This is a genomic window from Sunxiuqinia sp. (genome assembly GCF_055140945.1).
The window spans coordinates 1-57,671 of record NZ_JBSQYS010000025.1 but is presented as its reverse complement, the minus strand read 5'-3'; the positions used below and the strand labels follow the sequence as shown (position 1 = coordinate 57,671).

General features: G+C 40.8%; 37 protein-coding genes (1 of these 37 running past the window's edge). 30 read left to right on the top strand and 7 right to left on the bottom strand.

Translation table 11 applies throughout. The annotated features are described in order from the left end of the window. The 3 genes from ACTB00_RS12675 to ACTB00_RS12665 form a co-directional block, all read right to left on the bottom strand. Window positions 1–1,477: the 5' portion of a TonB-dependent receptor domain-containing protein gene (locus tag ACTB00_RS12675; RefSeq protein ID WP_463300287.1), read on the bottom strand. It extends 800 nt beyond the left edge of the window; only the first 1,477 of its 2,277 coding nucleotides appear in the window; its start codon is at window positions 1,475–1,477; the stop codon falls past the left edge of the window. A gap of 78 nt (window positions 1,478–1,555) precedes the next feature. Then, the gene (locus ACTB00_RS12670; RefSeq protein WP_463300286.1) at window positions 1,556–1,936 is read right to left on the bottom strand and encodes a hypothetical protein; all 381 of its coding nucleotides are present in this window, start codon (window positions 1,934–1,936) and stop codon (window positions 1,556–1,558) included. A gap of 153 nt (window positions 1,937–2,089) precedes the next feature. Continuing rightward, complete coding sequence (locus ACTB00_RS12665) at window positions 2,090–2,497, bottom strand: hypothetical protein (protein WP_463300285.1); 408 nt, start codon at window positions 2,495–2,497, stop codon at window positions 2,090–2,092. Between the two features lie 115 nt (window positions 2,498–2,612). Here ACTB00_RS12665 and ACTB00_RS12660 point away from each other — a divergent pair, with 115 nt between their 5' ends. The 29 genes from ACTB00_RS12660 (at window position 2,613) to ACTB00_RS12520 (ending at window position 54,558) form a co-directional block, all read left to right on the top strand. Then, the gene (locus ACTB00_RS12660) at window positions 2,613–3,074 is read left to right on the top strand and encodes a DUF4268 domain-containing protein (RefSeq protein WP_463300284.1); all 462 of its coding nucleotides are present in this window, start codon (window positions 2,613–2,615) and stop codon (window positions 3,072–3,074) included. Between the two features lie 62 nt (window positions 3,075–3,136). Further along, window positions 3,137–3,721: an RNA polymerase sigma-70 factor gene (locus ACTB00_RS12655; protein ID WP_463300283.1), complete on the top strand. Its 585-nt coding sequence runs from the start codon at window positions 3,137–3,139 to the stop codon at window positions 3,719–3,721. A 139-nt stretch (window positions 3,722–3,860) separates the two neighbouring features. Then, window positions 3,861–4,913 carry a FecR family protein gene (locus tag ACTB00_RS12650; RefSeq protein ID WP_463300282.1) on the top strand — a complete coding sequence of 351 codons (1,053 nt, stop codon included), beginning with the start codon at window positions 3,861–3,863 and terminating at the stop codon, window positions 4,911–4,913. A 191-nt stretch (window positions 4,914–5,104) separates the two neighbouring features. After that, entirely contained in the window at window positions 5,105–8,437 is a 3,333-nt protein-coding gene (locus ACTB00_RS12645; protein WP_463300281.1) for a TonB-dependent receptor, read from the top strand. Window positions 8,438–8,458: 21 nt separating this feature from the next. Continuing rightward, window positions 8,459–10,090, top strand: a complete 1,632-nt coding sequence (locus ACTB00_RS12640; protein WP_463300280.1) for a RagB/SusD family nutrient uptake outer membrane protein — start codon at window positions 8,459–8,461, stop codon at window positions 10,088–10,090. 120 nt (window positions 10,091–10,210) lie between these two features. Beyond that, window positions 10,211–12,040, top strand: a complete 1,830-nt coding sequence (locus ACTB00_RS12635) for a hypothetical protein (protein WP_463300279.1) — start codon at window positions 10,211–10,213, stop codon at window positions 12,038–12,040. A gap of 28 nt (window positions 12,041–12,068) precedes the next feature. Next, window positions 12,069–14,363, top strand: coding sequence for a GH92 family glycosyl hydrolase (locus ACTB00_RS12630; RefSeq protein ID WP_463300278.1), 2,295 nt, complete (start codon window positions 12,069–12,071; stop codon window positions 14,361–14,363). A gap of 9 nt (window positions 14,364–14,372) precedes the next feature. Then, on the top strand, window positions 14,373–16,664 hold the full coding sequence (locus tag ACTB00_RS12625; protein WP_463300277.1) for a GH92 family glycosyl hydrolase: 2,292 nt from the start codon (window positions 14,373–14,375) through the stop codon (window positions 16,662–16,664). A gap of 20 nt (window positions 16,665–16,684) precedes the next feature. Beyond that, entirely contained in the window at window positions 16,685–17,719 is a 1,035-nt protein-coding gene (locus ACTB00_RS12620) for a family 43 glycosylhydrolase (protein WP_463300276.1), read from the top strand. Between the two features lie 31 nt (window positions 17,720–17,750). After that, window positions 17,751–19,985 carry an alpha-N-acetylglucosaminidase gene (locus tag ACTB00_RS12615; protein WP_463300275.1) on the top strand — a complete coding sequence of 745 codons (2,235 nt, stop codon included), beginning with the start codon at window positions 17,751–17,753 and terminating at the stop codon, window positions 19,983–19,985. A gap of 2 nt (window positions 19,986–19,987) precedes the next feature. Continuing rightward, the gene (locus tag ACTB00_RS12610; protein ID WP_463300274.1) at window positions 19,988–21,130 is read left to right on the top strand and encodes an acyltransferase family protein; all 1,143 of its coding nucleotides are present in this window, start codon (window positions 19,988–19,990) and stop codon (window positions 21,128–21,130) included. Between the two features lie 96 nt (window positions 21,131–21,226). Beyond that, window positions 21,227–24,346, top strand: coding sequence for a beta-galactosidase, LacZ type (lacZ, locus tag ACTB00_RS12605; RefSeq protein WP_463300273.1), 3,120 nt, complete (start codon window positions 21,227–21,229; stop codon window positions 24,344–24,346). A gap of 93 nt (window positions 24,347–24,439) precedes the next feature. Next, window positions 24,440–26,386, top strand: coding sequence for a glucosamine-6-phosphate deaminase (gene nagB, locus ACTB00_RS12600; RefSeq protein ID WP_463300272.1), 1,947 nt, complete (start codon window positions 24,440–24,442; stop codon window positions 26,384–26,386). A 201-nt stretch (window positions 26,387–26,587) separates the two neighbouring features. Then, a complete protein-coding gene (locus tag ACTB00_RS12595) occupies window positions 26,588–29,584 on the top strand; it encodes a glycosyl hydrolase 115 family protein (RefSeq protein ID WP_463300271.1) in 2,997 nt (998 codons plus the stop codon). After that, the gene (locus ACTB00_RS12590) at window positions 29,585–31,471 is read left to right on the top strand and encodes a metallophosphoesterase (protein WP_463300270.1); all 1,887 of its coding nucleotides are present in this window, start codon (window positions 29,585–29,587) and stop codon (window positions 31,469–31,471) included. 149 nt (window positions 31,472–31,620) lie between these two features. Beyond that, window positions 31,621–32,202, top strand: coding sequence for an RNA polymerase sigma factor (locus ACTB00_RS12585; protein WP_463300269.1), 582 nt, complete (start codon window positions 31,621–31,623; stop codon window positions 32,200–32,202). A gap of 55 nt (window positions 32,203–32,257) precedes the next feature. Continuing rightward, window positions 32,258–32,590 (top strand): hypothetical protein, encoded by a 333-nt coding sequence (locus ACTB00_RS12580; protein ID WP_463300268.1) that lies wholly within the window; start codon window positions 32,258–32,260, stop codon window positions 32,588–32,590. Window positions 32,591–32,754: 164 nt separating this feature from the next. Beyond that, window positions 32,755–35,703: a TonB-dependent receptor gene (locus ACTB00_RS12575; RefSeq protein WP_463300267.1), complete on the top strand. Its 2,949-nt coding sequence runs from the start codon at window positions 32,755–32,757 to the stop codon at window positions 35,701–35,703. Window positions 35,704–35,788: 85 nt separating this feature from the next. Next, a complete protein-coding gene (locus ACTB00_RS12570) occupies window positions 35,789–37,363 on the top strand; it encodes a T9SS type A sorting domain-containing protein (protein ID WP_463300266.1) in 1,575 nt (524 codons plus the stop codon). Window positions 37,364–37,609: 246 nt separating this feature from the next. Continuing rightward, window positions 37,610–38,212 carry a hypothetical protein gene (locus ACTB00_RS12565; RefSeq protein ID WP_463300265.1) on the top strand — a complete coding sequence of 201 codons (603 nt, stop codon included), beginning with the start codon at window positions 37,610–37,612 and terminating at the stop codon, window positions 38,210–38,212. A 141-nt stretch (window positions 38,213–38,353) separates the two neighbouring features. After that, window positions 38,354–39,391 (top strand): FecR family protein, encoded by a 1,038-nt coding sequence (locus ACTB00_RS12560; protein ID WP_463300264.1) that lies wholly within the window; start codon window positions 38,354–38,356, stop codon window positions 39,389–39,391. Window positions 39,392–39,533: 142 nt separating this feature from the next. Further along, entirely contained in the window at window positions 39,534–42,875 is a 3,342-nt protein-coding gene (locus ACTB00_RS12555; protein ID WP_463300263.1) for a TonB-dependent receptor, read from the top strand. Window positions 42,876–42,885: 10 nt separating this feature from the next. After that, the gene (locus ACTB00_RS12550) at window positions 42,886–44,364 is read left to right on the top strand and encodes a RagB/SusD family nutrient uptake outer membrane protein (protein ID WP_463300262.1); all 1,479 of its coding nucleotides are present in this window, start codon (window positions 42,886–42,888) and stop codon (window positions 44,362–44,364) included. Window positions 44,365–44,664: 300 nt separating this feature from the next. Then, window positions 44,665–46,041, top strand: a complete 1,377-nt coding sequence (locus ACTB00_RS12545; protein WP_463300261.1) for a glycoside hydrolase family 27 protein — start codon at window positions 44,665–44,667, stop codon at window positions 46,039–46,041. A gap of 233 nt (window positions 46,042–46,274) precedes the next feature. Next, window positions 46,275–46,865 (top strand): RNA polymerase sigma factor, encoded by a 591-nt coding sequence (locus ACTB00_RS12540; RefSeq protein WP_463300260.1) that lies wholly within the window; start codon window positions 46,275–46,277, stop codon window positions 46,863–46,865. A 72-nt stretch (window positions 46,866–46,937) separates the two neighbouring features. Beyond that, the gene (locus ACTB00_RS12535; protein ID WP_463300259.1) at window positions 46,938–47,978 is read left to right on the top strand and encodes a FecR family protein; all 1,041 of its coding nucleotides are present in this window, start codon (window positions 46,938–46,940) and stop codon (window positions 47,976–47,978) included. A gap of 93 nt (window positions 47,979–48,071) precedes the next feature. Further along, a complete protein-coding gene (locus ACTB00_RS12530) occupies window positions 48,072–51,548 on the top strand; it encodes a TonB-dependent receptor (RefSeq protein WP_463300258.1) in 3,477 nt (1,158 codons plus the stop codon). A gap of 32 nt (window positions 51,549–51,580) precedes the next feature. Continuing rightward, complete coding sequence (locus ACTB00_RS12525; protein WP_463300257.1) at window positions 51,581–52,987, top strand: RagB/SusD family nutrient uptake outer membrane protein; 1,407 nt, start codon at window positions 51,581–51,583, stop codon at window positions 52,985–52,987. 185 nt (window positions 52,988–53,172) lie between these two features. Beyond that, the gene (locus ACTB00_RS12520; protein WP_463300256.1) at window positions 53,173–54,558 is read left to right on the top strand and encodes an MGH1-like glycoside hydrolase domain-containing protein; all 1,386 of its coding nucleotides are present in this window, start codon (window positions 53,173–53,175) and stop codon (window positions 54,556–54,558) included. Here ACTB00_RS12520 and ACTB00_RS12515 read toward each other — a convergent pair. Further along, a complete protein-coding gene (locus ACTB00_RS12515) occupies window positions 54,555–55,268 on the bottom strand; it encodes a YdcF family protein (protein WP_463300255.1) in 714 nt (237 codons plus the stop codon). The genes ACTB00_RS12520 and ACTB00_RS12515 overlap by 4 nt on opposite strands. Window positions 55,269–55,402: 134 nt before the next feature. On the opposite strand from ACTB00_RS12515, the gene ACTB00_RS12510 reads away from it, so the two are divergent. After that, a complete protein-coding gene (locus ACTB00_RS12510) occupies window positions 55,403–56,830 on the top strand; it encodes a RapZ C-terminal domain-containing protein (protein WP_463300254.1) in 1,428 nt (475 codons plus the stop codon). Between the two features lie 58 nt (window positions 56,831–56,888). Here ACTB00_RS12510 and ACTB00_RS12505 read toward each other — a convergent pair whose 3' ends face one another. From ACTB00_RS12505 to ACTB00_RS12495, 3 genes are read right to left on the bottom strand one after another with little or no spacing between them, the layout of a single operon-like run. Further along, window positions 56,889–57,083, bottom strand: a complete 195-nt coding sequence (locus ACTB00_RS12505; RefSeq protein ID WP_463300253.1) for a hypothetical protein — start codon at window positions 57,081–57,083, stop codon at window positions 56,889–56,891. Continuing rightward, on the bottom strand, window positions 57,067–57,402 hold the full coding sequence (locus tag ACTB00_RS12500) for a hypothetical protein (protein ID WP_463300252.1): 336 nt from the start codon (window positions 57,400–57,402) through the stop codon (window positions 57,067–57,069). Before ACTB00_RS12500 ends, ACTB00_RS12505 begins: the two co-directional genes overlap by 17 nt. A gap of 2 nt (window positions 57,403–57,404) precedes the next feature. Beyond that, complete coding sequence (locus tag ACTB00_RS12495; protein ID WP_463300294.1) at window positions 57,405–57,602, bottom strand: T9SS type A sorting domain-containing protein; 198 nt, start codon at window positions 57,600–57,602, stop codon at window positions 57,405–57,407. Between the last annotated feature and the right edge of the window lie 69 nt (window positions 57,603–57,671).

Here is a 57,671-nt window from a genome sequence, read left to right as displayed (position 1 = left end):
TGTCTGTGTAATTGGCAGCAAATCCGGCATCCGGATTTTGTGCTTCGGCATGGTTCAGCTCCAGTCGCCCGGAAAACACTAAATGAAAGTGATCTCCCTGACTATGATACTCTGCAAAAAGACCGTTTTTTCTTATTCGGGCATCCTGCCATACATTGTCCGTCAATGTTTTTCCTGCCATTGGTCCCATCAGCATGTTGCGTTCGCGTGTTCCATCGGCGTTTTCAATACGCATGTCGGTTCCGGCGTATAACCAGTCATCATCAAAATCGAAACGCAATTCGGTTCGGCCGCCGGCATTGTTCGTTTTAGCAGAAGTGTTGGCATCAACCATCCGCGGATTGAGTTCTTTATCAGCATTGTCCATCAAATGATCGACCTTGGTTGCATACATTGTTGTATTCCACGATGACAGTGCTCCACGATAAAAGACTGCTTTGTGCCCCAGATTGATCAGCCAGGTGTCGTCTTTTCGCAAATCCATGGGCAGGGCCGGAAAGTCAACATCTTTTCCATAGTTGTTTGAAACCTGCAATCTCATGGTTTGTGTCGAGCTCAGTTTCAGTCCAATTTTGCCACCAATGTTTGAGCGATAAAAATTAGCCGGTATTTTCACACCATCACCATCGGTATAATCATTGCCTGTTGATAGCGAACCAAACAATTTGATGTCGGCATGTTTTGATGTAATGCCTGCCAATGCTTCTGATCGGCTTATTTCTCCGTTGGTTTCGTAGCTTGTTCCCATGCGTCCGTTTAAGTTGGCTTTGTCGGTAAAATTTGGGTCGGCACTTTTAAAGTTGATAGTTCCGCCAAACGCGTTTCCGTAGCGCAAACTATGTGGTCCTTTCATTACTTCGGCTTCAACAATCATATTTAAAGGCACTTGGCTCGACGCCGGATCCATGCGATTCGGACAGGCAGCTGTAGCGCATTGCGAACCGTCAATCACCAAATTGATTTGGTCGTATTTGAATCCGCGAAGCACTGGGTCAAAACCATAAGCACCGCTTTTCCGGATGCTGGATATTGAACTGAATTGTTCCAGTATTTGCCCAGCGTCGTGAGCCAGTTTGTCCTGAACCTGCAAGGTCATTTGCTCTTGTTCTCCTGCATTGGGATGTATGCTGATAAATGTTACCGGTTGTAGGTTGTGACTTTTAGGTTGCAAAGCAAGCTGGTGTTTTTTGAGTGCCTGATCCAGTTCTTCAGCCGTGAATGATCGTTTGCCATATTGTACATGCGATATGGTTAAGGTAATTGTTGGTTGAAAATTAATTGTTATATCGCCGGATTTAGATGAAATGCCTTGTTCGTTGCCATAAAAAAAGTTGGCGTCCGGTATTGGTCTATTGGTCTCTTCGTCTATCAGTTTAAATTGACGAGTTTGTGCCTCTGAATCAAGTGTAACTAACAAACCGCTCAATATGAATCCAATAAAGGTGATGAAACTTCCGAATTGAAATTTTAATCTCATTATTCATGATGTTAATAAGTTAGAATTATTTTTTAGTGCTGATTAGCAACTAAAGAAAAGTAATGGATAAGTAAAAACTTAGGATTTTGGAGGATGGAAAATACGACAACTAGTTAATAAGTTGTAGTTGTTTTGGTTCATTGAAATTAGTTGCCGGCTTTTTTGTTGCGGAATTGAGGGGAGTTCATTTTTTGTGGAGAAAAACTGGATTTCACTTTTCCGATTTGATGATTCCGGAAGCTCCTGTTTTTGCTCTTCTTGTTCGTCTAACTTCTTCTCAAGCTGGCAACAACCCTGGCAGGCTGAGTCCGGTATATCTTTTTCAATACAAAGAAACTCGGCAATGTAGTCCTGATTGATTTTAAAGGAGATGAGGATAGCCAAATCTGTAAAAAGATGGAGAGCTATCGTCGTTACTAAACCGAGTGCTATTATTTGCCTGATTAAGCTATTTTGCATTGCCTGATTTTACTCAAATTAGGGCTGTGAGTGTCTATTAATTCAAATGACAAAACAGGTCGTGAATTGTTCAGTAGGTATGATAAATTGAGCGGGATGAATCGTTAGGAGGCTATATTGGTCTAATTGAAAGGGAAAGCTATTCCGACTGCTTTAGAGAGCTCCTTTTAGTTTTTTATCGATCCATTCCTCCGCACTTTCCAGTTTTAGAAAAGTTTTCATGTTATAATCAAACATGCTCATTATTTCGCATACCAGATATCCTAAACTAAATAACAAGGGAGAGCATACCAATGCCATTTTGCAGTCTTTTAAATCATCTTTTAACGATTTCATGTGTTCAACAAGGTTCATGAATTCGTTATGTGCTGGATGATAATCGACGTTTCGAAGGTCTGCGATTAGGGTGGTGTTTTTTGAAAAAAAACGATGGTTAACCAATGTGTCCATCATTTGTACACACTCATTGTAGTTAACCTCTCCGTTAGCGATGATAAAAAATACCGTTTTATCATCGGAAAAATAATAATTGAAGCCGTTTTCTTCAAGTTGTTCCTTCATTCCAATAAATATCTTAAGCAAGCGGTGCAGTGTTAATTAAAAAGATTGAGTTTTTTATAACAGTATAATATGCTTTTCATTCATGCATTGTATTTTTGAGGTTCACTTTTAAACTATGTACACACAGGAACAAGCGAAACAATTACGAAAGCAATTCTGGACTCTTTTTGCCAAGCGCTGTAAAGCGGTTCCTGAACTGCAAGAGAAAAAGAAAAAGTGGGTTTTGTACGACACGAAGATCTCTGGATTAGATCTCAAATTTGACGTAACCCGTCAATCAGCCAGCGTAATGATTGAATTGAATCACCGAAATGAGAATAAACGATTGGATTTGTTTGAAAAACTTCAAAATTATCGCCCACTATTGGAGGACGGATTTGAAAATGGCTTGGAGTGGGATTTCATGTATGTAAGAGAAAGTGGGGAAGAAGTTTGTCGTATCTACACTGAAATGGAAGGAGTCGACATTCATCAACAAAAGCAATGGCCCGACATTTTTAACTTTTTTATTGCAAACATGCTCAAGCTGGAAAACAACTTTATGGATATCCGGGACGTGCTGAAAGAGGAACTTTAGCCTCGGTAAAAGAATAGGGTACTTTAAATTATTTCTATAGTTTTACATTCAAATATTGGAATGTGGATTTTGCAACTCAGAAAAATAAAAACATAGCCTCACAACTCCGCCGTGGTGATGTGAGGGCATTCGATGAGCTTTATGGGTTGTATAGCCAGCGGTTATATGGGTTCGCATTCTCAATGTTGAAAAACAAGGAAGATGCTAAGGAAGTGGTACAAGAAACATTTCTTAAGCTTTGGAATAAAAAACAAGAGATCAATACCTCACATTCATTAAAGGCATTTCTGTTTTCAATTGCTTACAATATTACTGTTGATCTATTCAGAGAACGCGCCAAAGATGCTGACTTCTTAAGTCAGTTGAAGAATCATCTTAGTCAGGAATCAAATAAAACAGATGAGCTGCTGATATTTAATGAGCTGAACGAGCGTTTATCCAACCTTGTTGCCGAACTTCCGGAGCAACGAAAAAAGATTTACCTGATGAGTCGTGAAGAGGGATTAGGACACAAGGAAATTGCTGAAAAGTTGGGAATTGCTGTCAAAACTGTTGAAAACCAAATCAACCTTACCTTAAAATACATTCGTAAAAACATCGATTCGAATAACTTCCTGTTTTTTCTTTTTGTTTGTTTATTTTGTTGAATATTAGCTGTTTGGTCTGAAATAGTTAAAATTTGTTTATTTTTCTTTGGGGGGTACTGTCCCTTTTTCCGTATTACCTTTTGTAGATTGAAATCGAAATCAATGCAAAAAACAGAATTGCATTGCTGAACGGAAAAAAATGGAACAAAAAAAGGAAATAACAGATTTAATAAGGAAGTATCTTGAAAACAAGTGCGATGAAAGAGAGCTGACTGAATTGGTCGAACTTTTTCATGAAGACGAATACCAACAAAATATTGAGCGGCTTTTGTTTGAGTATTGGCAAAGAACACCTTCTTTTCAAAATACGATACCCAAGTCAGAGCTGGACGAGATGCTAAACTCAATTCATCATCAAATTAACTTGCAGTCAAAGGAGACGGGTGGGGTGATTCGGAAATTAGCAAACTATGCGGTTCGAGTTGCTGCCATTTTATTTATCCCACTTCTTATAGGATCCGTTTGGATGGTGAGTCAAAATAGTGCTTACAATAATTCCGATGAGATGATTACGCTGGAAACACCATATGGCTCGAAGTTAAAGACGACATTGCCAGATGGTACTGAGGTGTGGCAAAATGCTGGAACGACATTGAAATATCCTGCACGTTTCACAAAAAGAAATCGAAAAGTAGAACTAATTGGAGAAGCCTATTTTCATGTTTCTTCCGACAAGGGAAATCCTTTTTATGTTGAAACGACTGATGGCACAGTTAAAGTTACCGGGACTCGTTTTAATGTTTCCGCTTTTCCTGATGATGATTTTTATTCGGTTGTTTTGGAAGAAGGCAAGGTTGCTTTTCAACCGGAAGATTCAAAACCACTCATGCATTTAGCTCCCAAAGAAAAAATAACCGTAAACAGAGTCGCCGGAACCATCCAAAAGCAAAAAACGGATGTCGAAAAATCAATCTCCTGGATTGACGGGAAACTGATATTTCGAAATGATCCACTTGGTGTGGTTGTTAAGCGCCTGGAAAGATGGTATAATGCTGATATTGTGTTGAATGATCCTGATGGTTCGCTGGCCAAACATCAGTTAACGATTACCGTTCAAAATGAAACATTGCGGCAGGTGCTCGACTATATCACTGAAGCTACTAACCTAAATCTTGAGGTGGAAGATTCAGCCTTAAATGCAAATTCAACATTTATAAAAACAAAATATATTGTCTCAAAAAAGTATAATTAAAAACGAAATACGAATGCAACACAAATAAAAAAGGGAAGATGCTGCTACATCTCCCCTTTAGGGTTCTCTTGAATAAACAATCTTCTAGTTAAAAATTGTAAAACTCAAACCATTGTAAAATTATGGAAAAAAAATGTAAAAGGTTTGATCCGGGTTTATTTTATCCCGAGATCATTAAAATCGTAAGGCTTATGAAACTCACAGCTCTTTTTGTTATCCTCGTGGTAAGTCAGGCACTCGCGATTAACTCGTATTCGCAAACTACACGCCTGAGCTTGGATATGACAAATTCTACCGTTAAAGATGCGTTGATTGAGATTGAAAGAAATACAGATTTCTTTTTCTTATACAGTAACGACTTAATTGATGTTGATCGTAAGATTGATGTGGTGCTTACCAATAAAAAAATTGATGAAGTATTGGATGCCGTTTTTCAGGAAACCAACATCAGATATTCAATTAAAGATCGACAAATTATTTTAAAACCCGAGAGTGCGAGCGGCTCAAATGATATACGTTTATCGCAGCAAGCGGTTGATGTTAGTGGAACAGTAACCGATCCAACAGGCTTTCCATTGCCTGGTGTTACTGTGCTTCAAAAAGGAACAACCACCGGAACGATCACTGATGGCAATGGTAACTATTCTATTTCAGACGTTCCTGCAAATGCTACTTTGGTTTTCTCATTTATAGGAATGAAAAGCCAGGAAGTAGCCTTGAGCGGACGTAGCAAAGTTGATGTTGTTCTTCAGGAAGAAACGATTGGTATTGATGAGGTTGTTGCTATTGGATACGGTTCTGTAAAAAAGAGCGATTTAACAGGATCTGTTTCTTCGGTCGATCATCAGAAATTGGAAAAGGCCAACAAGGTGGATGCAATTTCTGCGCTTGAAGGACAAACTGCTGGAGTGGTAATTCAACGTACTGACAACAAACCGGGAGCTGGTGGATTTAATATTCGTATTCGTGGTGCGAGTACAATTAACTCTAACCAAACTGCCGATCAAGGAGGTTTTAATCCTGGGCAAAACCCACTTTTTATTGTTGACGGAATCTTTGTTGATGATATTTCCTTCTTGAATCCGGCAGATATCGAAAGAATGGATATTCTAAAAGATGCTTCAGCTACTGCAATATATGGTTCCAGAGGTAGTAACGGTGTAATCCTGGTTGAAACAAAGCAAGGTAAAGAAGGAAAGTTAAAAGTAAGCTATAACAATTATTTCGGTCTTAAACAGGCTTATCATTTACCAGCTATGCAAAACGCTGCCGGCTATGTAGAGTTGGTGAAAGACGCTGCTGTTGGCAACCAGTTCGCAGCTGGAAATCTTGATTATCGGAAGAGCGATGTTGTGCTTTCAGACTATTTCGATGCTGAAGAATTGCAAAATGTTGCCGATGGGGTTGATACCGATTGGGTTGATCTGATACTGGCGAATGGGTTTCAAACCAACCATACCTTGAATTTAAATGGAGGGAATGATAAGACCGTTTACTCTGCAGGTTTGGGATATACCAATGACAATGGAACGCTAGATGGAGAGGATTTTACGAGATACAATGTAAGGGGTAGTTTGTCATCTGACCTGGCGAGTTGGTTAAACGTCAGTTTTGCTAATTATATGACCTATGCAATTCAAAACACCGGAAGTTGGGAAGGCTTTCGGAGCGCATATCGATTGAAGCCTATTGGTCGTCCATACAATGATGACGGTTCTCTGCGCTTTTATCCAATATCTAAGGAAACTCAAATTACGAACCCGCTGTTTGAGGCGGATAATATTACGAAAGAAACCAAATACCTCCAGTGGTTGGGTGATATTGCTTTAAAGTTTACTCCGGTAAAAGGCTTAACGGTAACCTCTAAATTTTCGCCTAATCTAAAATTTTCGCGTTATGGTGAATATCGAGGATTGTACTCTAAAAGTGTAAGTGGAAATGCTTCAAATAGAAGAGCTCAGGTAAATAATTCTAATTATTTGTCATATTCCTGGGATAATATTGCTAATTATAAATACAAAACGGGAGTACATGCGTTCGATGTAACCGCGGTAATGTCAAGATTTTTGGAGCGTTCTGAGGGATACTATACTCAGGTTAGAAACTTTACAACCGATGATTATTTGTTCCACAATTTAGGTGCTGGTTTAGATATTAGAGATGTTTCCAGTGATTTTTCAAAACAAACACTGGAATCATACACAGGCCGGTTGAGTTATAACCTAATGGACAAATACCTGGTTACATTAACAGGTCGTTATGACGGTTCATCGATATTGTCAGACGAAAATAAATGGGCTTTCTTCCCATCTGCAGCTTTTGCATGGAAAATGATGGAAGAAGATTTTATGCAAAATCAAAAGTTGCTTTCTAATGCAAAACTGAGGTTGAGTTATGGACAAACCGGTAACAATGGTCAAGGTGGAGGATTAAAGCCACTGGGTTCTCAATCACTGTTGGGTAGTAGTGCAACTAATTTGGGTGGTTCTTCTGTATCCACTGCATATATTACAGGCTTGGCAAATGAAGACCTTACCTGGGAGAAAACAACAGAGGTGAACCTTGGGGTTGACTTTGGATTTCTAAATAATAGAATATTTGGGTCTATCGATGTATATAACCGAGAAACTACAGGAATTATCTTTTTCACGCCACTGCCTTCAGTTACCGGCTATAACGGAACATACGATAATGTGGGAGAATCTACGAATCAGGGAATTGAAATAGGCCTAAACACGGTGAATATCGATAAAAGTGATTTCCAGTGGACAACGAATTTCAATTTTGCAAGTAATAAGAATACCATCAATAAGCTCTATGGTGATCTTGACGAGATTATTTTTAACGTATCAGGTACTAATCTTATTCATAAAGTAGGAGAAGCAATAGGTTCTATTTATGACTATGAATTAGACGGTATTTGGCAGTTGGATGAAGCAGCTGAAGCAGCCAAGTACGGACAAACACCAGGGCAGGTAAAAGTTAAAGACTTGAACAATGATGGTGAGATTACTCCAGATAAAGACAGAAAAGTGTTTGGTCAGGTTACCCCTAAATGGACTGGTGGTATAACAAGTAACATGAACTATAAGAACTTTGACTTTTCGTTTTCTATTATTACCAGCCAGGGAAATAAAATGTTGAGTAACTTCCACAGCAATACATCGTTTCCCTGGGATAGTGATCCTTCAAGAATGTTCAATGGTTATGATGTAGACTACTGGACACCAACAAATCCGATCAATAGCTGGTATCAACCAGGTAACGGAGGATCCTATCAACAAATAATCAAGTACAAAGATATTTCGTACACGAAAGTTGGATATATCACGGTGGGTTACACTCTTCCCAGATATGTCTTGGATAAAATTAACGTCGGTAGTTTAAGGATATATACAACCGTTCAAAATCCTTTTATAATCACACCTTATGATGGATGGGATCCTGAGAATGCCGGTAGAAACTCCTGGGGTGCTGCCTTCATGTCGCGTACCTATTTAGCAGGTATTAGTCTAAATTTCTAATAACTATAATTTAAAAGCAAGATGAAATATATAAATACAAAAATATTGGGATTACTGCTGGCAGTTGGCGTGTTAGTTGCCGGTTGTGATAGTTACCTGGAGGAAGAAAACTATACCTCTCTAAGTATTGAAACGGCCAAATCAAATCCTGAAACATTTGACCAACTAGTTGCCTCTGTTTATGAAAGAGCCAGAGAAACAACTACGCATTACACTGCGGATATGTACTATCAGTTGGAAGATTTAGGAACTGATATTGTTACAAGAGGTACAGCGGTTACGGGAACGAGTGACTTAAACGACTATGTGAATTTCTATTCAACGAATTGGACTATAGGTGTATATTGGGCCAACCAGTACAGTATTATCTCTGCTGCCAATGTTGCTATAGGTACTGCAGATGAAATTGAAGAACTTGAGCCTGGTGCTAAAACAACCGGTATCGGAGAAGCCAAATTTTTTAGAGCAATGTCGTATTTTAACTTGGTCGAAAATTATGGTGGCGTGCCACTGGTTTTGAATCAGGTTACAACAGCAGAGACGAATTATGTGCGTGAAAGCGAGGAAGCAATCTATACACAAATAGTACAGGATCTTCAAGATGCTTTATCAGCAGTTCCCGAAAATCCAAGTGTATACGGAAGAGTTTCAAAGGATGCTGTAAGACACCTTTTATCTAAGGTATTATTAACAAGAGGTTATAAGTCATTTGCTGCAAGTTCTGATTTTACTGACGCTGCTGCTTTGGCTGAAACGGTGATCACAAATCATGATCTGGTAGCTTCTTTCGAAAATTTAGTAAGTATCGATAACCAACGGAATTCGGAAGTTGTATTTGCGTATTTGTTTGGAAGCAATTCTGTTAGTAGAGGTTGGGGGAATTCGAAACACATGATGTATAAGTTCAGATTCTTTGATTATCCTGGCTTATCCAGAACTGTGAAGGGCCTTGGACCAATGCCTACTCCTTTTTACTACTCGCTTTTTGATGATGATGACGAACGTGCTGAAGCCACATTTGATCGGATCCTTTTTGCGACAGAAGATTTTGATGCAATAGTTGGCGAAGATACAATAAGCAGGTTTGTTGGCGATACAGCTGTATATTTCCCAAAAGTTGCATGGACAGCTGCAGAAATGGCAGCTGCTCCTTATAAAGTGATTAATCCTGACAAATACCTTGTAAGCGATGGCATAACCACTGTTCATTATCCCATGTTTAGCAAATTTGACGATCCTACAGTTCCTTTTACACAGCCCGATCAATCTTCGCAAGGAGAACGAGATATGGTTGTGATGAGGAGTGGAGAAGCTTATTTGATTGCTGCAGAAGCTTACCTTGAATCATCGAATACGACTGACGCAGCAGCTCGCCTTAGCGAGTTGCGTGCCAGAGCAGGTTTAACAACTGCTGTTGCTCCAGGTGATGTTACTATCGACCTGATTCTTGACGAAAGAGCCAGAGAACTAGCTGGTGAAGTAAACAGATGGATGGACTTGAAGAGAACTGGTAAGTTGATTGAAAGGACTTTGGCGCATAATCCACATGCAGCTTTCAACAACGCACTCACATCAAAACACCTCTTAAGACCTATTCCTCAAACCGAAATCGATAATAGCGGCGGCAGTATCACTCAAAATGACGGATACTAGAAAAGTAGAAATAGAATTTTATAGTATATAAGCTAATTTTGATATAGGCAGGTGATTAAATTGCCTGCCTATTTTTCGTATAATCTTGTCCGGAATTCACACAAAACGAACTAATCCTAAATGCATTTATATCGAACTTATTTAATAAGAGGCAAATGGAATTTTCTTTTTCCACTCCTTTTTGTTTTCTGGTTTCTCTTTACTTCTGAAAGTCGTCCATTTGAGCGAGAAAATTTAACTGTTGACAATCAGCTCACTGTAGATCCAATCGGTAATCGCCAAATAGATTTTGATCAGGAACTTTTTCTTCAGTTAGTTCAAGCCAATGACCAAACTGTTTTTAAACTTTTGGAAAAAGATATTCAAACCTCAAATCCTCGGAGCCTGAGCGTTCAGTTTGCAATTTTAACGGCTTCATTTTGTACTGAAGGATCGCGCTATTTCAATTCTGAAGCAGTCTTTCAACAGCTCGATAAAATCCTGGATGGTCTGCTTGAAGCTCAACGATCGAACGGAACGATTGATGCTGGAGGGAACAAACAGTCACCACCCGACACGGCTTTCTTAATCGATAATTTAGGACCTGCAGCAAACGTATTGGTAAAAAGAAATTCGGAGGAGTCCATAGGCCTAAAAAAACGGTTGGATAGCTTTTTACTGAAAGCGGGAGAGGCTCTTTTAACTGGTGGAGTGCATACGCCCAATCATCGTTGGGTGATTTCCTCAGCGTTGGCCCATCTCTACGAAATTTATGGCGATAGCCGATACAAGGAGCGTATCAACCAATGGCTGGCTGAAGGGATTTATATCAATAAGGATGGTCAGTACCCGGAGCGAAGTCGTATTTATTCCAAAGTTGTAGATCAGGCGTTGATTACAATTGCCACCATATTGGATCGGGAGGATTTACTAAACCCGGTAATGAAAAATTTAGAGACAACTTATTTTCTGATGGAAGACAATGGTGACTTGATGTCACTCGATTCCAGAAGGCAAGATCAAAACCAGACGATCTCAGCATCGTACTATTACTGGTGTTATCGCTTTATGGCAAACCGTTTTGAAGATCATTTTTTTGCAGCGGTTGCCGGTAAAATTGAACAAGACAGCCTGTTCGAGAAAAATGTTTTAGCGCACTCGTTGATTCATTTTATCGATTTAACAGAACTACAGCAAGAGCTTTGTGAACCTGAAGAATTACCTCAAGAGTTTGCGAAGTTTTTTCCTGCCACCGACCTCGTTCGCATAAAAAGGGAAGAAGTAACTGCAAGCATCTTTGGCGGGAATGATCTGCCTTCTGTTATTTCCTCAGGGCGTTCGTCTAATCCAAGCTTTTTTACTTTTCGAAAAGGAGAAGCCATTTTAGAGTACATGCGTCTATCTACTTCTTTTTTTAACACCGGATATTTCAGAAGTGAGGGGCTTCAAAAAGATCAGAACACCTATCATCTTTTTGAGCACAAAGAAGCCTATTATTACCAGCCTCTTCCTGCCGACAAACGAAACCAGAAGGGAGATTACGAGCTGACAGAATCTCAGGATGGTCGCTTTTGGAGTAAAATGGATTTTCCAAGCAGACCAAAAACAACCATCCAATCAGAAACAAGTATCGTCATCAGGGAGAATGATGGCGAATTTGAATTGTCCATCAACGTTGACGGACCAGAAGGAGTAGAAGTAACCTTGGACTTGTGTTTCAAATCAGGAGGTCGGTTGACCAATGTGATGGAAGCCGACAATGATGGAGATTATTTTCTGCCAGAAGGCTATGCCACCTACCTGTTTGGTAACGATTCAATTCAGGTGGGACCGGGTATTATGGAACATCAAAATATTGAGAAAATTGATGGAGAGCTGTATAGTACTCATTTTGGATCGATTAAAGGAAAAGGGATACATTTGTTTCTGACAGGAAGAACTCCATTTTCGCAGGTGATAAGGTTGAAGTAAAATGGCTTCATCATAAAAAATAAAACGAATGAGATTTTTACAATTAGTTGCTTTGATTTTTTGTTTGTCCGGATGTCAGAAGTCCAGTCAACAACATAGCGTTATTGATTACGTAAACCCATTGATTGGCACGGCGCCCTCCACGACTATCAGTGCTCTAAAACACGGAGAGGGAACTGAAAACAATTCGCAGGTTGTTCCTTTTGTTACCGTTCCTTTTGGCATGACAAACTGGACCCCGCAAACTAAAGATACCGAAACCAAGTGCGTTGCTCCTTACTATTATACTGATTCGGTGATCCAGGGATTTCGTGGAAGCCACTGGCTGAGCGGCTCCTGCGTGCAGGATTATGGAAGCATGACAATTATGCCGGTGGCAGGGCAGCTGAAATGGCTTCCCGAAAAGCGTGGTTCTGCTTTTTCGCACGACAAGGAAACAGCATCGCCAAATTATTACACCGTACATCTGAACGATTACAATATTGAAGCGGAAATGACAGCGACCAAACGCTGTGGCCTTTTTAAATTCACGTTTGAAAATGGCGGTGAGTCACATTTGGTGTTGAACCCAAATAGCGACGAAGCACAAGGTTTCATTCAAATTCTTCCCGAAAAAAACGAAATTGTGGGTTATAATCCCGTCCATCGTATTTACCAAGGCTGGGGTGAGCCGGCTGGATTTAATGGTTATTTTGTAGCTCGTATCAGCCACGATTTCGAAAAGTACGGAACTTATCAGGACAGCCTGATAAGCGAAATGACTACCGAACTGGCAGACCAAGCCAAGTTGGGAGCCTGGATTTCCTTCAACCTACAGGAGCATGAAACGGTTTTTGTTGAAATAGGTACGTCTTTTACCAGTATTGACCAAGCGCGCAAAAATCTGGATGCCGAAACCGCAAATCTTGATTTTGATCAAGCCAGGGAACAACTGAGAGGTAGCTGGGAAAGCCTGCTGGCAAAAGTTCAGGTTGAGGGCGAGGACGAAGAGGCAAAAGTGAAATTATACACCGCGCTTTACCATAGCTTTTTGCAGCCGCGGACTTTTAACGATGTTGATGGCTCGTACCCGAGCTTTGGCGGCGGAGGAGAAATACGTAACTCCGGAGATCGAGATTATTACGACGATTTTTCGATGTGGGATACTTATCGTGCTTCACATCCACTGTTCAATTTACTGGTTCCTGAAGAGAATGCTGATATGATGTACAGCTTGCTTGATAAAGCCAAACAAGGGGACTGGTTACCGATTTTCCCTTGTTGGAACAGCTATACTTCGGCGATGATTGGTGATCATGTAATAGCTGTGATTGCGGATGCGTACATGAAAGATATTATCGATTTGAATGATGAGCAATACCGTTTTTTGTTGAAAAATGCCTTTCAATCTCCGGAAACATTCGCCGAATATCAGGAGGGAAAAGGACGTCGGGCTATTGAGTCGTATTTGAAATACGGTTACATTCCCATGGAAGACAGCGTACAGGAATCTTTTCATGTGAAGGAGCAAGTTTCTCGGACTTTAGAGTACGCTTTTGATGACTTTGCTTTAAGTCAGGTTGCTAAAAAGCGCGGCGATTCAATTCATTTAGCTGAATTGCTAAATCGAGCCCAAAACTACCAAAATGTATACAGTGAGGCCGATTCGTGTATGCGAGGTCGATATGCTGACGGAACGTTCGTCGCTGATTTTAATAAGTTTATCAGGCAACCATACATAACCGAAGGTACGCCATACCAATACACTTGGTATGTACCACAAGACATTGGCGGATTGATGCAATTGATGGGGGGTGCCGAAGGCTTCAACAAGAATCTGGATCATTTCTATGCGTCCGGGCAATACTGGCATGGCAATGAACCGGGACACCAAATCCCATTTTTATATAACTATTCCGGACAGCCATGGAAAACTCAGCAAATTGTTTCAGAAATCATGAAAACCGAATATGGTTCCGATGCGGGTGGACTAAGTGGTAACGACGATGCGGGACAAATGTCGGCCTGGTATGTTTTTGCGGCACTTGGGTTTTATCCGGTTTGTCCATCGGTTCCTGAATATGTGATTTCCGGCCCACGTTTCGATAAAATTACAATTCAGCTTAACAACGGGAATGCCATTGTGATTAATTCCCCGGGTGCATCATCAGGAAAAAACTATATTCAGTCGTTGAATGTGAATGGGCAGCTAACAGATCGGAATTTTCTTAATCATTTTGACCTGATGAAAGGTGGAATATTGAATTTTGAAATGGGTAACCAACCGAACAAATCGTGGGGGACAGCTCCGGATGCTCGCCCGTATTCTTTATCGAATGAGTAAAAGATATAAATGATGAGGCACAAATTAGTCAAACAAGGCATCTTAATTTTCACCCTGTTTCTCACAACTGCTGCGCAGGCGCAGTTACACCAATTCGTCGATCCGAAGATTGGTTCCGAGGGATTGGGGAATGTGTTTATTGGTCCGTCCTGTCCTTACGGAATGGTGAAGCCGGGACCTGATAATTCGGTTGGAGCAAACAGCGGCTACTCTTCTGACCAGGACAAAGCGATTTATGGGTTTAGCCAGTTGCATGTAAGTGGGACAGGCGGCGGCCCGAAGTATGGAAATGTTTCAGTCATGCCATTCTCCGGAGATTTAGGGTCGATTGAGCAGGAGTCGTTGAAAGGCGACGAACAGGTAGAGCTGGGATACTACAGTGTGATGCTCCAAAAGTGGACTATTCAAACCCAAATAACAACTTCTGACCGTGCTGCTTTCTATCATTTTTCGTTTCAACCCGACAAGGGAAAAAATGTAAAAATTGACTTAGGTAAGTTTTTGGGCGAACCGGCTATTCCGGATCCTGATGCCCGCGAATCTCAACAATTTGTTGGTTCCGAAATTGAAGTTGTTTCGGATTCTGAAGTTCGGGGATATACCCGAATTCGTGGCGGTTGGAACAACGGAAGCGCTTACACCGTGTATTTCTCGGCTGTTTTTGATCAGCCTTTTACAAAATTTACAAGTTGGAAGGGAGCGGAATTATACCCGGGAGAGAAGGTGCAGGTTGACTCTGGTGAAAAAACTGGAGTGCTGCTTGCCTTTGACAGCTCAAGCGACGACTTACAGATGAAAATTGGCATTTCGTTTTTAAGTCCATTGAAGGCGCGTGCCAACGTCGATCAGGAAATGCCTCATTGGGATTTTGATCATACGCTGGCTGAAACACGTGAAAAATGGGAGGACATCATGAAACGCGTGGAGGTTGATCAGGACGCGACTCCTGAGTTGAAAACCATGTTTTACACCGGACTTTATCACACCATGCTGATGCCCGTTGATCGAACCGGGGAAAATCCGCTTTGGGAAAATAATGGTCCGTATTACGACGATTTTTATGCCATTTGGGATACTTACCGTTCTTCTAGTCCGCTGATTACTTTGCTCACACCTTCGCGTCAGGTCGATATTGTAAATGCCATGCTACAGATTTATAAGCGAGATGGCTACATGCCCGATGCCCGCAGTGGTAACAGCAATGGTCGTACCCAAGGTGGTTCGAATGGAGAAGTGGTGATTGCCGATGCTTTTGAGAAAGACTTGCCCGGCATTAATTATAAAGTGGGACTGGCAGCCATGCTGAAAGATGCAACCATTCCTCCCGGAGGTAATGAGGAAAAGGAGGGGCGAGGCGGACTCACAGACTATAATCGACTGGGCTATGTTTCAACCGACTTTGTACGTGCTGGCAACCGCACGCTCGAATATGCTTACAACGACTATTGCCTGGCAATGGTTGCCAAAGGAATTAAGCGAAAAGGCGAATACTGGCGATTTATCAAGCAGGCAGACAACTGGCAAAACTTGTGGCGCGATATTGAAGATCATGGTTCTCGCGGGTTCATTATGCCCAAAGATGTGCATGGCAATTGGGTAGATAGTATTCAGTGTGATGCAAGCAATGGAAGAGTGAGTTACGTGCCTTACACACCGGTGGCTCAGGATTGGCCGATTTGCGTATGCTGGTGGTGTGGTTTCTTTTACGAAGCCAGTTCATGGGAGTATTCGTTGTCGGTACCACACGATGTTGGCAAGCTTGTAGAACTTTCGGGTGGACGGGAAGCTTTCCGCAAACGTTTGGATACGCTCTTCGAAAAGAAACTTTACAATGTTGCCAACGAACCGTCTTTTTTGAGTCCAAACCTTTATCATTGGATTGGACGTCCGGATTTAAGCAACGATCGCATTCATCGGATCATCGATACTCACTACAACACCAGTCGCAGTGGTATTCCTGGGAACGACGATTCCGGAGCCATGTCTTCGTGGTTGGCTTTTCACCTGATGGGGCTTTATCCGAATGCCGGACAATCGTATTATCTGATCAATTCACCTTGGTTTAAAAAGACGGTGATTCATCAGGAAAACGGCAAGGACTTTACCATTGAAGCCAAAAACCTATCGGCGAAAAATAAGTACATTCAATCGGCGAAGCTCAACGGAGAGGACTTCCCGAAAGCATGGATTGAACATGAAGCTATTATAATGGGAGGAACATTAGTTCTGGAGATGGGGGCCGTTCCGCAGAAATGGGGAACGGAGATCCTTCCTCCTTCAAAATCAGATCAGGAAATATAATCAGATAAAAAAGTGAGGTTATGCCAGAAAAAAACAAACTAAAAAATAAGGATTGGAGAACAGGTATTTTTCTTCTTTTGGTAACATGCTTGTTGGTCGCTTGTACGAATTCTACAAAAAAAGAAAAGCAGGACAGCACTCAGTTGATCACCAATCCAATTATTGATGGCTATTTTGCCGATCCGTCTATCGTCAAAGAAGACGATACCTTTTACATTTATGCAACTATCGATCCTTGGGGGGGAGATGAACTAGCTGTATTTTCAACCAGGGACTTCATTCATTTTGACCGCCACCATTTAAACTGGCCAAGCAAAGAAGCCTGTACAAGTCCAAATTCCAACAGCTCTATGGTGTGGGCTCCTACAGTTCAAAAAGCTCCCAACGGGAAATATTATATGTACGTATCGGTGGGTAGTGAAATTTGGGCAGGAGTGAGCGACGCTCCTTTAGGGCCATGGAAAAATGCCAAGACAGATAATTCGCCGTTGATTGCGGCACCTGACTTCCCCGAGGTACACAACATTGATGCAGACTGTTTTATTGATGATGACGGACAGGCATACCTTTATTGGGGGTCGGGTTTTCATTGGGTAAACGGGGTTTGCATGGCTGGCAGATTAAATCCGGATATGATATCTTTTGCAGAGGAGCCTGTTGATGTGACGCCGAATCACTATTTTGAAGCTCCACATATGATTAAGCGCTTTGATAAATATTATCTGATGTTCTCTGATGGAAAAGCGATTGATGCGACCTATAAAATCGGATATGCTGTTGGAGAATCGCCTATAGGGGCGTTTGACGAAGGTATCAACAGCCCGATTTTGAAAAGCACATCGGACAGCACGATTGTGGGGCCCGGACATCATACGGTATTTCGCGAGAGGGAGCAGGACTATATTTTGTATCACCGAATCTATCCGCAGGGCGAGGAATATGTCTTGCGGCAGTTGTGTGTTGACAGTCTGAAATTTGATGCCGATCACAATATTTTAAAAATCGAACCTCAAGGTATTCAACCATTCACAGTTCCCCAGGGAGCACGGGAATAGAGTAAATATTTTATCCATTAATTTTAATTCAATGAAAAATAGACTGTTAGGATATAGTATATATGGGATTTTACTATTCTCAATCGTTGGCTGTACGAATCGGGATACAAAACCCACTGAAAATAGCGCTGGAGACGATTTAATTGAACGAATCGTACCTTCACATGCAACTAATTTTGAGACGGAGATTATTCGGTCAGATTCAGCGGATTGGTTTGAGATCGAATCGAAAGACGATAAAATTGTACTTCGCGGGAACAATGGCGTATCGGTTGCTTCGGCTCTGTATTATTACCTGAAGGAATATGCCAACTGTCAGATTACCTGGAACGGAACGAACCTGAATTTACCGGAAGAATTGCCAATGGTGCCGGAGAAAGTGCACAAAGACAGTCCTTATGAATATCGCTACTATTTAAATTATTGCACATTCAACTATACCATGAGCTGGTGGGATTGGGAGCGTTGGGAAAAGGAAATTGACTGGATGGCGCTACATGGCATCAATATGCCCCTGGCCATTACCGGTGAAGAATATATTTGGGACGAGGTATATCGTTCGTATGGATTTACTGACGAAGATCTGGATCCGTTTTTTAGTGGACCGGCTTATTTTTCATGGTTCTGGATGGGAAATCTCGATGGCTGGGGAGGCCCGCTGCCGAAGAGTTGGAAAGAGAGCCACCGCGACCTGCAAAAGAAAATTGTGCAGCGCGAGCGTGAACTGGGTATGAAAACTGTTTTGCCGGCTTTTACCGGACACGTTCCCGCTTCTTTCAAAAAGTATTTCCCGGATGCTGACTTAAAGCAAACCAACTGGGGGAATGATTTCGCTGATACCTATATTTTGGATGCGAATGATCCGCTGTTTGCCGAGATCGGTAAGAGATTTTTGGAAGTGCAGCAGGAAGTGTATGGTACAGATCACCTGTATTCGGCCGATACGTTTAATGAAAACGAACCACCATCCGATGACCCGGAATACCTCTCGGAACTAAGTCGTAAGGTTTTCGAAGGGATGAAGTCTGTTGACCCCGAAGCGGTTTGGGTGATGCAGGGATGGTTGTTTTACAGTCATCGCGAATTCTGGAAGGCACCACAAATTAAGGGTTTGCTGGGAGCTGTTCCCGACGACCGGATGATCATTCTGGATTTGGCAGCTGAGATTGAACCCGTTTGGAAACGCACAGAGGCTTTCTATGGGAAAGAATGGATTTGGTGTATGTTACACAATTTTGGAGGCAACATTAGCCTGTTCGGGCGCATCGAAAACGTAGCCGAACATCCAGCAGAAGCATTGAACGATCCTGCTTCGGGGAAGTTGAAAGGGATTGGACTGACCATGGAAGCGATTGAACAAACACCGGTGTTGTATGAGTTGATGACCGACAATACCTGGCGCGATACGCCAATCGATTTGCCGCAGTGGCTTAAACAATACATTAGCAATCGTTACGGTGCTACTAATCCTGATATTGAAAAAGCGTGGGATATTTTGGTCGAAACGGTCTACAATGGTCAGATTATTCGTGATGGTGCGGAATCGATCATCGTCTCTCGTCCAACTTTTGAAGGTTACCGCCGGTGGGCGCGCACTAAGTTGAATTATAAACCAGAGGATTTGTTGCCAGCCTGGGACTTGTTTGTTCAAGCGATTCCTGAGTTTGGAACTTCAGATGGTTTCCAGTATGATCTGGTCGACCTTAGCCGCCAGGTTTTAGCCAATTATGCCTTGCCGATGCAACAGCAAATGGCAATGGCTTACAAAAATAATGACAAACAAAAGTTTGATCAATACAGCACTGAGTTTTTGGAGTTGATTGACGACCTGGATCGTTTGCTGGCAACCCGTAAAGATTTTATGCTGGGTCCCTGGTTGGCCGATGCCCGCAGTTGGGGTACAACACCGGAAGAAAAAGCCTTATACGAGCAAAACGCTCGCGACTTGATTACCCTTTGGGGAGGTGCTGACAACCGTTTGCACGAGTACAGCAACCGTCAATGGAGTGGTTTATTGAGTGATTTTTATAAACCGCGTTGGGAGCAGTTTTTTACTGAAGTGAATGTCGATTGGAAAAGTTTTGATCAGGCAGCATTTGATGAAGAAATAAAACAATGGGAATGGAGCTGGGTGACTTCGCAAAAGGATTTTCCAATTCAACCTACAGGCAGCTCAATAGAGGTTGCTAAGGAGTTGCATCAAAAATATCGCGACCGGATCGCACCGTTAACGAAGACTTTACCAACCATCAATTACAACTACTAGTTATGGTAACAGTAATTAAGAAAAAAGCGGAACGTTTTCTATCACTCGATGTATTTCGGGGATTAACAATCGCTTTGATGATTGTGGTGAACACTCCCGGGACAGGAGCTCATTTTTATCCTTATCTGACACATGCCCAGTGGTTTGGTTTTACCTTAGCCGACCTGGTATTTCCCTCTTTCTTGTTTGCGGTGGGGAATGCCATGAGCTTTTCGATGAAAAAGATGCGATTGGCACCGCCGTCAGATGTTTGGAAAAAGATTATCAAACGTACCGTCGTCATCTTTTTGTTGGGCTACCTGATGTACTGGTTTCCTTTCTTTCAATTTGGCGATGACGGAGGGCTGATGTTGAAGCCAATAGGGGAGACTCGGATTATGGGTGTTTTGCAGCGCATTGCACTGTGTTATTTCTTCGCTTCGATAATCGTTTTGTATTTGTCTGAGAAAGCAACGGTTATTGTTTCGGTTCTGATTTTACTGGCCTATTGGGCAATTCTGTATGTATTTGGCGAGCCTGGAGCTCAATTGGAAATGGCCAGCAATGCGGCCGGCAAGTTCGATTTATCAATTTTAGGTATCGGACATATTTATAAAAAAGATAGTATTCCCTTCGATCCGGAAGGAATACTCAGCACATTGCCAGCTATCGTAAACGTTTTATGGGGCTACCTGGCAGGTGTTTTCATTCAAAAAAAAGGAAAGTCGTTCGAGGGAATTGCCAAATTGTTGATGGTTGGATTCTTACTGGCTTCGCTGGCACTGTGGTGGGATCTGGTTTTTCCTATATCAAAGAAATTGTGGACAAGTCCGTTTGTGCTCTATACAGTCGGGTTGGATTTGTCAATTATGGCTGTTTTGATTTATCTGATCGAACTCAAAAAAGTTAAGGTTGGAGTCAAGTTCTTCGATGTATTTGGGAAAAATCCTCTTTTCATCTATTTGTTTTCCGAACTTTTCTATATGACGTTGCGTCTTATTCCGGTGAATGCCAATCAGGATGCTTTCGAGTGGGTGAGCGAACAGATATTTCAACAACTATTTCCGGGGCCGTTTGGAGCATTTGTAACAGCAATTGTTTACGTCATGCTTTGTTGGGCACTGGGGTGGTGGCTAAATAAAAGACGGATTTATATTAAAATATAATTTGGCGCCCGGTGGATTTGCCGGATCGTGTTAAGACACGATATATACAGGACTGTAGTAAAAAGAAGAATTAAAAATTAATAATAAAAGACAATCATGAGAATAAAAAGCAGGCCGAAAATCCAGTTATTGTTGATCATGTTAGTGATGAATGTCGTTGTTGCTCAAGCTCAAAGCTATTGGCAAGATCCGAAGATCAATGAAGTAAACCGTGCGCCCATGCACAGTGTATTTTTTGCTTACGAGTCAGCAGATGCCGCTTCAGAAGACGTAAAGGAAGTTTCAACCAATTTCATGAGTCTTAACGGTAGTTGGAAATTTAACTGGGTGCAGCATGCATGGCAACGTCCAACCGATTTTTATAAGCTTGACTTGAATGATAAAGGCTGGAGCGGCATGCCGGTTCCCGGGCTTTGGGAGTTGAACGGCTACGGCGATCCGTTGTATGTGAATATCGGTTATGCCTGGCGCAACCAGTACAAAAATAACCCACCAATCGTTCCCGAAGAAAATAATCACGTAGGAACTTATCGCAAAGAAATACAGTTGCCGGCAAATTGGGATGGAAAAGAAATCTTTGTTCATTTTGGTTCGGTAACTTCTAACATCAGTTTGTATGTCAACGGAAAATTTGTTGGATACAGCGAAGACAGCAAACTGGAGGCTGAGTTTAATCTGACAAAATACCTGAAGCCGGGTAAAAACCTACTGGCATTTCAAACCTTTCGCTGGTGCGATGGCACCTACCTGGAAGATCAGGATTTCTGGCGCTTCGCTGGCGTTGGTCGCGACTGCTATTTGTATGCCCGCAATAAAACTTACATCCGCGATTTAAAAGTTACCCCCGATTTAGTAAACGACTATGCCGATGGTGTTTTGCAGGTAAAACTTGATTTGTCGGCAAAAGCTGATGTTGAGTTAAAATTGAAAGATGCAAGTGGGAAAGTTGTAGCCGAAAAACAGCTGACTGGCTTCGGTTGGTTGACTACCGAAATTGAAGTTGCCAACCCCGCAAAGTGGACCGCTGAAACGCCAACATTATATCGCATAATGGCAACGCTTAAAAAATCAGGAAAAGTATTGGAAGTGATTCCGGTACACGTTGGTTTCCGAAAAGTAGAAATAAAGAACAGTCAGCTTTGTGTGAATGGCCGACCCATATTGATTAAAGGGGTGAACCGCCACGAACTGGATCCTGATGGTGGTTATGTGGTGTCTCCCGAGCGCATGGAACAAGACATTCGAATGATGAAAAAATTCAATGTAAATGCGGTGCGCACCTGTCATTATCCCGATAACAGCTTGTGGTATGAGCTGTGCGACAAGTACGGAATTTATGTCGTAGCCGAAGCTAATCTGGAATCGCACGGCATGGGTTATGGTGACGAAACGCTGGCTAAGAATCCGTTGTTCGATAAGGCGCATTTGGAACGTAACGAACGTAACGTATTGCGCAACTACAACCATCCTTCAGTAATTATTTGGTCGATGGGAAATGAGGCTGGTTTTGGACCAAACTTTGAAGCTGCCTACAAATGGATTAAGGGTTACGATCAATCGCGCCCGGTTCAATACGAAGGAGCAGGGCAAAATGACTACACGGATGTTTTTTGTCCCATGTATTATGGCTACGAGAGCAGCGAAAAGTATGCCCAATCGGGTAAAAAGAAACCACTAATTCAATGCGAATATGCCCATGCCATGGGTAATTCCGAAGGCGGATTTAAAGAATATTGGGATTTGATCCGCAAATATCCCCTCTATCAGGGAGGTTTTATTTGGGATTTTGTAGATCAGTCAATCCATTGGACAAATGAAGATGGGCAGTTGATTTATGCATACGGCGGCGATTTCAACCCCTATGATGCTACCGATAATAACTTTCTCGACAACGGTTTAATTAACCCCGATCGCAAACCAAATCCACATTACCGCGAAGTTGGTTATTATTATCAATCGATCTGGACCACTCCTCTTGACCTGAAAAACGGCCAGGTTGACGTGTACAATGAATACTTTTTCCGTGATCTTTCAAATTTCTACCTCCAGTGGGAATTGGTGGCCGACGGCAAAATTTTGCAAACCGGTATTGTTGATGATTTAAACGTTGAGCCACAGCAAAAAACTAAAGTTGACCTTGGCGTTAAATTGCCGGGCGATCTTCAGGCAAACGAGGTGTTTGTAAATGTAGCCTACAAATTGAAAGCTGCGGAACAGCTCGTTTCGGCAGGCTATACCTTGGCTCGTCAGCAATTGACCGTTAAGGATTGGACATTTAAGCCACTTGAACTCGCCAATAAAATTTTCGCTAACACGCAGGTGGTTGAGCCAACAATTATTGAAAATGATACGAATTACTTATTGGTTAAGGGTGAGAATTTCCAGGTAGACTTTAGCCGGAAATCGGGCTTCCTGTGTCGCTATAGCGTTAATGGAAAATTTGTATTTGAGGATGGATCTGAATTGAAACCGAACTTTTGGCGGGCTCCGACCGATAATGACTTCGGTGCTAAGTTGCAGCTGAAATATGTGGTTTGGAAGAATCCTAAAATTGAGTTAAAATCGATTGATGCAACAATGACTGCGGAAGGATTAGCCGAAGTGAAGGCAGAATACAACATGCCTGAAGTAAACGCGAAATTGCGACTGACGTATCAAATTAATAACGAGGGAGCTGTAAAAGTAAACCAGAAGCTGATAGCTGGAGAAAATGATGAGGTTTCGGAAATGTTCCGTTTTGGTATGAAACTGGAAATGCCGGGAAACTATTCGCACATTAAATACTACGGTCGTGGGCCGGGCGAAAACTACATCGACCGGAAAGATGCTGCCTTTATAGGTTTATACAATCAAACCGTTGAAGAGCAAGCTTACGCATACATTCGTCCGCAGGAAACCGGTACCAAATCCGATGTTCGCTGGTGGGCACAGTTGGATGAGGCTGGATCAGGTCTTTGCTTCAAGTCGGATGATGTTTACTCGATTTCAGCTTTAAACTACACCATTCATGCGCTGGATGATGGTATCGAAAAAGATCAACGACACTTTCCGGAAGTAGAGCAAAGTAATTTCGTTACTATTTGTATTGATAAAAAGCAGATGGGCTTGGGCTGTGTAACTAGCTGGGGGGCACTTCCACTCAAAGAATACCGGATGCCTTACCAGAACTATGAGTTTGATTTTGTTATTTCCCCGATAGCACATCTGGTTGAATAACTAACAAAACAACCAATTTGCGTGTATTGGTTAAAAGATATTGCGTGTGAATTTATTGTAAAATAGTGAAAGAAGATAATTAATTTCTTAATCATGAATAATAGTCTGACTTACATCGAAAATACCATTGAGAAACTCCCGATTACCATTGTAGAGGATCAACCGACAGGGGCAAAAGTTATTGCAGGTCAGGTTGCTGAATTGATAAAACGGAAGCAAGCCGAAGGGCAGTTCGCAGTTTTGGGGCTGGCAACAGGTTCTTCCCCCGTTATGATTTATAGAGAGTTGGTTCGTTTGCACAAAGAAGAAGGTTTGAGCTTCAAAAATGTCATCACTTTCAATCTGGATGAATATTTTCCAATGTCGCCGGAAAGCGATAAAAGCTATGTTCATTTTATGTATGAGCATCTTTTCAGTCACATCGACATATTGCCGGAGAATGTTCACATCCCGGATGGATCGTTGAAAATCGAAGATGTGTCTGCGTTTTGTTCCGCTTATGAAGCAAAGATTGAAGCGGTAGGGGGAATTGATATCCAGATTTTAGGTATCGGACGCTCGGGGCATATTGGATTTAATGAGCCGGGATCGACAGTAAACTCACCAACCCGTTTAGTAAAGCTGGATCAAATTACGATCACCGATGCCATCACCGATTTTGACGATGAACAGCTTGTTCCGCATCGTGCCATTACAATGGGGGTTGGTACTATTTTAAGCGCTCGACGCATCATTCTGGCCGCTTGGGGAGAGTCGAAATCGCCGATTCTAAAGAAGATGATTGAAGGACCGGTAAGCGTAGAGGTTCCCGCGTCATTCCTTCAACTCCACAAAAATGTAATGATTTATTTGGATGAATTGGCCATGACCACATTTACCCGCATCAAAGCGCCGTGGTTGGTTGGTGTGATCGAATGGACTCCGAAAATGATAAAACGTGCCGTGATTTGGTTGAGCCAAAAAACGAACAAACCAATTCTTAAGTTGACCGATGAAGACTATAAAGAGGCAGGATTGCGTGATTTATTGGTTGAATATGGCGGTGCTTACGATTTGAATATTAAGATTTTTGGCCAGCTGCGCGATACCATAACCGGGTGGCCTGGCGGAAAACCGGGAGCTTACGAGAAAACCCGTCCGGAACGTCCGGAGCCCGCGGTAAAACGTTCAATCGTTTTCAGCCCACATCCCGATGATGACGTAATTTCGATGGGAGGGACACTCATTCGTCTGGCCGACCAGAAACACGACGTTCACGTAGCCTACCAAACCTCGGGCAACATTGCCGTGTTCGATGACGATGCGATTCGCTATTCGCAGTTTGTTGTCGACTTGTTGAAAAATCAAGAATTGAATTGCCCGGAACTGATTCAATCGAATGAAGATCTGATTAGCTTTCTGGAAACTAGAAAACCAGGGCAGGTTGATACCCCGTTTGTAAAGGCTGTAAAAGGCTTGATTCGTCGTGGTGAAGCTGCAGCCGGATGTCGTTTTAGTGGCGTGAAGGATGAAAATGTACATTTCCTCGACCTCCCATTTTACGAAACAGGGCAAGTTAAAAAGAGCGAGCCGACTGAAACGGATGTGAATATCGTGATTGATTTGTTGCGCGAAATCCAGCCACACCAGATTTTTGCAGCTGGTGATTTACAAGATCCGCACGGAACGCACGAAGTTTGTTTACAAATCATTTTCAAGGCTATTCGCCAAATGCGTGCCGAAGGCGACAGATGGCTGGACGATTGCTATGTTTGGTTGTATCGTGGTGCCTGGCAGGAATGGGATGTTGAAGACATCGAAATGGCTGTCCCGATTAGCCCTGACGAATTGTTCCGTAAACGGAAGGCGATCTTTAAACATCAGTCGCAAAAAGATGAACCTGTTTTTCCGGGTGACGACAAAAGAGAGTTTTGGCAGCGGGCAGAAGATCGTAACCGCACGACAGCCAAAATTTATGACCAATTGGGACTGACCGAATATGAGGCGATTGAGGCTTTCGTTCGTTACCCATTTGAAGACGAAACGTCGTTTTTGAAATAAATATTTTTCGTTAATAGGAATCGGGCCTCATCTGAAATTAGGCATGGGGCTTTAATCAAATGATTCCTCAGGGCTCTGCGCAAGGATAGTCCGCTTTAAGAGTTTTGTTTATTAATCAGCTCGTAAAGTGTATTTTTTGTGTCACCAAATTTTTTTGTTAGAACTAAAGTTTGAGTATTTTTCCGAAAACTACGATTAAAGATGAAAACTACGATTTTAAATCTCTCGTTACTGCTACTTTTAAATGCGGTCATTCAGTTAAATGTGGCTGCTCAAACGAGCCAAAACAGTAAAGCTGCCTCTTTCCCGATTGTTGAAAAATCGGCTGCCAATCCGCTTGTTGTTTCCGCTGACGAACCCAAAGTTGTTTCTATTGCCGCAGCTCTTTGGGCAAGTGATGTTGAGGCTATTTCAGCACAAAAACCAAGAGTTGAAACTGCTCTTCCGGCAAAGGCCAACCACATAATTGTCGCAGGAACAATTGGCACAAGCGAACTGATTGACCAATTGATTGCTGAAAAGAAAATTGATGTTTCGGCCATTCAGGGGAAATGGGAAACCTGGTCGACGCAGCTGATTCAACAGCCATTTCCGGGAGTGAATGAAGCACTGGTTATTGTCGGCAGCGATCGTCGGGCAACAACCTACGGTATTTTGGAACTCTCGCGCATGATGGGCGTTTCGGCCTGGGAATGGTGGGCTGATGTTCAAGTGCCTAAACAGGATCAAATCACGCTTCAAATAGAAAATAAAACATACGGTTCACCGTCGGTGAAATACCGCGGCTTATTTCTGAACGACGAAGATTGGGGGCTTCAACCCTGGGCAGCCAAAACGTTCGAGCCGGAAATCGGTGACATAGGTCCCAAGACTTATGCGAAGATTTTTGAATTGATGTTGCGTCTTCGGGCGAACACCATCTGGCCGGCCATGCACGGTTGCACGAAAGCTTTCTACACGATAGAGGGCAATGCGCAAACAGCCGACGACTATGCGATTGTGGTTGGCACATCGCACTGTGAACCGATGCTGTGCAATATCAATGCCGAATGGGATCATAAAACCATGGGTGAGTGGCGCTACGACAATAATGATGAAACGATTCGGGCGTTGTTTGAACAACGGACAAAGGCCACTTCTGACTTTGAAAGCATTTATACCATTGGAATGCGTGGAGAGCATGATTCGCCCATGAATGCCAAAGATTTGACCAAAGCCGATCAGATTAATTTGCTTGAAAAGGTGATTGCCGATCAGCGGGAGATTTTGGCAAGAGAAAAAGGCAAGAATCCGAAAAATATTCCGCAGGCTTTTATTCCCTATAAAGAAGTACTGGATTATTACCAAAATGGACTGGAAGTTCCTGAGGATGTTACGTTGATGTGGACGGATGACAACTATGGATACATTCGCCAGCTGAGCACGCCGGAAGAGCAAACGCGCCCTGGGGGAGGTGGTATTTATTACCACGCATCGTACTGGGGACGGCCGCACGATTATCTGTGGCTGAGTTCGACAAGTCCCATGCTGATTTGGGAAGAAATGTACAAAGCCTATCAGTTCAACTGCCACGACATGTGGATTCTGAATTGTGGCGATATTAAACCCTTGGAATACAATATTGAGCTGTTTATGGATATGGCTTGGGATATTGATAAGTTTCCATCAAGTCAAGCGGTAAAACCTCACTTGAAGCAATGGCTGTCGGCTAAATTTGGGCCTGATCTGTCAGCTCAGCTTACTGATTTGATGCTTGAATATTATCATTTGTCATTCATGCGTCGACCTGAGTTTATGGCCTGGAGCCAGACCGAGCCAACAACAAAACCACAGAAAACGGAGTTGACTCAGATTCGGTATGGCGATGAGTTAACCAAACGATTGCAGGCGTGGGAGAACATCGCAGATGAAGTTAAGCGATTAAATGAAGTTATTCCTTCTACACAAAAAGACGCGTTCTTCGAGTTGGTATATTATCCGCTAACCGGAGCTTCGTTGATGAACCAAAAATGGCTGTATCATTATAAAAACGAGCTGGCAGCCCGTCAGGGGCGAACCAGTGCGCTAGATTTTGCTGAGCGTTCGAAAGCAGCTTATGAGCAAATACAAAAGGAAACGGCCTATTTCAATAAAATGCAAAATGGGAAGTGGAAAAACATGATGAGTATGTCGCCTCGCAATCTGCCGGTGTTTTCAAAGCCATCGTACGCATTGCCGTCCGAAGACAGCTTGGTGGGGCTTGGATTGGTAGTGGAAGGTTATGAAATGGAAGTGAACTCGAGTATTCCGAACGCCTATTCCGATGTGTTACCGGTGCTAAACGCTTACCTGAAAGATTCCACTTTTGTTGATGTCTTTCTGAAGGGAAAAGGAGAGATTGAGTGGACGGCAAAACCAAAAGCCGATTGGATTCGCTTATCGTCGACGAGCGGAACGCTTGATGATAAAAACGGACAGGCGGAGCAAAGACTTTGGGTGAGTATTGATTGGGACAAAGTGCCAAGAGGAGAAAATACCAAAGAGCCTCCATTGGGACACGATTATCAATTGATTCCGCCAGCTTACAAAGTGAACGGCTCAATTGAGTTTACTTCGGCGGACACGACAATTACCATTGGCGTGTCAACCTTCAACCCGAAGCTTAAGGAACTTGAAGATTATGAGGGTTTTATTGAGGGGAATGGTTATGTATCGATTAATGCTGAGCATTCGTCGTTTCGCAAGGATGGCAAAGAGGCTGCGTGGGCGGAGTTTGAAGGATTAGGATATTCGGGAAGTGTTGTTACTGCACTGCCATACAACGCAGATCCGGTTACCGAGCCGGCGGCAATAAAGGCACAAAGCCCAATGCTGGAGTACGATTTCTTCACCTTTAATTTTGGTGAGACTGATGTTCGGGTGCAGGCTGTGCCTACGCATCCATTTTACGAGGGGCGTAGTGTGCGTTGTGCTGTTGCAATTGACGATGCAGAACCGATTATTATCGATTTTAAAACGGTGGGGCGTAGCAATGAGTGGAAACAAAATGTGTTGAAGAATGCCGCGGTAAAATCGGCAGCTCAAATGATTGAGACGCCCGGAAAACACAAACTGAAAGTTTGGATGGTTGATCCGGGAGTGATGATTGACGAGATTTTAATCGATTTGGGTGGTTGGAAAAGCAGTTACGCCTTTCCGCCAGAAACACGCACAAAATAAATGCAAAAAGTAAAATACACAATAATTAGGAATAGCAGCATGGTATTGGTTATGCTGCTACTCTTGACTACAGCATGCTCAAAAAAGACTCCCGATCGTCCGAAGGATTTAAGAATAGCATTTTTAGCAGATGTTCATTTGCAAAACCTCTACGGCAAACTTTCTGATAGCGATTTTAAGGGAGTACTGAATCCTGCCAACGAGCGCTTTGTGTTGGGACGAACCATGGAGGCTCAATTGCGTTCAACCCGACTATTCAACGAAAACTATTTTGCTTTTTTGGCTGCCTTGGATGATGTGGTCCAGCGCGGTGTGAAATATGTTGTGTTGCCTGGTGATTTTAGCGACGATGGCCAACCACTAAATGTCCGGGGGATGCGGGAAGTTCTTCATGAATATGAAACGAAATACGGTTTACAGTTTATCGCTATAACCGGCAATCACGATCCGGTTCGCCCTTTTGCGATGGATGCCGGGAAAACGGATTACCTGGGTGCAGGAGGAAAGCCTCAGGTGTTAATAAGCAAACAGGGAATGTACACGCCCCAAAGCTCGGATGTGAATCCGGTTGTTATAACAAACGACATTCACAAAATGGGCTATGCCGAGATCATGAATGAAATGGGGGATTTTGGTTTCTTTCCCACACCCGGCGATGTGTATTGGGAGTCGCCTTTTTCAAACTACAATTACGAAGACTATTCATTCGAACAGGCTGCTAAGGAAGCTCAATTGAACAAAAGGCAGTACCCAATTCCTCCTACCAATTATTTATTGCCTGATGTTAGCTATTTAATGGAACCGGTTGAGGGACTTTGGCTACTGGCAATCGATGCCAATGTATACCTTCCCAGGGATGAGGCCGCAACAGATGCAGCTAATCCAGAAAATTATGAAGGAGCAAGCATTGGCTACAATCAGGTGCTGACGCACAAAAAGCATTTGTTGGATTGGGTAAAGAAGGTTTGTCAGGAGGCTGAAGAGCGTGGTAAAACGTTGATTGCTTTCAGTCATTTTCCGATGGTGGAGTTTTATGACGATGCGAGCCTCGAGATTCTTGAGCTGTTAGGCGAGCATAGCATGGATCTTCATCGGGTGCCAGCTGAAGATGTGGCGCGCGCTTTTGCTGAAGCAGGGATTAAACTACACTTCGGGGGGCATATGCACATTAATGATACCGGGATTCGAACGTACAGCGATGAAAAGTTTTTGGTCAATGTACAGATCCCTTCGTTGGCAGCTTATATTCCGGCATACAAACTATTGACGATTCATGCAAATCAGCAAATAGAGGTGGAAACAATAAAGCTGGATTCCGTTCCTCGGTTCAGGGAACTGTTTCCTTTATACGAACGCGAATATGCTTATTTGGATAGTTTGAAAAGTCCTTCGATTTGGAACCGCAACATTCTAACCACAAGCAGCTACCATGATTATACGGCCTGGCATTTAAAAGAACTGGTGCGCTTACGTTTTCTTCCGAATGATTGGCCGAAAGACCTCCGGGAGTTTATTCTAAACTCAACAGGAAAGGAAATGCTTGAATATGTATTCAAAAACAGCGAGACGCTTCAGACTGACTCGATCGTAGAAATAGGTGACTGGACAGGCTTCGACCTGATCTACGATTTTTACCGTTTACGAAGTGCCGATAAGTTAGCACTTCCAGATATCGGAGAGGAGCGAGTGGAACAATATCAGCAGTTTTTCGATCTGCTTAATCAAGCGCAGCCCAAGGCAAATGCTGAAACACACATTGGGCAGCTAAAAGGGTTGGTTAGCATTTTTGAACATTTTCTGAACGGAGCTCCTGCCGATCATTTTTTTATCGATATGAGTTGCAGGGATCGTGTAATGGTTCGAAGTGAGAATTTAGAATGCGAATAACGATCCGTCAATACTACTTCTCACGGTTCGGAATCCACAGAAAGATTGATATTTATTGGCACAATACATGCTCACTAAATAATTTGTCAAATGCCCTTTAAAAGAATTGTTTTTCTAACTTTGTGTTTACTCTGAAAAGTTATTTGGCGATGCGTGTAAATGAAGATAGAGAGTTAGTTCAAAAGCTAAATCATGGAGATTTATCTGCATTTAATTCATTATTCAAAAAATATGCAGAGAGCATTTATGCCTTTTCCTTAAGCATAACCAAAGAACCCTATATTGCAGAAGAAATAACACAGCAAGTGTTTATTAAAGTATGGGAGAAGAGGGACACAATAAAAGAACATCTCTCATTTAAATCATTCATATTTTCAATTTGCTATTCTGAAACGATTTCGTGGTTAAGAAAAGACAAGTCAGAAAAGAGAAAAGTTAATTCGTATGGAAATGAATCTTCGTTTTCAACCAATGAGACCTTACATACGGTAGAATTTAGAGATGTTGAGATAATGGCACTTCAATTTATTGAGTTGTTACCAAACAAGAGAAAAGAAATATTTAAGCTCAGTCGAAATCAGGGGTATTCGAACAAAGAAATAGCTGAGAAATTAGGGATATCAGTTAAAACCGTTGAAAATCAGATGACTGTAGCACTTCGAACGTTAAAGGAAAAATTAGCTGATATCGGAATTCTAGGTCTGCTCTATTTTTTTGTCTTTTTTTTATAATCTAAATAGGGGTAAGTAGCTTCTCGTTTCGTAATACGACTAAATAACTAGTCAGATGTGCGATACTAAACTTGAAAAAGAAGGCTACATTAAGACCTTGCCAATTCCAAATAGGTTAGTTGTATTCCTTAAAAACAATTCTTCAGTTTTTAGTCAATCCAAATTACTGTTTGCTCAATATGATGAGAGTGATCCAACTGCTCATTGCTTAAGAATTATTCTTGAAGCTGGGGAAAAGAGATTTTTCATTGCTGGATATGGTAAGATGCAGACATATAGCTACATACAGCATATGATTCATATGGAAGAGTTTTGCCAAGAGCTGGTAAAAGCGGTCGGTTCAATTTTTAAATCTAAAGAATTTTCAAATATGAAACTTGATAGCTGAGTCAATGTTCTGATTGGCCTTATTTCCTATTAGATAGTTGTGAAACATTAAATCTGATTAATTGATTTTTTCAGATAGGGAAATAAATATGTGTGAAAAAACATGATGTAATAAATAAAAAATAAGATAAGTATCTATCGTGAAATTACAAATGCAAGTTAATTATGGAGAATTTTTTACCTAAAATAAGAATGAAAATTATTCTGATTTGCGTCTTTTTAATTGCTGTCGGGTTTAGCTCAACTGCACAGACTATGGTGAGTGGTGTTGTTAAAGATCCAAATGGTGATGTACCTCTTCCATTTGCAAATATTATTTTGAAAGGTACGACTACCGGTACTATCACAGATCTAAACGGTGAGTATAAATTACCACTAAGTCCAGGAACCTTTACGTTGGTTGCATCTTTTATGGGGTACGAGAAAAAGGAAGTGGAAGTAAGTTTAAAAGACGGGGAAAAATACACCCTTGATTTTAACCTTAATGCTGAGTCGATAATGGGTGAGGAAGTTACTGTTACAGCCATGATGCGTGGGCAAAGCGCAGCAATTAGCTCGCAGCTTAACGCAGCAGGAATTGTAAATGCGGTGTCTGAAGAGCAAATTCAAGAGTTGCCCGATGCCAATGCAGGTGATGCCTTGGGAAGGCTTCCCGGTATTTCGCTAAAACGCTCGGGAGGAGAAGCGCAGAGTATTGTACTGCGTGGGTTGAATGAGAAATTTAGTATGATTCAACTAAACGGAGTTCCGATTCCATCAACCGGCTCTGATAGTCGTGGGGTTGACTTGAGTTTATTCTCCGTCAACTCGTTGGCAGGTATTGAAGTTACCAAGGCCTTAACTCCTGATATGGATGCAGATGCAATTGCAGGTTCTGTGAATCTGGTTACAAAAAAGGCCTCGCCTAATTCAAAACTCCGAATTGATCTTAGTGGTGGATATAATTCGCTTGAAGAGAGTGCTTCTCAGTACAATCTGGGTTTGCGATACAACATGCGCTTGTTCGATGATATACTTGGGGTTCAGGCTTCATTAACAGCTGAACAGAAGATTCGGAGTAATGAACAATATGCACAAGGTTGGGATGTCAGACCCGACAGCAGTTACCAGATTACTGATCTAACTCTTTCTTATACTGATGAGACCAGAAAAAGAGTTGGGGGAAATTTGCTTTTGGACATCAATACTCCGGATAAAGGAACAATTCGATTCAATAATTTTTATAATCGGACGGATCGAGACGGAGTTTACTATTCGCGCAATTATGCGGTTCAGAGTACTGTAAGTTACCAAATCCGAGATTCTGAGCGCGATATTCAAACTTTAAATAATGCGTTGTCCGGCGAAAATTATCTTGGAAAATTGAAAATCAAATGGGGGCTCTCTCATGCTTTATCTATCGGAAATAAAGGATACGACCATCAAATGTTGTTTGTTGAGGGAGGTTCTACAGGAGCAGGAATGCAAAATATCCCTGCAGATATTCTGAAAGGACCTGGTGATCTTTTAGTTCCTTACGCTTATAACAATTTTGCGATGGCATATTTGGATCGTGCCTATTTTGAACCAAGTAAGAGTAAAGATCGGGATTGGATTGCCTATCTTGATTTAGAGCGAGATCTTGTAATATCAGATAATGTAAATGTCACTTTTAAAGCAGGTGTAAAACACCGAAATAAAAACAGGTCAAACGTAAACGATGTTTATTGGGCTCCATACTGGGTTAACCAACCCAGGCCATACTCACGTTTAGACGATGGAAGTATTGTTCCAGCCGACTATAGCAACACTTCTTTTTCTGATCCGATTATGGTTGGAGGTACCAATCTCTCCATGTTGAATTATTTAAACCCAACACCTGAATCTCGAAGTTTATTCGATGGCAAGTATGACTTGAATCCAATGTTGAGTCCTGAACTCGCAAGAGAATGGTATTCAGCTCATAATAATGGAGTCAGCAAAGACGGAAGCCTAAGGGAATATGCCCCATATCAATCCGGAATTATGGGGAATTATAAGGTTAACGAAAAGATATCGGCTGGATATGCCATGGCTACGTTAAATTTGGGTAAGGTCGTTCGAATAATCGGAGGAGTTAGGGTTGAAAAGGAAGACAATGAATATACTGCAAAATACGCACCGGAGGTATCAGGTTTTTTAACCTTTGATCCGAGCAAAATACAAGATACTATTACGACTTACAGTTCAACTTTTGTTCTGCCTGATATTCACTTAAGAATTAAACCTGCGGAGTGGTTCGATTTGAGGTTGGCAGCAACAAAAACGTTGGCACGCCCCGATTTCACCATGAGACTTCCAACCTTGGTTGTCGAGCGTGTTGGTCAAGTTATCAATAGAGGAAATTCATCTTTAAATAACACCGAAGCCTGGAATTATGATGTCATAGCATCATTCTACGAGTCAAAGTACGGACTATTTACCGTTGGAGGATTCATTAAGAAAATGAATAATAATTTTTACCAGCTAAACGATGTGCGGATAATTTCTACCGACATGGCTCTGGATTATGACCTTCCTCAAGGGTATGGTAAATATACCGGGTTCACTCTTAATGAACCAGTGAACACTGATGATACTGAGTTGAAAGGGATAGAATTTGACTTGCAGGCTAATCTGAAATTTTTGCCGGGTCTTTTGGGGAACTTTGTTTTACGAGGCAACTTCACCATGATTGAGTCAAAAACTAAAATCCCAAGATTTACTGTTAAGCGTGATAACTCAGTATTCCCGCCGGTAGATACTCCTACCTTTTATGAATCAGAAGAAACCTTGGAAGGACAACCAAGCAATTTTGGAAATATCGCATTAGGATATGACAAAGGAGGATTTTCTGGACGCTTGTCAGTCTATTTTCAGGATGATTATGTCACCTCGGTGTCCAGTAACGGATTACAAGATAGTATGCAAAAAGGCTACTCGAAATGGGATTTGGCATTGAAGCAAGAGATTAAAAAATACAACATGGAAGTAATGCTAAATGTAACCAATCTATCGAATATGTATGAAGGAACTTTTTATAGTTATAAAAGTCTGGACCAGGGAAGTTCCATATACGATATGCTCATTGACCTTGGAGTGAGAATTACTTTATAATGTCGTTCGGGCGACTATAAATAGAACAATAAGCCCGAAGCGTTGAGGGCATTTGCCCTCAGGAGTTCCATCTAAATTAAATATTATGAAATTAAAATTTACTTTATTTTACTTATTTGCTTTTTGCTTGGGGATGTCTTCGTTTTCCCAAACTGAAAAGGTATTGGATCCTGGTACAGACTTTTTGAACAATCTGATTGTAGGAGATACCGCCTCTAATGGAGATCGTGTTCCTACGGTTTATGTACTGAAGCGTGATGCTGAATACCTGGTTAGCGGGCCATTCGAAAACCATGGTTGGAAACTGCATATTAAAGCCGAAGAGGGTACTGGAAAACGACCAATTATCAGAGCCTATCAAGACCAGAATGGCGACATTCCGTGGACAATGATTGGTTTGTTTGGAGATGTAGAGTTTGAGAGTATTTTTGTTGATGGTCAACCATCGAATTTAGATCAAAAGCCTGTATCGTGGTCCATAGTGTCCTTTGCCGAGGGTGCAGATGTCACCTATGAAGATTGTATTTTTGTTAATGTAGGACAAGGTGCCGTAGGTATCTGGAATGCCGCGAATGAAGTGACGATCAACAATTGTAAGTTCTACAATTTGGGTAACATGGCATATTCTGATTTCGGAGCTGGTCGTGTTATTGACTGTCGTTCGAGTGAGGTCAACAAATTAGAGTTGACTAACAATACCTTTGTTAATAGTGTAGACCGTATTTTGCGTCACCGGGGAGGCTCGGGAGTACTAAAAGATGTCTTAGTCGATCACAACACGATTGTTAACAATGCTGCCTATCATGGTTTTATCGAGTTAGGTAACGTTGGCGACAAAGTACAAATAACCAATAACCTGATTGTAGATGCAATGGGCTTAGGAGTTGATCAGAGTGATGCAACCCGATTGACAGAGCTTGATGCCCATGGGGAAAAAGACGGCTCAGGTAATCCTTTGATGGTTTGGGTTGGATCGATTCCAAACGAGACGACAGCTTATACTATCAGCAAAAATATCTATACGGTATCAACAAAATTACAGACGTTTTACACTTCCGTAGGAGTTGATGAAGGTCCTGATCAAATTCTGACAGCTCATATCAAGAGCAAACTTGGAAGTAGTGCAAGCGATGCATGGGTGAAAAAAGATTTTACCTTACCAGAAATACCAGAAGCGATGACTGAGTTTTATGCTTGGTATTATTCACCCGAAGGAGGAAATAAGCAAAAGGTAACTACATCCGAAGTAAATTATGATATTAAGTCATACGACTATTGGTTAAATGATTTGAATTGTCAATACAGTGTAACCGATGGCGATTTTATAGGTACGGACAATGTGCCTGTTGGAGACCCAAATTGGGAATCATCGGTTGTTACTTCTGCAAAAGATCTTGCTTCAAAGCAAATCGATATGGTTAATTATCCAAATCCATTTAGTACTCAAACTACGTTACAGTTTAAACTGGATCAGGCTTCAGTTGTAAGTGTTGATATTTTCGATATAAGCGGCAAACCTGTGAGAAAGACTGATTTTGGTAGATATAGTGCAGGCAATAATTCCATTGTGATTAATAAAGGAAATTTAGGAACTGGAATGTACTTGCTAAGATTGAATACAGAAGGGAAGAGCGGATTTATTAAAATAATAGTAGACTAGTAGAGTTGGTTTTGTTTAAGTAGGCAATGCCATCCAACATATTGGGTGGCATTGCTTTATCAATAGGTCACTAACTTCTGAAGCTAGCATTTTCTCTTTTCAATGCCAAAATAGTTGTATTTGAGACACCTTAAATAAGCACTGGTTCAATGCTCCTTTTTAAGTATAGTGAAATCAGATATTTGCAGAATGCGGATGCTGTTTCTCATCGAAGATATATGTTTTAGAACTTTAAATTGAGGAAATATGGGTAAGCTGAATTTCGACTTTGTCTATGATGGTTTAACTATTGAGGAGATTTGGAGTAGAAGAAGTTATCTAAGTCAGTTCCTACTCATTCAACACTTGAAGCACATATACAATGTTCCAAAATTAAATGAGATTGAAATTGAAGGGGAAGATCAATTGATAAAAATTGATATCGCTGAAATTAAAGAAGACGTTGATGTCGATCTAGAGTCGATAAACTTTCCCGATGATTTTGTTAAAGGAAAAATGTTGGAGATAAAGTATTACAGGAAAATTTCGGACGAACTTATTCAAATTGAACAAGCAATCGCTTGTTGTACGATTGAGGATCTAAAAAAGGTTTTAACACTTGCCAGTAATGCGATCCAACTTATAAAAACAACAGCGAGTAGTTCTTATCTTTCAGATATTGAATTGAATAGAGATTTCTTTGTCAACAACCTAAATCATATCTTAAGCGACGACTTGGATTTCAATTTTAGAGGTGAGCTCGCTCGAAAAAGCGAATCTCAAGTCCGACCTTTTGAAATTGTTGCTCGGCTATTGATAAAGCAGATTTCACTATTTAGAAATAAAATAGATGAGTATAAAGTCAACTAGAAAACTGCTAAGATATCTCAATCTTGAATATGTGATGAAGCTGATCAAAGAAACTTCCTTGTTTGTCCGCCCAATTTTTTGCACTGAAATAGGGGTAATTTGGCTTTCATTTCGTATTATTACAAAAATGCAAAGAATCAGATGAATGTAAGCCGTATAGATATTAAACGATACTTAGAGGGAAGAGGAAAGGGCGAATCTGCAGACGAGATAAAGAAGTGGTTAGCAGATCCGGTGAACGAAAATGAGGTTAGGGAGATTTTAGGTGAGATTTGGTCAAATACAAAAATAACAATGACCGGAGATAAACCTGATTTTGAAAGAATGTATTCTGATGTTATCGATAACTTCAATATTGAAAGTGATACAAAGTCAGACCGGCAACGTTCACTAAACATGTTTCGATTGGCCTATCAAAAATTTTCAAAGGTTGCAGCCGTGTTGTTTATTCCAATTTTACTTGCCGCAAGTATTCTGTTTTATAAGGTTCAAACTAACTCTGTAGATTCTCGCGAAGTAACCATGAGAGAGGTTTTTACAAAACCTGGCACAAGAACTCAACTCGAGTTGTCTGATGGCACAAAAGTGTGGCTAAATGACGGTACAACATTCCGATATCCAGAAAATTTTTCAGGGAATGATCGTCAAGTTTATGTTGATGGTGAAGCCTATTTTGAAGTAAAAGCTGATGTAAATCACACATTTAAGGTGATTAACCCAATGATGACGACCATCGTAACGGGGACTCATTTCAATTTGAATGCATATTCTGAAGATCAACTATTTGAAGCGACCTTACTGGAAGGCAAGATTCATCTTGAAAGCAAAGTAGGTAAAATCAGTTTAGATCCCGGAGAGCAAGTTCAGTATAAAACTGAAAGCGGAAGTGTTCAAAAAATTGATGTTAATCCGCAGTTCTCTACTGCATGGGTTGATGGAAAACTAATCATAAAAAATCAACCACTGGAGTTAGCTGTTAAAAAGCTAAGTCGATGGTACAATGTTGATATTCAGATTGATGATTCGGAATTGGAAAATTTGCAATTATCATGTACGCTTGAGAATGAAAAGATAGAACAATGCGTTCAGTTAATTACGCAGGCTCTTTCCATAAACTACAAATATAAAACATCTCCAGCATTAGGAAATAAAGTGTCTGGAGTTATTCTCATGAAGTAAAAAAAGTCTGCCGGAATCTCGAACATTCACGACAGACTTATGTGCGATTTATTAAATAAACCACTCAAATTTATTAAAAAAAAATGAACTGGAGTTAAATTCAGTTTGAAATGCTTGTCATTTTTATAAATAGAGGTCGTGCATGAGAGTATTCGTTTTGATCATTTTTTTGATCGTTTTCCAACTATTGTCTATCAATAGTTTGGCTCAAACTAGAGGGATATCTGTTAATGTAAACAATGTATCGATTGAGAACATCCTTAACATTGTTGAAGATCAAACGGATTATTTATTTATGTACAGTAGAAGTAAGATTAACCTTGATCGAAAGATTGATATTCATTTAAAGAATGTTGATTTAATCTATTTGCTAAATACTTTATTCGAAGGCTATAATATTACATACAAAATAGATGGTAGGCAGATCGTACTATCGCCCGATGGCAAAATTTCAAATCGACAATTGGTAAATGTTTCAGGACGTGTTATTGATAAGACCGGCTCCGCCTTGACTGGAGTTACAGTTGTTATTGATGGAACGACCAAAGGTACAATAACTGATATTAATGGAAGCTATGTAATATCAAATGTTTCAGCACAGACGAGTTTAGTTTTTTCATTTATGGGAATGAAAAAGCTAAATATACCTGTAAATGGAAGGAATATTATCAATGTAACAATGTTAGAGGATGCTGTTGGTATTGAGGAAGTTGTTGCCATTGGATACGGTTCGGTAGCCCGACTTAATTTAACCAGCTCGATATCGAAGATTGATCGTGATGCCATCAAAGCTCGTCCAATCCCAACCTTAAGTGAAGCATTTGCAGGACAGCTTGTTGGGGTTCGAGCACAAAATGCAACGGGTGTGCCAGGTGCCGAGTTAAAAATTCGTATTCGTGGAATTAACACAATTAACGGAAGCAGTGACCCTTTGTTTGTTATTGATGGAGTTCCTAAAGCTGATATGAAAGATATTAATCCCAATGATATTGCTTCTATCCAAATTTTAAAAGATGCATCTTCCACTGCTATTTATGGATCTCGGGGGGCTAATGGAGTTGTTTTGATAGAGACACAAAAAGGAGAAGGCAGACCGAGTTTCAGTTTCGAGACTTTTTATGGCGTTCAAGAACCTAGTAAAAAGATTGATGTCATGAACAAGGACCAGTGGTTAGCGTATAGTATCTGGCATCGCAATACGGAATGGCTCAGGCAGGGAGGATCAATGGCGGATCCAATGGCGGGTAGACCGGCTTCGCTTCAGATACCCGGGTTTTGGTTGGATCAATCGAATGAGGGGACCGATTGGCAAGACGCAATTACGAGTAAAGCACCTATACAGAGTTACCAGTTAGCTATGTCGTCCGGTAACGATCTTGGACAGATTTATATTTCTGGCGGATATTTAGACCAGGGAGGCATTATTTACAATACTTATTATCGGCGTACTAATTTCCGTTTTAACGGAACAATGAATGTTAGTGATCGAATTCTTCTTGGGCTGATCATTGCTCCGTCGTTCTCCGATCAGGACAGTCGAGATTCGGAAGGGAAGGAACTTGCGATCCATCATGCACTTAATCAATCACCTCTTGTTCCATTAAAGTCTGCTACTAGAGATTGGGGATATCCTCCGGGGCTGGGAATCGTATATCCAAATCCACTGGAACAATTAAAGCAAACGACAGATAACACAAAACTGAGTACCATAAGCACATCACTATGGGGACAAGTTGAAGTTTTAAAAGGACTCAAGTTGAAGTCACAGTTGAGTTATGACCAGCGAAATAGAGTTTACGAATTTTTTCAACCAGGCAATGTTACCTATAATAATGGGAATATTTCTATCGGCTATAGCAACTCAGCATCTTGGACAGATTGGACATTGCAAAATACCTTAAGCTATAATCATAAATATAAAAATCACTCCTTTAAGATTCTATTGGGACAGAGTTGTGAACAGCATAAATATTTCCTCATTAATGCAGAAGCTACCGGATGGCCAAATGAAGAAATTATGACTTTAAATGTGGCTAAGATTCCGATTAAAGCTTCCACGAGTAAAACTCAAAATAATGGGATTTCTTTTTTTGAGAGATTCTCCTACGACTTTAAAGAGAAGTATTTGTTAAACGCCAGTATTCGTTATGATGGATCCTCTCGGTTTGGAACAAATAATCAGTGGGGGCTTTTCCCTGCAGTGTCTGCGGGTTGGAAACTGAATGAAGAATTGTTTTTGAAATACATTAAATGGATTGACTTATTAAAACTTAGAGTAGCGTGGGGAAAAGCAGGTAATGATCGGATCGGTATTTATTCCTATTTGTCGATATTGGGAAAAGAAAATACATCGTGGGGAGATGATATCGTTAGCGGTTTTGCTCCTCAGAATATTGGAAATCGTGATCTAAAATGGGAAGCCACCGAGACGACCGATATCGGACTTGATTTTACTGGTCTTAATAACAGAATTCAACTGAATATTGATTATTACAAGAATACAACGGATAACCTCCTTTTTTCTGTTCCTATTCCAAATACGACCGGATATTCGAATTTCACGACAAATCTTGGCACGGTTCAAAATCAAGGTTGGGAAGTTGACTTAACAGGACAATTGACGACTGGCGAGTTAAGATGGACAGCGGGTATCAATTTGTCGATGGGAACAAACAAAGTGATTGACATGGGGAGCATTAACCAATTTACAAGTAGTTTGTTTGATGCACAATTTATTACTAGAGTCGGAGGGCCCGTGTCTCAATTTTATGTATTGAGAACGGATGGATTACTGAAAAGTGATGATTTTGATAGTGACAATAGTGCATTGGTACCAATCTTATCTGGGCAAGAACCTGGAAATGTAAAATATATTGACCAAAATGGCGATAAGATAATTTCGTCTATGGACTATGTGCCGTATGGTAGTAATATTCCCGATTTGATTTATGGTTTTTCAAACTATGTTCAGTGGAAGAATTTTGAATTTAACATGTTGTTTCAAGGCCAGATTGGTGGCGATGTTTTATTTTTAGGACAAAGACACCTTGACTATGGTGGAGTAGATAAAAATCAGTTTTCACGATGGATACATGCCTGGAAGCCAGATTATGAACAAACTTACGGTTCCAATGAGAATCCAATACCAGAAATTGGCAATGTAGATATGTTATGGGATGGTAAAACTCCCAATCCTTTTGGGGTTTTTTCCAATAATGATGATCTAAGAATATACAATGCCTCTTTCTTCAGGGTGAAGAATATAACCGTATCCTATCGATTTCCCAAAAGAATTTTTAACCGCATTGTTCTAAAGTCAGCTAAAATTTACTTGTCAATGGAAAATCTACTCACAATAGACCAATATCCTGGCTATACACCAGAGTCGAATAGTATTGGCAATGAAACAACACAGGCTGGTGTTGATTATGCGACATATCCTCTGGCTCGGAAATATACGTTAGGGGTGAAAATAACTTTTTAAAAATGATCTGATGAAGAAAAAATTTCCTGGACTAGCATTTTTTATAATTAGTTTGATCGTAGTTGGATGTGATGACTTTCTAACGTTAACACCAGAATCTGAATATAGCACTGAATTAGCATATAAAAACCAGGATGATTTTGAACAAGCGATTGCTGGTATTTATTCAAAGCAACAGGAATTGTTTCAACCTTTCCATAGTTGGTACAGAGGTACTATTGGTAGAAGTGACGATACAAGAACAAATCAATTGTATTTGTATGGGATTGATATATTTACTGATGATGCGACTAATCCATGGTCATATGAGGCGTGGCAAAGATTTTGGCAAATTATTAACCGAACCAATCTCATCTTTGAAAAAATAGATGAGGCGGAGTTTCGCGATTTAGATATGAAGGAGTATATAAAGGGTGAAGCATATATATATCGGGCATATGCGTATTGGAGCCTTGCCTGTCAATATGGAGGTATGCCCTTAATTGATAAAACGAGATCAGAAGAAGAAGTAAAGGAAATTGCTCGCTCAACGACGGAAGAAACTTTTGCATTTGCAGCAAACGATTACAAAAAAGCAATTGAATTATTACCCGATTCATGGAATAACGAAAATATGGGTAGAGCGACAAAATATGCAGCCGAAGGTATGCTGGCACGTTTATATTTGTTTCAAAACAAACATGCTCGGGCAAAACCGTTGCTGAATGATATTCTTTCGTCTGGGTTATATGCCATGGAGCCAAATTATGTCGATTGTTTCACAGATTCAAAAGGCAACGGTAGAGAACGTGTGTGGGAAGTACAATTTACCGGAGGTCAACTTGGAGAAGGGCAGGGGTTTTCAACCAGCTGTTTGCCAGAGGAATTTAATAATGATACCATAATGCCATTCTCTGGATACTCCGGCGCAATGTTGGTAACAGATAGTCTTTATAATGCCTATGAAGCAGGCGACATTCGCAGGGTTATTTCGATATTAAAGGGGTGGGAGAGCTCTACAGGTATTGTTGATAAAACAAGTAAGTTTATCATAAAATTCACTCATTACGATAATTATAAGCCGAAAGACAAAACAGACTGGGCAATCAATTTACCAATTTTGAGGTACACTGATGTGAAAATGATGTATGCAGAAGTTTTAAACCACGAGAATTATATAACAAACGGCGAAGCTTTTGAAATATTGAATGAAGTTCGTACTCGTGCGGGTCTTGAGGCTTTGAGCTCAAACGATCTTCCCGACCAAGAATCGTTTCAGCAGGCTGTTATTAATGAAAGAAGGCTTGAATTTGCTTTTGAAGGACTTCGATGGAGCGATATGGTACGCTGGGGAATCGCTAAAGAAATGATGAATCGTCTACTGTCTTTTCCTTCAGAAGGAGGAGGTATTTATTCTATGGAAGATTATCAGGTTTTACTCCCGATTCCCTATGAAGAGATCCTTCGGTACAATGATGAATCTGTCATGTGGCAAAATCCGGGGTATTAGAATAAAATTCCAGATTGACAATTCAGTTGTGTTTTGAACATTTTCTGAACGGAGCTCCTGCCGATCATTTTTTTATCGATATGAGTTGCAGGGATCGTGTTCTGGTCTATCAAAAACCACATGAATAGCGAACCCAGTTTCCATTAATGCCGAACTGGATAGCTCTGGTTTGCTTTCAGGGTTCTTTGTGCTCCGCACCATTTTTTTGTCTTATAGAGCCAACTGGATTACCTTAATAAAAGTATTTAGTACATTTGTTTAATCGATAACAACTACCAATTATTATTAAATTTATCTAGCATGAGATCAATAAGTCTTTTACTATTGAGTTTTTTAACAATATCTTTTTTGTCCTGCAAAAACGAAAGCAAAACCAATAGTGGACCATTCAGGCAAGGAGAGTTTAAAACGTGGGCGAAAACCCCACCAATGGGCTGGAACAGCTGGGATTGTTATGGCCCTACTGTTGAAGAACCAGAGGTGAAAGCCAATGCCGATTACATGGCTGAGAACCTGAAGGAATACGGATGGGAATACATTGTGGTGGACATTCGTTGGTTTGTTGAGAACGACAAAGCCGGCGGATACAACCAAACCGATCCGCGTTATGTCATCGACGAATATGGTCGTTACCTGCCTGCCGTCAACCGTTTCCCATCGGCTGCTGATGGCAAAGGGTTTAAAGAATTGGCTAACTATGTTCATAATAAAGATTTAAAGTTTGGCATTCACATCATGCGCGGAATCCCTAAAGTGGCCGTTGAGAATAAGTTGCCTATTAAGGGAACAGATGGAATTACCGCTGATCAGATTTACTCAACTGAGTTGCAATGCCCATGGTTGAGAGATAACTACACCATTGTGGCTGATAAGCCCGGAGCTCAGGAATATTACAATTCTATTTTTGATATGTATGCTGATTGGGGAGTCGATTTTGTAAAAGTCGATGATCTTTCACGTCCATATCATCAGGGAGAAGTTGAGCTAATCCGCAATGCCATTGATCAATGTGGTCGTCCAATTGTTTTGAGTACTTCGCCCGGAGAAACTCCCATTGAAGCAGCCGATCATGTAAAAGAGCATGCCAATATGTGGCGCATGGTTGACGATGTTTGGGATACCTGGCCACACATCACGCACCTGATGGATGTGTGCCAGAAGTGGTATTCATACATCGCTCCAGGTACCTGGCCCGATTGCGATATGATTCCATTGGGGCGAATCTCTATTCGTGGAGAGCGTGGAGAAGACCGCATGACCCGACTGACAAAGGATGAGCAATATACCTTGATGACTTTGTTTACGATTTTCAAATCTCCATTGATGTTTGGAGGTGACCTACCAAGCAACGATGATTTTACCCTTTCGCTGTTAACAAACGAAGAAGTATTGAAAATGCATCGCAAAGGAACCGATGTACGACAGATTTTTCAAGAAGATGGAAAAGTCGCCATTACATCGCACAATCCAACGACTGGAGAAGTTTACCTGGCTCTGTTCAATATTTCCGATAGCGAATCAACGGCTGAAGTGTCAGTACCTTTTGATGAGCTCGGTTTATCCGGAAGTCAGGAAGTAACCAACCTATGGACTGGTGAAAAACTAGATTCGATAGAAGGATCATTTGTCCGGGAATTAGCTGCACACGAAAGCATTTTGGTTAAGTTAGCGAACTAGTTAATCTCCGTTGATTCTTCAGGATTTACCCTTCAGGAGCGGGGTGAGAAGATTGAAAAATTTCCACTTTAGGGAATTTTACAAACCGATCATTATAAGCTTGTTGGTATTCAATTATCAGCAAGCTTTTTTATAGCTCTGTCATTTTAGCACCCGCAACTTCGGAGATATCTATTCTACGAAAACCGAAATCATTTTATTTGTTGTCGTTTATTTTTTTCTACTTTTAAAAAATGAAGCGTTTGGAGTCTCTTTCCGAAGAAGAATTGGTTATTTCTTTAAGAAGTAACTCACAAGATGCATTTAAAAAACTGTTTGATCGGTATAGCCAAAAGCTGTTTCATTTTTCACGATCCTACCTTAAATCAGATTTTGAATCAGAAGAGATTGTACAGGAGGTATTCATAAAAATATGGGAGAATAGAGGAAATTTAAAAAGTGATAAATCCTTTAAATCATACCTGTTTACGATTGCTTTTAATGCCATAAAAAAGCATTTTAATAAAAAGATGCGTGAGGAAAAGTACAAGCACGAGCTGTTTGAATGGTTAATTCGGAGTTCGCCTGACTTGGAAACCCGAACGGAATTTGAAAAGCTAATTGAAAAATTAGATCATTTAATAGATCAATTTCCTCCGAAGCGAAAGATCATATTTCTTCGTCGAAAAAAAGAAGGGAAGTCAATTAGCGAAATTGCCCAAGAAATGGGTATTTCTCCTAAGACCGTTAAAAATCAAATAACTGCTGGGATGAATTCACTGAAAAAGTCTTTTGCTGAAGAGGATTTCTCCACTATACTTTTCTATTTTTTATTTATTTCATAAGAAAGACTCATTTTTCAATAGGACTATTTCTTACTGCGGGATATAACTGGTAAAACACAATAAAATTTCCGCATGAAAGAAAAAGTAGACAGCGGTGTCATCAAAAAATATAAAAGTGGACGATACTCATTTCGTGATTTGAAAAAACTCGCTTCGTGGTTTCAGGATAGCGAAAATCATGAAAATTTACAATCGAACATGCGCGAAGAGTGGGAAGAGTTTAATCTTCAGCCCACCGATCTTCAAAAAGATCTTTCATCGGTGTATCTGAATGTTGAGAGCAAAATAAATTCCGATAAAAAAGCGGTAAACTTCAAAGATCGTTTTTTCCATGTTTATTTACGGGTGGCTGCGGTTTTACTAATTCCGTTGCTCATTTATTCCTCTATTGTCACCTTCCAACAAAAATCAGTAGAAGAACTGGAGCCAAGTTGGGTTGAAGTAAATGCACCTTACGGAGCCCGAACATTGTTAAACTTACCTGACGGTACTGAAGTAACCTTAAATAGTGGTTCTCAATTAAAATATCTGGCTGATTTTAAACATGACAGAAAGTTGGAAATCGAAGGAGAAGCCTACTTTGATGTTGTTCACGACTCTGCTTCACCATTTGTTGTTCATACTGATTTTATGGATGTAAAAGTGCTGGGAACAAAGTTTAGTGTTGTTTCTGCTGAGGACGAAAATACGATCGATGTAATTTTGGAAGAAGGAAAGGTTCAATTAACGGGCGCCCAAAATTCATTTTCGGAGGTACTTACCAAAGATGAAAGCTTTGTATTTGATAAAGTAGCTCGCACAGGAAAAATAAGAAAGGTTGACGCTAGATATTTAACCTCATGGAAAGATGGGTACCTGGTATTTAGAAAAGAACCCTTAGGCAAAGTAATGCAGCGGCTTGGTAGATGGTACAACGTCCAATTTCAGATTGAAGATCCCGAAGTTGAAGATTTTAAATACCGGGCAACATTTCATGATGAGCCTTTGGAAGAAGTGCTAAGATTAATTGCATTGACTGCTCCAATTAGTTACGAAATAAAAGAACGAAAGATAAATACCAGTGATGAATACGAACCCAAAATAGTAATAATCAAACTCGAAAAACAAGACTAAATTAAAAATCAGGAAAGTGCTCGCAACACTCCCCTGATAAAGTAATGCATGAAAATGCGCTGAACATTTTATTAACATCACAAACGTAAATTTATGAAAAAAAATCCAGAACGATGGGTATTGCCCAGGCATGCTCTGAAAAAAGGTTTGCAAATGATGAAATGCAGTTTAATTCTCTATTTTCTCGGAATAATCCAGGTTTTTGCACTGGACACTTATTCCCAACAAACCAAGTTTTCGATGAACTTTGAAAGTACACGACTGGAAAGTATCTTAAACGAAATCGAAAATCAAAGTGAGTATTACTTTCTGTACAACCAGGATTATGTCGATGTTGATCAGGTTGTAACAGTCAATGTAAAGGATCGCCGCATTGAGGAGCTTCTCAATAGCTTGCTCGAAACCACAGCTATTGAGTTCGAAATATTCAATCGACAAATTGTGCTCACCGAAAAAGATGAATTTTTGAGGCAGCAACAAAAAACAATTACCGGTAAGGTGACTGATTCAAATGATCTGCCACTGCCGGGAGTTACGGTAGTTATTAAAGGCTCAACAGTTGGAACAATTACTAATCTTGATGGAGAGTACCAAATTTCGGAAGTGCCAACAAACTCGACTTTAGTTTTCTCTTTTGTTGGATTAAAAACTCAGGAAATCCAAGTTGAAGGTCGGTCTGCAATTGATGTTACCATGGTTGAAGATGCCATTGGACTGGATGAAGTTGTAGCTATTGGGTATGGAACGGTACGCAAACGAGACCTCACAGGCTCAGTTGTTTCCGTGGGAGCTGATAAGCTGGAAGAACGCCCATACAGCAATGCTATGCAAGCATTATCTGGTCAGGTTTCGGGTGTTCAGATTACGCAAACACAGGGAGCTCCCGGGATTGCACCAACGGTTAAAGTTCGCGGTGCTTCATCAATAAATGCAGGTACTACGCCTTTGTATGTTGTCGATGGAATACCTCTGGAAGATAATACCTCTAATTCAACTTCAACAGGAGCGAGTTCTGGAAGTAATATGGATTTTAACCGAAATCCACTGAATTATATTAACCCGAACGACATCGAATCTATTGAAATATTGAAAGATGCTTCTTCTGCAGCTATTTATGGTTCTCGTGGAGCAAATGGTGTTGTGCTGATTACGACCAAGCAAGGTAAAGCCGGAGAAACTAAAATTGAAGCAAATTATGAGTTTGGTATTTCAAGAGTCAATCGCAAGACCGAGATGATGGATGCCAAACAATTTATCGAATTTCAGACAGCCGCCAGAAATAACTCGTGGGCAACAATTGTTGCTAATGATCCGAATGCAACCAGAGGTAACAACGTAACTGTTCCTGTTGAATTTTCTGATCCTGAGTGGCTTAATCGTATTGGTAATGGTACCGATTGGCAAGATGTTCTTTTCAGAACTGCACAGTCGCACAATATTCAATTATCAGCTTCAGGGGGTAATGAGAAGACACAATTCATGGTATCCGCAGGTTTCCTGGATTCTGAAGGAGTTGTTGATCAAAACACATACAGTCGCATAAACCTTCGATCGAATGTGAGGCATAAGTTTAATGATAAATCTCGCATAGGTCTTAATATAGGACTTAGCAGAGCACAGGAAGCTCCTTACGGAACATCTGGAAAATCGGATGTAACAAGTTTGGGAGGATTGCAAAGCAACCCGATTTTCCCCCTTTATGTAGAAACAGGAAGTCTTGGATTCAAAGATCCCGAGTCAATCTGGAATACTTTTGTAAAATATGGTCTTCAGCTGTGGCATCCTTATTCTTTAACTCGTGAAGCTGATAAAAAGAAGGTCATGAATGTTGTAACTGCAAGCTCATATTTTGAATATGATGTCTTAAAAGATTTAACGTTCAAAACTTCAATGAGTACCAATGTAGAAAATACGTTTTACAATTTCTATTGGAATGAAGGTCAGAACTGGGGATATTCAGGATGGGTTCCGGCAACGGCCGATTTTATTACACTTCAATCCTATAACTGGGTGTGGGAAAATACGTTAAATTATAACAAAACTTTTAATGAAGTTCATGATTTAAGTGTCTTGGCAGGTTATAGTATTCAGGAGCAACGTACTGACTATAGCAATATGCGAGCTAGTAGTTTCCCGAATGACTTGGTTCACACCCTGAATGCAGGGGTGGTTAATAGCGGGAGTACTTCAGCTCAGGACTGGTCATTGATTTCCTATTTGGCGCGTACCAATTATTCCTATAAAGGGAAGTACCTTGTTACAGCAGCTGTTCGTGCTGATGGTTCATCTCGATTTGGTTCCAATAATCTTTGGGGATATTTCCCTTCCGGATCGGTCGCTTGGCGTATGTCAGAAGAAGCATTTTTACAATCGACATCTTGGTTGGATAATCTAAAAGTTCGCTTAAGTTATGGCGCGACTGGTAACAACCAAATCCCGAACTACGGAGCTATTGGTATTTTAGGTTACTCGCCTTATGTTGCTGGCGATAATGTAGAGCAAGGCATTAGCACCGAAACTTTTGCAGATAAAAATTTAAAGTGGGAAAAGACAGGCCAAATAAACTTCGGTGTTGATATGAGCATCCTCAATCAACGGGTAAATTTTTCTGGTGATATCTATTATTCTAAAACACGCGACCTGTTGCTTGATGTTCCAATCCCAATCCTTACCGGATTCTCTTCAACCTTAACGAATGTTGGTGAACTGGAAAATAAAGGTTTCGAAGTGAATATCAATACTCGAAATATCGATCGTAAATTTAAGTGGATGACTGATTTTAACATTTTTGCAAATCGCAATAAAGTGCTAAAGTTGGGCGAAAATGATGCTCCGATTGATATTAATGTAAGTAGTATGACATCGCGTACTGTTGTTGGTAAGCCAATTGGCATGTACTATGGTTATGTAATCGATGGCGTAATTATGTCGCAGGCAGAATTGAACAGTAATGAATACCCGGTTTGGCCTGGCAGTGAACCCGGTGATCCCAGAGTGAAAGACGTTAATGATGATGGTAAAATTGATTCTGAAGACCGGACATTCCTGGGAAATTATCAGCCAACATTTCAATGGGGTATGACCAATACCTGGTCTTATGAAGGAATTGAATTGTCAGTAATGCTTAGAGGTTCGCATGGAGCTGAAGTGCTTAACCATAATGCCCGCTATCTAAAATCAGGAGTTGGAGGTGGTAACCGAAACATGTATGAAGTTGTTTCAAACTTCTGGCGGTCAGAATCGAATCCGGGTAATGGTGAAATACCTAAACCTCGTATGCTACCGACTACTGTTCGTGACTTTGGCTCCAGCTATTGGGTTGAAGACGGATCGTTCGTTCGTATTCAAAACATTCGAATTGGCTATAACTTACCACAACGAATGGCTCAGAAGCTAAACGTAGGCGGAGTAAAATTCTATGTGAATATGGAAAATGTATATGTATTCTCTGACTACTTAGGATATGACCCGGAAGGAAGTACCTATCAAACCGGCGTTTTAGTAGGCTTTGATTATGGCGCCTATCCAAATCCGTTTACAGCTACAGCCGGAGTTAATATTACATTTTAAAAAACCAGATATAACTATTAAAACTAAGGAAAATGAAAAAAATATTATATATCCTGTTTTTAAGCTGCATAATTCTCTCTGGTTGTGGGGAAGAATTTCTTGATCGAACACCTATTTCAAATCCTAATGAAGCGGATTTTTATCAATCGCAGGAAGATATAGAAACGGCTCTATGGGCTGCGTACGGTTCATTATACACGTTGTATGGACCTGAAAGTTTACCGTCGTTTTATGGCGAGTTAATGTCGGATAATGTATATAGTGATAATGCAGCCGGAAGAATTCAAGACTATGAAGGTTTTGAAAATCATACCATGAGCGATGATAATGAATTGGTATTGGGCTATTGGAATAGCTACTACGAGGCATTATATGATATTAATAATATTATTGCTAGTGCTGAAAATCTGGAATTTGCAAGCCGCGATGCTTTAATAGCGGAAGCTAAATTTTTGAGAGCTTTGTATTATTTTGATATGGTTCGTGCATGGGGTGACATTCCATTGGTAACCAGTCCGTTAGGCATTGATGAAGCTTATGAGCAAGCTCGCACACCAGAATCAGTTGTGTATGATCAGATTATAGCAGACCTGACTTCAGCGGTAGCTAATTTGCCGGCAAAAGCAAACGAACGCTTCGTTGGTGCCGCAACTAGCGATGCTGTGAATACGCTTATGGGTAAAGTTTATCTTACCATGGGCGATAAGCCAAAGGCAACAGAAGCTTTGATGAAAGTGTACGGAAAGTTTTCACTGGTTCCATATGCTGATTTGTGGGATTTAAACGAAAAGAACAATGCTTCGTCCATCTTTGAAATTCAATATGAAGGTGGTATTTCAAATCCTTACAGTAGGTATTGGGCGATGTTCTCTCCACTCGACAACCGCATTGTTACGGCATGGGGAGCCGGCATGAATCAGGTTACCATGGATTTGTGGAATGCCTACGAAGATGGCGATCCCAGGCGAGATCTCTCTATTCAGGATGGTTACACAACTGCAAATGGTGTAGAAGTAGACGTGAAATACCCTATTAAATGGAAAGATGAAAATGCTGATGTTGATGGATTAAGAGAAACATCTGATAATAACTTTATTGTTTTGAGATATGCCGATGTTTTACTTATGCTTACCGAAGCGACCGGAGACGTTAAATATATGAATGAGGTTAGAGCTCGGGTTGGTCTACCGGCCTATGGTACCGCTGGATTTCCATCGGAGTATAATACCGTTCCTTTGGCGCTTGAACATGAACGCCGGGTTGAGCTCGCACTGGAGTTTCATCGTTGGTTTGATCTGAAACGTACAGGACGTGCCATTGAAGTATTGAAAAATAGTGGGAAAGGGATCACAATTAATGAGAATCAACTGTGGCTGCCTATTCCTCTCGAGGTGATTACACAAAACCCTGACGTGATTAGTCAAAATGATGGTTACTAATATTTTTTCATAATAAGCGTTTTAGTTAAGTTAGATTGAAGACTGCTGGTTTGTTAATAGTAACAGATTGGCAGTCTTTTTCTTTCCGGCAAATTTTATTTTCCAATAACGATTGCTATTTTTAGTGAGACTAAGACTATTAGTGAGACTAAGACTATAACGCAAACTAACTAAACAACTTTAAAGTGAATAGATCAGCCTGCCTTCGTACATTGTTCGGAATTATTTTATTCTCCATTGCATTTCATTGCCCTCCAGTTTTTGGACAAGTTCAATCAGCTTCATCCGAAAAATACATATCGTTAATCAAGTCAAATGTTTACAAGGATTACAAAAAGATGTTTCGCGAAGGGAGTGGAGCATTAAAATACCCGTTTTTAACTCCCGGAAGTAAGCAGTATGCGAATGTATTGTGGGACTGGGATTCCTGGCTGAGCAATGTTGCTTTGCGCCAGATCTTAACAGATGTCGGATCATCGGACGACTCAAAGGAAGCCTTGAAGTATGAACAGGGCTGTGTTCTTAATTTTTTAAGTTATGGAGATTGGGATGGATATATTCCGATTGTAATTTGGGAAGATTCGAACCCGAGAGATATTGATTCGGAACAGATTTACAAAATGAATATGCATAAACCAGTGCTAGCTCAGCACGCTGCATTTTTATGTAAGTTGCAAAATGGCAATGCTGAATGGTTGAAGGAGCATTTTTATTATTTGCAGGCTTTTGTAAATAACTACAAGGCTCATCATCGCGATGAAGCAACCGGATTGTTTTACTGGCAAACCGATGTAGCGATTGGTGTTGATAATGATCCGTGTACTTTTTTCCGTCCGAATGGGAGTTCTGCTTCGATTTATTTGAATTGTTTGATGTATCGCGAATTGTTGGCGATGGATTACATTGCAGGCTGTTTAGGTATTCCACAAGTTGGAGAAGAATTTGCTGAGGATGCCAAAAAACTTAAGCAGGCTGTTCAGGATCATATGTGGGATGAAAGGGATGGTTTTTATTATAGCGTGGATTTGAATCTTCGCCCAAAAACTGTAACGACAGATAAATCGTTAGGCAAGGAGTTTGTTATTCACGCTGGATATCCGCGTGATTACGACTGCTTGATTCAGCGGATAGAGGTGTGGTCGGGTTTTTTACCCATGTGGGCTGGTATTGCAACCGACGAGCAGGCCGAAAGAATGGTCAAGGAGCATTTCCTCGATCCAAAAACTTTTAATTCACCGTCGGGTGTTCGTACACTTTCCCGCATGGAAAAGATGTACAGTCTGCGAGCTAGTGCGAATCCTTCGAACTGGCGTGGCCCAATTTGGGGTATTTCAAACTATATGGTATTTAAAGGGTTGGAGCGATATGGCTACGACAAAGAAGCCAAAGAGCTGGCGCTGAAAACCATTAATTTATTTGGTCGCGATTTTGACGAAAATGGAGCGCTTCATGAGTACTATGAACCAGAAACTGGAGAGCCTCTTCTGAATAAAGGGTTTCAAAATTGGAATTACTTGGTGATTAATATGATTGCTTGGCTGGAAGGTCGGGATGCAGAGGCTGAATTTTAAATCCAGCCTCTTAATTTGTAATAGCTTAAGGCTGCCAGTTCTCGGGCAATCAGAATCTCATATTTCAGGTGGGTCCAAAACTGGTAGCGAAAGGATTTGCTTTTTCCAATGTTTGGTATTGGTAGCTGATTTCCACCTAGCTTGTCATCGTCAAAACTAAGATCAGCTTCCAACGTGTTCTCGAATGCAGGCAAGGCATTTACTTTCGTAAAACCAGCTTTCTGAAAGCACAAGACAGAACGTCTCGTGTGTTCGGGTGAGGTAACGATTAAAAGCGACTTTTGCGTCAGTAATCGGCCATGGAAAAGTCTTAGATTCAATGCTTGCCAGCGTGTATTTGTTCCATGTTGCTCAAATAAGATCCGATCTTTTGAAATACCTCTTTTGATTAAATCTGTGGCTACTCTCTTGGGGGTTGAGAGCGAATCATTCAGGTTCCCGGGGATTGAAATAATGACTTTGCTTGTCGGAAATTGATGGGCGGCATCGACCACAAACCAAGCTCGCATCAGGTTCGATTGACTTGGCATGCCTCCTCCTCCCAGCATAATAATGTACTCAGGCTTTTCATTCACTTCAGCTAAACTTGTCCCCAACCAGTGGTAGGCGTAATAAGGCGAAGTAGTAAAACTAAGTCCCAGCAAAATCAGGAAAAGGATGCCGGCAGCAAACACGAATCTTTTTAAAAACTTGAGGATTTTAGAGCCCACTTCAAACTTGAATTTGTTAAGAGACAGCAAAGTACGAAAAAGACAAGTTTCAATCAAAAACGGGCGAACTATTTTATCCTGACAAGCGCTATTTTTCTGTTATCTTTGTTTCATATCAGAAAAAAGAGAATGCTTTGGATTTAAAAATAAAAGAAGAAATTATCCGACTATATGAAAGTCACTTTCAGGAAGAAATGACTGCTTTTGAAGTCTTGCCTCAATCCGGCTCATATCGTGAGTATTGCCGAATTAAAAGTGCGAATCATCAGGCGATTGGTTCGTGGAATCAGGATGTGAGAGAGAATATCGCTTTTCTGGAATTCTCCGATCATTTTTTCACTCAAGGAGTTGCAGTTCCTGAGATTTATACTGTCAACAAGGAGAAAACGTGCTATATACAAGAAGACCTGGGAAATCTCACCTTGTTTGATTATTTGAGCCGGACACGAGAGTTGGAAGGCTTCTCGGAGAAAATAATCCAAGTGTATCAGAAAGTGCTCATTGAGCTCCCAAAGCTGCAAATTAAAGCCGGTAAGGGAATCAATTACGATTTCTGCTATCCGCGGGCAGCGTTCGATAAACAGTCGATGATGTGGGACTTGAACTATTTCAAATACTATTTTCTGAAGTTGGCAAAAATACCTTTTGATGAGCAGGCGTTGGAAGACGATTTTCAAAAGTTCAGCGATTACCTGTTGGCGGCTGACAGCGACTTCTTTATGTTCCGTGATTTCCAGTCGCGCAACATTATGCTTCACGATAGCAAAGTAGCTTTTATCGACTACCAAGGGGGTAGGAAAGGAGCATTGCAATACGATTTAGCCTCCTTGCTCTACGATGCCAAAGCGGATATTCCACAGGCGGTTCGTAATGATTTGCTGGAGTTTTATCTGGACGAGTTGGAGAAGTACATTCTGATCGATCGGGATGAGTTTAAAGCTTATTTTACGGGCTATGTATTGATCCGGATTATGCAAGCAATGGGTGCTTACGGCTTTCGTGGTTTTTATGAAAAGAAAGAACACTTTCTGAAAAGTATTCCGTTTGCCTTGGAAAACCTGAGCTATTTGCTGAATAACAACAATATTCCGATTGAATTGCCGGAGCTGGTTAAGGTTTTAGAAGCCCTAAATCAATCTGAATTTTTAAAGAAAATTGGAACTAAGAAAGGAAAGTTAACCGTTCGTGTTACCAGCTTTTCATACAAAAAAGGTTTGCCACAAGATCCTTCGGGAAATGGTGGTGGATTCATCTTTGATTGTCGGGCGATTCACAACCCGGGGCGCTACGAAGAGTATAAACAACTGAACGGTAAAGATCAGCCGGTGATTGACTTTTTAAAAGCCAATTCTGAAATTGATGAATTTCTCTCGCATGTATGTGCCCTGGTTGATCAATCCGTAAGTATGTATTTAGAGCGTGGATTTTCGCACCTAAGCGTAAGTTTTGGTTGCACCGGCGGGCAACATCGTTCGGTGTATTCAGCCGAGCAAGTGGCCAAATATTTAACAGAAAAATATCCAGTAAACGTGATTTTATCGCATATAGAGCAGGATTTTTAAAAAAGAAAAGGGATGTCATCTGAGAAATGACATCCTTTGGATCTATTGTAAATAAATTTTAGTTACAGCTTATTGTATTATTGACATCAACATCAATCGTTAATTCTGCGCCGGAAATTACTTCGAAGTTTTTATCAATAGTTACTTCCTTGCGGGTAATCATGTTGATCGAAGCTCCTGAAGCTACGGTGACGTTATCGACGACTCGGATTGCATAATTATCTTCGATATCCTGATTACCAGTTAGAGTCAAGTTTTGTAAATAGGTTGTAGCTGATTCCGCAGCTGCATTCACCGAAGCATATCCACTTAATAAAGTAAACGTTTTCTAAACTTGGAGTTACAGCTTTAGGAAAGGCCTTTTTAAATTTCTTGATTGAATACTTGCTGTAAAGCAGGTTTAAATCATTGTCCTTGGCTTTAACTTTAAGAATATCAGAATCTTTATCTTTTGTTATTTCTGGTACAATGTCAGGATCTTCAATTTGTATATAATATGCAACATCCTGAGCAAATAAATAGGTCGACTGGATTATAAAGAATATAATCGTTATAGTTTTGATGAATTTCATATTTATAATTTAATAAATTTACTACTTTCAGTAAGTTCTCCTACTGATATTTTAACGACATACACGCCATTAGAATCTAGTTTATTGGCGATTTCTAAGTGATCGTTAGTAATGTCGAAAAAGCTGCATATTGCCCCATTTAAATCGTATAGTGTGATATGCGCTTTTAACCTGGCGATTTCGGTCTGACCGTGCCACACTTTTCGGTTTAAACCGTGCCACTTTGGGAGATGCTGCAATTATACAAAAAATTTAATCTTCATTCTTCA

Bases quoted from the DNA above. Each gene is read 5' to 3' on its own strand.
- ACTB00_RS12545 (WP_463300261.1), top strand. From the start codon at position 44,665: ATGAGATCAATAAGTCTTTTACTATTGAGTTTTTTAACAATATCTTTT.
- ACTB00_RS12595 (WP_463300271.1), top strand. From the start codon at position 26,588: ATGAAAACTACGATTTTAAATCTCTCGTTACTGCTACTTTTAAATGCG.
- ACTB00_RS12670 (WP_463300286.1), bottom strand. From the start codon at position 1,936: ATGCAAAATAGCTTAATCAGGCAAATAATAGCACTCGGTTTAGTAACG.
- ACTB00_RS12560 (WP_463300264.1), top strand. From the start codon at position 38,354: ATGAATGTAAGCCGTATAGATATTAAACGATACTTAGAGGGAAGAGGA.
- ACTB00_RS12660 (WP_463300284.1), top strand. From the start codon at position 2,613: ATGTACACACAGGAACAAGCGAAACAATTACGAAAGCAATTCTGGACT.
- ACTB00_RS12585 (WP_463300269.1), top strand. From the start codon at position 31,621: ATGCGTGTAAATGAAGATAGAGAGTTAGTTCAAAAGCTAAATCATGGA.
- ACTB00_RS12540 (WP_463300260.1), top strand. From the start codon at position 46,275: ATGAAGCGTTTGGAGTCTCTTTCCGAAGAAGAATTGGTTATTTCTTTA.
- ACTB00_RS12500 (WP_463300252.1), bottom strand. From the start codon at position 57,402: ATGAAATTCATCAAAACTATAACGATTATATTCTTTATAATCCAGTCG.
- ACTB00_RS12570 (WP_463300266.1), top strand. From the start codon at position 35,789: ATGAAATTAAAATTTACTTTATTTTACTTATTTGCTTTTTGCTTGGGG.
- lacZ (WP_463300273.1), top strand. From the start codon at position 21,227: ATGAGAATAAAAAGCAGGCCGAAAATCCAGTTATTGTTGATCATGTTA.
- ACTB00_RS12630 (WP_463300278.1), top strand. From the start codon at position 12,069: ATGAGATTTTTACAATTAGTTGCTTTGATTTTTTGTTTGTCCGGATGT.
- ACTB00_RS12555 (WP_463300263.1), top strand. From the start codon at position 39,534: ATGAGAGTATTCGTTTTGATCATTTTTTTGATCGTTTTCCAACTATTG.
- ACTB00_RS12525 (WP_463300257.1), top strand. From the start codon at position 51,581: ATGAAAAAAATATTATATATCCTGTTTTTAAGCTGCATAATTCTCTCT.
- ACTB00_RS12650 (WP_463300282.1), top strand. From the start codon at position 3,861: ATGGAACAAAAAAAGGAAATAACAGATTTAATAAGGAAGTATCTTGAA.
- ACTB00_RS12665 (WP_463300285.1), bottom strand. From the start codon at position 2,497: ATGAAGGAACAACTTGAAGAAAACGGCTTCAATTATTATTTTTCCGAT.
- ACTB00_RS12645 (WP_463300281.1), top strand. From the start codon at position 5,105: ATGAAACTCACAGCTCTTTTTGTTATCCTCGTGGTAAGTCAGGCACTC.
- ACTB00_RS12575 (WP_463300267.1), top strand. From the start codon at position 32,755: ATGGAGAATTTTTTACCTAAAATAAGAATGAAAATTATTCTGATTTGC.
- ACTB00_RS12590 (WP_463300270.1), top strand. From the start codon at position 29,585: ATGCAAAAAGTAAAATACACAATAATTAGGAATAGCAGCATGGTATTG.
- ACTB00_RS12530 (WP_463300258.1), top strand. From the start codon at position 48,072: ATGAAAAAAAATCCAGAACGATGGGTATTGCCCAGGCATGCTCTGAAA.
- ACTB00_RS12610 (WP_463300274.1), top strand. From the start codon at position 19,988: ATGGTAACAGTAATTAAGAAAAAAGCGGAACGTTTTCTATCACTCGAT.
- ACTB00_RS12535 (WP_463300259.1), top strand. From the start codon at position 46,938: ATGAAAGAAAAAGTAGACAGCGGTGTCATCAAAAAATATAAAAGTGGA.
- ACTB00_RS12625 (WP_463300277.1), top strand. From the start codon at position 14,373: ATGATGAGGCACAAATTAGTCAAACAAGGCATCTTAATTTTCACCCTG.
- ACTB00_RS12640 (WP_463300280.1), top strand. From the start codon at position 8,459: ATGAAATATATAAATACAAAAATATTGGGATTACTGCTGGCAGTTGGC.
- ACTB00_RS12580 (WP_463300268.1), top strand. From the start codon at position 32,258: ATGTGCGATACTAAACTTGAAAAAGAAGGCTACATTAAGACCTTGCCA.
- ACTB00_RS12550 (WP_463300262.1), top strand. From the start codon at position 42,886: ATGAAGAAAAAATTTCCTGGACTAGCATTTTTTATAATTAGTTTGATC.
- nagB (WP_463300272.1), top strand. From the start codon at position 24,440: ATGAATAATAGTCTGACTTACATCGAAAATACCATTGAGAAACTCCCG.
- ACTB00_RS12620 (WP_463300276.1), top strand. From the start codon at position 16,685: ATGCCAGAAAAAAACAAACTAAAAAATAAGGATTGGAGAACAGGTATT.
- ACTB00_RS12565 (WP_463300265.1), top strand. From the start codon at position 37,610: ATGGGTAAGCTGAATTTCGACTTTGTCTATGATGGTTTAACTATTGAG.
- ACTB00_RS12615 (WP_463300275.1), top strand. From the start codon at position 17,751: ATGAAAAATAGACTGTTAGGATATAGTATATATGGGATTTTACTATTC.
- ACTB00_RS12635 (WP_463300279.1), top strand. From the start codon at position 10,211: ATGCATTTATATCGAACTTATTTAATAAGAGGCAAATGGAATTTTCTT.